The organism is Pseudalkalibacillus sp. JSM 102089 (genome assembly GCF_041366475.1).
In the GTDB taxonomy this organism is placed as follows: domain Bacteria; phylum Bacillota; class Bacilli; order Bacillales; family Guptibacillaceae; genus Guptibacillus; species Guptibacillus hwajinpoensis_B.
This window is the reverse complement of record NZ_JBEWYW010000005.1, coordinates 172,346-230,016: the sequence shown is the minus strand read 5'-3', so window position 1 is coordinate 230,016 and position 57,671 is coordinate 172,346. Positions and strand designations below refer to the sequence as shown.

Sequence of the window (57,671 nt, the reverse complement as noted above, 5' to 3'; positions counted from 1 at the left end):
GTTCCTGAAATAACTTCTTTCAGTGATCCTTCTGCTTTGTCACGATTTGTATACTTCGCAACTTCTGCCTTCACGTCGTTCATTCCATAAGAACGGCCTTCGTATATAGCACCTTTCGAATCACACATAATGATATCCTTGACACCAAAACGATTCAAAAGCTTAATAATGGCGATACCTGCAGCTCCAGCACCATTGATAACTACTTTAATTTCACTCATTTTCTTACCTGATAGTTTCAAAGCATTGACAAGCCCTGCTACCGTAACAATGGCAGTGCCGTGTTGATCATCATGGAAAATAGGGATATTTGTTTCTTTTTTTAATCTTTCTTCGATAACAAAGCAATTAGGGGCAGCAATATCTTCAAGGTTAATACCACCAAAAGTAGGTTCCATTAACTTTACTGTCTGCACAATTTGATCAACATCTGTCGTATTTAAGCAAATAGGAAATGCATCAACACCAGCAAAACTTTTGAAAAGCACTGCTTTCCCTTCCATTACAGGAAGTGCTGCCTCCGGCCCAATATTTCCAAGTCCAAGAACGGCTGTGCCATCGGATACGACGGCAACCATGTTTCCTTTCATCGTATATTCATATACTTTATTCTTGTCATCATAAATTTCTTTACAAGGCTCTGCAACACCTGGTGAATAAGCTAGACTTAAATCCGTAGCGTTTCGAACCGGCACCTTTGATTTAGATTCTAGTTTTCCTTGTCTCACTCTGTGAATATGTAGAGCTTCTTCTCTCGTAATGGACAATAAACCCACTCTCCTTTTTTCAGAAGCATTAGATGATGTTAACAATTTCCCTAGTACAATTGGGCAGTGGTCAGACCACTCTATTTTCACCATTATAACAAATCACCATTAGCTGTAAAGATTTTCATTGAGGCTTTTTCACAACATTGTTTTCACCAAGTAATTTTTTCAAGGCTTGAAGACAGTCAGTATCAGGGTTTACCAGCCATTCTTTACCAAGCTTTACGGTTTTATCTGTTTCACTATAATAAACTACGACCTCTGCATCACCCTCATAGTTACGAAGCACTTCCTTCACTTCACTTAGCATACTTATATGGTGAGGCTCAACTTTCAGAAATAAGGTTTTCTTCTCTTTCTTTGGCTGAACATCACTTAGCTTCATCACTCGAGAAATAATAATATTCGTTTGATCATTTCGTTTCTGCCCTACACCATCAACGTAAAGAAATTGCCCTTTCGATAAAAGACTCTCCATTTGTTCCCAAACATCAGGAAAAGCGACTCCTTCTATTTCTCCCGTTTCATCACCAAACGTTAGAAAAGCCATCATTTGTCCTTTCTTCGTGCGAATACTTCTGACCTTCAATACCTCTACAGCTAACCTTAATGGGGCTCGATCTGAAGCAGTGATTGCTTCCCTCGTAACATCTCTTACGTATCCCTTCAAATTCTCTAAATAGGGATCAAGAGGATGGGCTGTTAAATAAAACCCAATTGCTTCTTTCTCGAAAGCAAGCATTTCTTTTTCATCAAAAGGGGGAACGCTCTCGTAAACTGGTTCAGCCTCACCATCTTCAAAAAAACCTGTTTGTCCATTTTGTTCAGACCCATAGTTCATGGCCCCTTCGAGTGAAGCGAGCATAGAGGAACGACTTACCCCGAACTCATCCATCGTACCAGCAAAGATCAACGATTCAAGTGCACGCTTATTTACTATTCTCAGTGAAATTCTTGCGCATAAATCAAAAAGGCTTTTATAAAAGTGATTCCTCTTATCCAAGATTTCTTCTATAGCATTTTTACCTACATTTTTTACAGGAAGTAAACCGAATCTCAAGGCCTCATTTTCAACAGTGAAGGTTTCTTTGCTTTTGTTGATTGACGGCGGAAGAACCGTTATGCCTTTCTGTCTTGCTTCTGATAAATACATAGCAAGTCTATCTTGATTTCCGATTGCAGAAGTTAATAGACTCGAAAAGAAGTAACGTGAATAGTTAGCTTTTAAATAAGCTAGTTGATAAGCAATCACGCTATAAGCTACTGCGTGACTCCGATTAAATCCGTAATCTGCAAAACGGACAATGTACTCATATACTTTAATAGCAGTTTCTTTAGGATATCCCTTTGCAAGACAACCACTAACGAAATGCTCTCTTTCAGATTCAAGAACTTCACGCTTCTTCTTAGATACGGCCCTTCTTAATAAATCCGCTTCTCCAAGAGAAAAACCTGCTAATTTTGATGCAATTTGCATGATTTGCTCTTGATACACGATAACTCCATAAGTTGATTTTAGAATTGGTTCAAGATCTGGATGGAGATAATCAATTGAACGTTCTTTATGTTTACCTGAAATGAAGAGCGGAATGTTTTCCATTGGACCCGGCCTATATAAAGCATTAACAGCAACAATATCTTCAAATTCAGTCGGCTTCAACCTCCTCAACACTTGACGCATGCCATCAGATTCAAGTTGAAAAACACCTGTTGTGTCAGCTTTTTGCAGCAGTGAGAAGGTAGGTTGATCATCCATTGGAATAGTAGAAAGCGAAGGGCGCACGCCTGTTTCACTTTCAATATCATTTAATATCCCTTCAATTAAAGTTAAATTTCGAAGTCCAAGAAAGTCCATTTTCAATAGACCTACTTCTTCTAAATCGTTCATGGGAAACTGCGTCAAACTAATATGATGACCACCAAGTAAAGGCACATGTTTCGTAAGCGGCTCAGCTGAAATAACAATTCCTGCGGCATGTGTTGATGTATGACGTGGTAGCCCTTCAATCGTACTTGCTATGTCAAAAACCTGTTTTCCTTCAGAGGTAGATGATATGAGCTCCCTGAGTGCTTTTGACTCTTCTTTTGCCTGTTTCAACGTCCTTCCAGGTCTTGAAGGGACTGCTTTAGACATCGCATCCAGAAGCTTCGTGTCTACTTCTAACACTTTTCCAACGTCACGAATTGCAGCTTTTGCAGCAAGCGTACCGAACGTTACGATTTGGGCTACGCGGTCATGTCCGTATTTCTCGTAAACGTATTCAATGACCTCATCTCTTCTTACATCAGGGAAGTCGATGTCAATATCTGGCATCGTAACTCGTTCTGGATTCAAGAAGCGCTCAAATAGAAGGTTGTGTTCGATAGGATCCACATCAGTTATATGCAATAAGTAAGCAACGAGAGAGCCAGCCGCCGATCCTCTCCCCGGACCTGTAATCATATGATGATCATGAGCATATTTCATGAAATCCCAAACAATTAGGAAATAATCATTAAATCCCATCTCATTGATAATTGTAAGTTCGTAATCTAACCGGTCCGTCACATGTATACCTGGATCGTGATACCGTTCAGCTAAATGGTTTATACATATCTCCTTCAAAAACTCAAAAGCCGATTTTCCGTCAGGAACTGGATAAACGGGTAAGTGCGTTTGCTCAAAATTCAGTTCGACAGAACATCTTGCGGCGATCTTAGTTGTGTTTGCAAGAGCTTCCTCATAACCCCTAAACCGCTCTCTCATTTCTTCCTCAGAGGTTAAATAATATTCATGATTAGGTAAGGCCACCTTGTCTTTCTCTTCATAACGTTGCCCTGTATCAATACACCTTAAGCAATCATGTGCTTCCCCATCTTCTTGATTAATATAGTGAACCGCATTTGAAACGGTTAATGGAATGTTCGCTTTATTGGCAAGCTTGGAAATTAACAAGTTAAGGTGTCTTTCTTCTCTAAGAGAATGATCCTGCATTTCGAGATAGAATCCCTCTTTGAAAACGCGTTGATACTCCATTGCCATTTGTAAGGCGACCGTCTCTTCTTCATAAAGAAGGGCTTTTCCAATTTCACTATGAAGGGTCCCAGATAAGGCGATGAGACCATCTGATCTTTCAAATAAATTTGTTTTATCTATGTATGGATTTGGCCCCCCTGTACTTTGCATTTGCGTACTGATATTCAATAAGTTCTCATAACCTACCGTATTAACAGCAAGTAGAACAAGGTTATCCAACTGTTGGTCCCGCTGATGGAGAGAAGACTCATTCCCCACGCTTACCTCTAGTCCAATTATTGGCTTGATTCCCTTTGCTTGACATGCTTTATAGAATGGAATTGTCCCATACATTGTTCCTTTATCTGTCAGAGCCATAGACTGAAATCCTTTTTGTATTGCAGATTCAACAAGTGATTCAATTCGACTTGGGCTATCTAGCAGACTATATTCACTGTAAACACGAAGATGCACAAATTCCATATATAATCCCACTCTCAATTTGCTATTACTTTCTATTATAAATACTTCCACCTTCTCAAACAAACATTATCAAGCATATCCCTCTCTCCTAATTGCATAGGCTGTACTAAAAGCGAAAAATAGGCTGATTTATAATCACACACTTTTTCTTCAGCTTTTTATGTATTGTAAAGAATAAGTTACTTCATGAAATTTGATACGAAAGAAGGAATCAAAATGGAGAGAGTAACGCTCGTAACATTAATTATCGCTTTTTTCGTTGCATTTGGTGTGATTGTTGGAGGGTCAATTATCGGAGGAATCGGGGCATTCCTTTCTGGTGAGCCACCACTACACTGGATCTATATCGTTGCACAAAGATTAAAAATCTGGGCGATTGCCGCAGCAATTGGCGGAACATTTGATACGATAAATAACATGGAAAGAAGTTTTCTCAGTGGTTCACCAGATGAAATCATGCGTCAATTTTTATGGATTTTCTGTGCGCTTGGCGGGGCGCAGGCAGGTATGGAGATCATTAACTGGCTTACTCAGGAACGCTCTTCCTTATGAGAGTTCCGCAAATTTATTCTAGAAAAGGATGGCAACGATTTCTTGCAGGTCTTTCTGTAGGAGTTATCTTTGGGTGGTTATTCTTTCTGATGCTTTTCGGCATTATGTACGAAAAGCAGATTACAACAATTAAAGAACAAAAAATTGAAATCTCGGACCTAAAAACCCAAAATCAAACATTGCTCGATGATCAAGAAAATTATAATAATAAAGAAATCGAAAAAACTCTTCTGGTCAAAAAAATCGAAGTCACTTTCGAGAAAAATAATGACCTACCATTAAACTCATTAACGCGCCACGAATTAAAGAAAGAAATTCAAACCGAATTAAATGATCTTCTCAACAAGGATCTCGGAGCGATTTCTAGAACTAGAAGTTTTATCATTCAATCCCTCGAAAACAAAACGCTTATGATTGACAATATTAAATATGGTTTTAAAGTGAAGCAATTTATTCTTTGGACAACAGTCGAGGTGGTGCTTACAATTGAACTCGTTCAATAGCGAAAATAAAACTATTTTGTGACCTTTTGTCAGACAAGTCGCAATTTTCATAGGTGTAGTATATGATAAGAGTATAGAAAATTTGGAGGTGGCGCGATGGTTATTGATCGCAAACAAATCGCGAGAGCGAAAATTGCTGATTTAATGAATGGGCGATCCGCTTACGCAGAGTCACACGAAATGACTGCTCTAATTAAAAAGGAATTGCAATCACTTAACATCGACGTGCACGAAGACGTGACAAGCTTTGGTTCATGGTTTATACCTAAATCACATGATCAAATGTAAATGTGGTAACAACAAAGACCGGCGCTCTCTCAATAAAGGAGACACCGGTCTTTTAGTTTGTTATTATACTTCTTCGCACACTTTGTCTAACTCCGCAAGAACGTCATCAGCCTCTGCCCACGAATAAACAGTTGCCCCCGCAGCCATTGGATGTCCGCCACCATTAAATTGAGCAGCGATTGTATTCACAACAGGCCCTTTAGAACGAAGACGAACACGAATTTGATCTGGTTCCTCAATGAAGAAAACCCACGCCTTCAAACCCGCTACATTAGAGAAAGTATTCACTAGCTGTGATGCCTCACTAGCCGTTACGCCATATGAAGCAACTGTTTCTTTTGTGATTTTCATCCATCCAGCACCAGTTTCTGATGTTTCAAAATGCTGTAAGACATATCCGTTTAAGCGAGCGATATGCTGTTCCGTTTTGTAGAGTTCCTTATATAGAGAGCCTGTGTCTACACCAAACTTCAAAAGCTCACCTGCATACATAAAGGTACGCTGAGTCGTATTAGAAAACATAAAACGTCCGGTATCACCTACTATACCTGCATAAAGAAGAAAAGCTCCTTTTTCAGAAAGCTTGTACCCTCGTTCCTTAGCGGTAAGGTACAAATCTACAATCATTTCACTAACAGAGCTTGAAGAAGTGTCCACCCAGAGAAGATCACCATAAGGGTCTTCATTTGGATGATGATCAATTTTAATTAAGAGCTTGCCATTACGGTATCGGTTATCACTAACCCTAGGCTGATTCGCCGTATCACAAACAATGACAAGTGCGTTATGATATGTTTCATCCTGAACCTCATCCATTCGGTTCAGGAATGTAAGTGATGGTTCTTCTTCACCAACCGTAAACACACGCTTCTTTGGAAAAGAAGCTTGTATAAGCTCGGCAAGTCCTCCCTGTGAGCCAAGTGCATCAGGATCTGGGCGCACATGACGGTGAATGATAATGGTCTCATATTGTTCGATAGCATCTAATATTTGTTCCTTCATCATCTTTCTCCTTTCGACCGCTTCCCAATTGTTACGTATATGTCATAGATTTTCAGTACTAAATTCTATACAATAGAAAAGAACCTTGAATTATGGAGGAAAACAGTCATGCCTATCTTTGTCATATTAATTGTCTTTTCAATCGTTTTCTATTTGTTTTATCGAGTAAAATCTGTTCGACATAACGGTGTCGCAACAACTCAATGGCTTAATTCAAAAGCAAGCATCGCACTAGGACTTTTCCTTATCTTTTTTGCCATTAATACGCTTACCGTTTCTTTATCAACGGTCACTGTGATTGTTGCCGCTGTCTTTATTTTACTTGGTCTTGTAAACGTCACAGTTGGCTATAAAAAGTATCGACACTATCTTCCATTTGCAATCGAAGAAGCAAAGGATATGAAACTAAACTAGCAGCGCTATGTTTACTTGTAAAACCGCCACGGATTTATTTCTGGCGGTTTTTTATTATCGATCAATCAATTGCGCCATCATAAGGGCCTTTCCTACGACCGTATTTTCATGATAAATTTCAACATCTACTTTACCAAATTTCCTTGATACCTCGAGAACTTTAGGTACAATTTCAATTGTATGATCAATTTGAACCGGTTTGATGAAATAAAGTGTAATGTTTTCTACTACTAAATCACCCTTTTTGTATTTCTTCAAAACTCGACTTCCAGCTTCAGTGACAAGGGTTGTTACAACACCATAAGATAACGTTCCAAGTAGGCTCGTCATTTGAGGTGTTACTTCACAGCTATAGCGACTTTCCGATCCAGTGGAAATATCTTTGATTTGACTCGTAATAAGGTCGTCAAAGGTTTCCCCTATCTGTGGCTGCTGCTGAATCATTTGAAGAGCCTTAAGTACATCCTGTCTACTAATAATACCGATAAGTCGCTGATAATGATCGAGAACAGGAAGCATCTCTATCCCTTCCCAGATCATTGTATGAGCTGCAGAAGCGACTGACGTTTGCTCATTAACAGTGAGCGGGTGTTTTGTCATCACCTTAGCTATTGACGTTTCATGCTGCTCACCTAAAATATCTTTAGATGTCACAATGCCTTGAACCTTCATATTTGGATCCACAACCGGATAGCGACTATGCAATGTTGATTCATTTAGCTCATGCCAGCGACCTACACTTTCTGTTGTCACAAGAAAACTCGTTTTCGTAAGCGGCGTTAGTATGTCACTTACTAGGGCTATTTCTTTCTTAATTAATCGATCATATATTGCACGATTAATCATTGTTGCAACTGTAAAGGAGTCATAGGAGGTAGATATAATCGGCAAATCATATGCATCAGCCATTTTTTTCACATCATCCTGCGCATCAAATCCACCTGTAATAAGGACAGCAGCCCCGGCTTCTAGTGCAATTTTATGCACGTTGTCGCGATTACCGACTATGAGCAAACTACCAGGATCGACGTAACGCATCATGGCCTCTAGCTTCATCGCACCGATAACAAACTTATGAAGGGTTTTATGTAAACCATTTCTTCCTCCAAGCACCTGCCCATCGACGACGTTCACTACTTCAGCATACGTGAGTTTTTCGATATTTTCTTTCTCTTTTTTTGTGATTCGGATCGTCCCAACCCGTTCAATCGTGCTGACCGTTCCTTTGTTTTCAGCATCCTTAATCGCTCTGTATGCTGTACCCTCACTAACCTTTAATTCTCTAGCAATTTGACGTACGGATATTTTACTTCCTACTTCTAGCGTTTCAATGTAAGAGAGGATCTGTTCATGTTTCGTTGTCAATTTCTTTCACCATACTTTCTACATGCACATCTGTATCAGTAGCTAAACTACTTCTGTTATAGTGGTGTTTGAATTGACTTCATTATACATAACACAGACCTATAACTTCAACGACCGTATTGTTTTTTTCTTAATTCTTCTACTGAATCATTAACTATCATAGGTTTTCTCTCTTGCTTTCCAAAAAATAGTCCGGAAAGATTTCCACCAAGTGCCATAATAGCAAATAAAAGCCAGAGACTAAAAAAAGCACCTTCTAGCGTTAAGTCAATTTGAAAGCGCGGCATAGCATCATACATCAAAAACAGAATACATAAGACGGATAAAAACAATCGTTGTTTCACAATGATTCCCCCCTCACGGTCTTTACTAAAAGGGTATGTTCAAGTCCGCTTAATTAATACGATTATCAAACACAAAACCGATGCAAAGCATCGGTTTTGTGTTTGATTACAATTCGATTGTTTCTCCTGTTTGAAGAACCTTACCTTTTGTACCTTCAAGGCTTTCAGTAAACGCCTCGCCATTTTGTTCAATAAGCGGGAAAGTATTGTAGTGAATTGGTACGGTTATTTCAGCTCCTATCCATTTTGCAGCGATAGCTGCATCTTCAGGACCCATAGTAAAATTATCACCAATTGGTAGAAACGCAAGATCAATTTGCTTATTAGATAATAGCTTCATATCAGAATAAAGCCCAGTATCACCCGCGTGGTAGACCGTCTTACCTTCTGCGCTAAAGAGAATCCCCGCTGGCATCCCTGTGTAAATGATTTGCTGGTTTTCTTCTTCAGTGTAGCTCGAACCATGGAATGCCTGAGTTAACTTCACATTACCAAACTCAAACTCATGTGCCCCACCGATTGCCATAGGATGCGTGTTAACACCTTTGAAACCAAGATATGTAGCAAGTTCGAATGGAGCTACGACTAATGCATCGTTTCGCTTTGCAATTTCAACTGTGTCACCAACGTGATCATTGTGCCCATGTGTTAGCAATATCACATCGCAAGTAACTTGATCCGCATCTAAATCACACTGACCATTACCGGAAATAAAAGGATCAATTAAAATTTTTGCTTTGTTCGTAACAACTTCTACAACTGAATGACCATGAAATGTAACTTTCATTTGTTATCGCTCCTTTAACAATTGGGTTTCACTACCTTCCCTAAAACGCTAGGAGGTTAGTTCTTTACTTATTACGTTCCCTTTGATAAACGATCTAAACTAATAATACAACCAGGCGTTTTCATATTTTTCAATTAAATGAGGGCGGATTAGAGTATTAGGTTCAAGGCTGATTTTTTCGCCATCTTTCACCATGTGACTGTCCTCATCTTTACCAAATACAGTAAGAGATGGAATCATTTCGTCTGAAAGATAATCGGTTTGAACTGAAATATCCAAGTCCTCTTGAGCTACAGGATTCCTTGTTGCCATAACAAAACCCCAGTTCCCGAAACTTGGAATTTCAACGTGATAATTTGACGTTCGTAGTCCAGTTTCTGAAATCGTTCGATCAATCGTCCAATAAGCTTCCCTCGCAAATAAGGGACTAGTCGCCTGCACCATTAGCGCCCCACCTACATCTAAATGATTGCGCAATAAAGAGTAAAACTCCCACGTGTAAAGCTTATTCAAAGACTCATTATTTGGATCTGGGAGATCAGATATGATGACATCAAACATTTTTTTCTGTTTTTCAATGTATTGAAATGCATCTTCATTATGAATATCGACACGTTTATCTTCAAGTGAATGCTCATTTAATTCCGTTAATAAATGATGATTCTTCGCTAGTTTTACCATTTCCGGATCTAGATCCACTACTGTAATGGATTTCAGATCGTCATATTTAAGTAGCTCTCTAACCGCAAGACCATCTCCACCGCCAAGTATAAGAACATCCTCCACTTCTTTAACAGCAGCCATAGGAATATGCACAAGTGTTTCATGGTACCTATGTTCATCACTTGAGCTAAACTGAAGCTGTCCATCTAAATAAAGTCTTAGATCTCCCTGCTCCTTCGTCAAGGTGATTTTTTGATAGGATGTTTCCTCGGAGTAAATGATGGGGTCTTTGTATAGGCGTTGCTCAAACGAGAACGCCATCTCCTCTCCAAATAAAGTCCCACCAATCATTAGTACAAACAGAAGAAAGGCTATTCCAACATACATTCCTTGATAGACGATCTCTTTTCTAAATGAATAAATCATCCAAAATGCAACGAGAATGTTTACAATAGCTACAAGAAAGGCTGATTTTACTAGACCGAATTCCGGACGAAGGTAAAAAGCAAATAACATTCCTCCTACAAGTCCCCCAGCATAGTCAGAGAAGAGCACCCTAGCCGTGCTTTTGTTCATTTCAACGCCAATCTCATTCGCTTTCCGAATAAGAATGGGTAATTCAAGGCCAGTTAGTCCACCAACAATGAGAATAATGGAATAGAGTACAATGGCTGTTGCTTCTTCTCCCGCAAAAGCTGTAATTCCAAACACAGCAAAACTTGAAAATCCTCCAATTAAGCCAATAAGAAGCTCAATTGCAATGAATCTCGTAATCAGGTTTTTAACTACCTTTTCACTCAATGATGCGCCAATACCCATACCTGTTAGAAAGAGAGAAATAGTTAACGTGTATTGCTTAACACCGTCTCCGAGTATGTAAGAACCCAGTGCACCGAACAGCACTTCAAAAATAATACCGCAAATGGATACAATTCCTGAAGCCCAGTACAATTGACTGCTTTTACTTAACGTCTTGCTCATGACTTCCACCTTCAGCTGATCATTTCTTTTTACGTAATTGATGCTCCTACTACTAAGCCTAGTCCTATTGAAACACACATCGATAGAATGCCTACAGCTACGACACCTTCACTAAGCTTCTCTTCCACTGAAAATCGTCTAGTAAGAAAATCGAAAATATAATAGGCAACTAGTTGAAGCACTACACCATACGCTCCCCAGATAATTGTTTCAAGAACATCCGAACTATGGTAAATAGAGAATGCTAGTATTAAACAAATCCCGATTATCTTACCACCTATCGAAAGTGCAACGGCCATGTTCCCGTTCTCAATCTGTTCCCAGTCCTTATATTTTGTCGTGATCAATTCAAACACAATCAATCCAACTACAACAACGACAATCGCCGCTATAAAATAAAAAAATGTTAATAGAAATGGCCCCATGTCATGATCCTCCTTTGTTTATTTTCCTGTTCCAGGTCCGCCCCCACGATTAGATCCTCGGAATGACGGAATCGTAGTCGGTCCTTTATATGAACCTCCAGTAGATCCATAACCGCCATAGCAATTTCCGCTAGCGCTCTGACAGCGGTTCTTCTGCTTTTTGCCCCAGTCGTCTACATCAAGTATTTCATCAAGAATGTAGTAAGCCAGCAACCCATCAAAGAAATCCGGCTGGTAATTATCTCTCACAAAGCCAACTGTCGCAACTTCAACTAGTGTGTTTGATGGCTCATCACTTTCTTCTAATGTAACGATATAGTCATCATAAACAAGAATTTGCTTACCTTCTTTTAATTCACTGACTTCATTCGGCTTTATTTGTTCCTTAAGATAGGTGGCAACAGAAGGAATATCTTCCTCAGCAAGATAGACCTTTGAGGTATCGTTTGAATCCACGCTACTCGCTACAACATCTTCAAGCTGATAGCGGTCTTCAACAATTTCGAGAATATCCTTCGTAATCCCACATGCCGATAAGAGCAGAATGAATGCTGTCAGCAATCCTATTAGCCATTTCATTCTTCCACCCCATTTTAAGGGGAAAGGTTATTCTTTCCCCATTTTTTTCTTTAGCTCAGCTAATTCATCATCGATTCCATTATTTTTATCGAGGGCCGCAAGCTCATCATCAAGCGAACGGTTTTTGGAACGCATATCTTCACTTGTTTCAGCTTCTGCCTCATATTGAAGAACCTTTTCTTCCATACGCTCAAATCCTCGTTTAGAATCATCACCACCAATATCAGACATGGCGCGATTTATTTTTGTTTTTGTTTTAGCTGACTCAGCTCGAGCTTTCAAACTATCTTTCTTCAGTTGCATTTGACGATACTCTTCTTTCATTTCATCTAGTTTTGAGCGAAGAGAGTCGGCGTCAGCTTTTGCTCTTTCGTACGATACCTTTAATGTTTCCGCTTTGGCTTCATGATCTTTCTTATCCTGAAGCGCTCTTCTTGCAAGATCATCGTTATCAGAGTGGAGAGCTTTCTCAGCTTGCGCCTGACGCTTAGTCACCATAGAATTAGCATCGTCCCATTTTTTCTTTAACATCTTTTCATTAGAGATTTGTTTTGCAACAGCGGTTTCTGCTTCTCTTATATCCGCTTCCATATCCCTCATAAATTGCTCTAGCATTTTTACGGGATCCTCCGCTTTATCAAGTGCAGCGTTTAATTCAGAAGACATAATCGTTTTTACTCTTTTAAACATTTTAAACATTCGCTTTCATCCTCTCATTTGCTTCCAGCAAGAATTTTGATTTCATAATCTTCAATCGCGTAACCTTTACTCACTTCTACTTCGGAACCCCAGACTTCAATGGATAGATAACTTGATTCATCTTCATTGGAAAAATCATAATACTCGACTTCCTGTCCATCTAACTTGCTTCCTCGTCCATTGCCCGTCACCTTTGCGTAACCATGTTCCTCTTTATAATAAGTAACGGAATCAATGCTTATTTCTTCAGGAATTGGTTTCGAGATTTTTTCTTTTACATTTCGATAAATGCCTAGCTCTAGTTCATCATCCATTTCAACACTAAGCCAGATCGAAGATGATCCTGAGATTAACTGGTATGCTTGCCATTCGTAACCTTTATTATGATATGTTAGCGTCCCCACAACCTCATAGTCCTCAAGATCATATGTGATGATATCTCCTATCTGAATCGTAAAAACCGTTCTTTCTTCTACCTTCTTCTCTTCTTTCTTTCCAAAAAACTTTGATAAAAAACTCATACCGCGACCTCCCATCCTCTCTTTCATACGAATGATCGAGAAAAATGTTCCCGTTATTTTTCCCGTTTTCTATGTGTAACCATACTTTCCTGTTCTGTAAAATAGAAATCAAGTGGCGGTCGTTCTGTTAAAAGAGCTTTTTTCTCTAGCTTAAAAAAACTAATTTTTTTATACGGGTCTCCTTCAATAATTGGAGGTGCTTTTTCAGAACGAATGTATGCATCTACCGCTCTTTGCACTGCATCAATCCAAAAAGGAATGTGACGGTTTTCCTCTTCAAAGAGTTCAAATGTCTCTTTTGACATATAAAATGATTTAGAAGGAATGCCTCCAAGATGGGGAGCGAGGAGAGAAGAATCAAGTTCATTATTTTCTTTTACCAATACTTTCAACGAGATCCCATCTCTTTTCTTTTCAGCAAATGCTCCGACAGCCTGTCGTATCTCATGAAGGTTTGCATCTATTATCCCGATTGAATGTTGCGGATTGTTTTTAATGCTTTTTTTACTCCAAAAAGCCATTTGATGATTCACCTCCCTCTCTTATGATTCGTATAACTATATAAAAACCCTTCAACACTGATGAAAATTTCTAAGCTTTTTAATACGATAAAAAAATAAAGCAGCTAACGGTTAGCTGCTTTATTTCTACTTCTATTTTTCAAGGAGTGAGCGAGCATTTTTATATGTGAGCTGATGGGCTTCAGCTACTGCTTCGTACGTTACAAATCCGTCCATCGTATTAATTCCTCTTAGCAATGGTTCATTTTCTAGACAGGCTCTTTTATAACCTTTATTCGCAAGTTGAGCGGCATAAGGTACAGTCACATTCGTTAAGGCAATGGTTGATGTACGCGGCACAGCTCCAGGCATATTCGCTACCGCATAGTGAACAACATCATATTTTGTGTATGTCGGGTTGTCATGAGTTGTGATACGATCGGTCGTTTCGAAAATACCTCCCTGATCAATTGCTACATCAACAATAACAGAGCCCGCCTTCATTTCTTTGATCATCTCTTCTGTTACAAGCTTCGGTGCTTTTGCCCCTGGAATAAGCACTGCACCAATCACTAAATCTGATTCTTTCACGGCTTCTGTTATGTTAAGTGGATTAGACATCATCGTATTAATCTCAGTACCAAAAATGTCATCAAGCTGACGCATTCGTTCTGGACTTAAATCCATAATTGTCACATCGGCACCAAGCCCCATCGCAATTTTCGCAGCGTTCGTTCCGACGACTCCTCCACCAATAACCGTTACTTTACCTCTTTTAACCCCAGGGACACCGCCCAGTAGAATACCGAGTCCTCCTTTAGGTTTCTCAAGGAATTGAGCCCCTATTTGAGCCGCCATCCGACCAGCAACTTCACTCATGGGTGTCAAAAGAGGTAGCGAGCCATTTGGTAACTGAACGGTTTCATAGGCAATTCCGATCACTTTTTTGTCTACAAGAGCCCTGGTTAATTCAGATTCTGCAGCAAGATGAAGATATGTAAATAAAATCAAACCCTCACGAAAGTAGACATACTCCTCTCGAAGTGGTTCCTTTACTTTCATGACCATTTCCTTCGACCACGCTTCAGCGGCCGTCTCTACTAGATGGGCTCCAGCTTCAAGGTACTGATCATCCCCAAAACCAGATCCAACGCCCGCTCCTTTTTCGATATAAACCTCATGACCTAATCGCGTTAAGGTCAGTACTCCAGCAGGGGTCATTGCTACACGGTTCTCATTGTTTTTAACCTCAACAGGCACTCCAATATGCATTGATACTCCTCCTTTATCTCTAACCAGCCATATACTGTTATCTCTATTGTATAACATTTAATACCATTAAATGTGGGAATGACTTAAGGGGTGAATCTATTTCATAAATAGATCGCATTAGTTGTCGGAGTATTTTTACATCACCATCATATACCCCGCTGCCACCATTAACAACCCGCCAATTAAGCTAATTGATATATATGTGACAGAAAGCCAAAGCTTTATTGAGCCTAGTTCAAAAGCCTCGTACATAAAGGTAGAAAAAGTCGTTAGTGCTCCAAGAAATCCAGTCGATATCCCAGCACCCCAATCGCCTGCTCCGAAAGCCATCCCTAGTATGAAACTCCCTATGAGGTTAACAAGTAGAGTGGCTAGCGGGAATCGAGAAGTGTTCCATCGATTAACCATTAATGCCGTTATATATCGAAGCCATGCCCCTATACCTCCACCGATCGCAATCATTAACCACTCCATTACGTCACCTTCCTCGTTCTTTTAGCTAATAAGACTCCAAGGAAGACACTTAGAATTCCACTTACAATAGTGCCGCCCCCATATAGGCCCATCTTAATAAACTGACCATCTTTTATGTAGACCAAAAGATCAAGGGAGTAGGTTGAAAAAGTCGTAAATGATCCTATCATGCCAGTTACAATCATTTTTTTTGCTGGCTCTGAAAAGCGATTGTTTGAATGATTGTATTGATAGAAAAACCCAAGGATAATGGAACCTACTATATTTACTATAAAAGTCGATAAGGGACTGCCATTCAATATGGTTTCCACCACCGCTCGTAGTGTAGCACCAATCGCACCACCTAAAACGACTGCAAAACTATTCTTCACTTGAATGCGGCTCCTTTCACGTCTTTCCTCATCTTAACGAAACCGCTATTCAAAGTCTACCGATCGTTTTGGTTCCAGACCCAAGTATATAATCTTCCACTTGCATCCATCCATTTCAACTCAAATCGCTCTGCATTTTTATAACCAAAGGTGTCCATTTTCTTTACTAATTCTTCTACTCGCGCGATTTCAGTTACTTCCAAATGCTGAAATAACGCCTCTACTTCGTCTTTTGCACGACCACCTTTCTCAACGACTGTTCCATTCTCTACCTCAAATTCGTTCGGACTGGAAAATTCCCATTCATGTTCAACTCCATTTGTTACTACCATACATTTAAACGAGAAGCTGTTTTCTAATGTAGAAGCCTCTGCTCGAATTGTAAAAAGACACAAGTAAATAGCAAAGGTTATGACAACAAACTTTTTCATTATTAATCACCTCACCCTTATGCTGAGTGTAAACAGCATATATTATTCCTAACCGAGCAATCAGGATTGCTTCATTCTTTTTTGCGAACTAAAATAAAGATAAGTCCGTAACTTTAAAGGAGATCATATGAGCAGTCTAAGCAAAACCTCTTCCACTATTCAAATTGAGCGTTATGGGCTTGAATCAGTCCCAGAAAAATTACGCACAACAAGATGGTATGAGTATGCCATGATTCAAATGACCGTTTCTGTCAATGCCGGTAACTTTCTCGTCCCAGCTCTCGCCGTCCTCGAAGGCGGCCTTAGTTTTGTATGGGCAGTTCTCGCCACTGTATTTGGAGCAAGTCTTGCATTCCTTTTCGTGTCTTACCTTTCTTTTCCAGGGGCGCGTCGAGGTATCCCTTCACAATATGCAGTAAGAGCTTTTGTTGGTCTGAAAGGAGCTCAATACTTCGCCTCTCCCGTAAGAACCATCACGTCGCTCTATTGGTTTGCTGTCCAAACCATTGGAGGTACTTATATGGTTGTAGAGCTGATGAAACGTGCTTTTTCAATCGACCTTCTTTTTCTACCAACATCTCTATTTCTCGCTTCAGTAATGGCTTTACTTGCATTAATAGGATTCAATGCCGTCAAAAAAGCCACAAGGTACTTTCTCCCTCTTCTATTTGCCGGAGGAGTTGCCATGTTTTTTGTGTATTCTCAGACTCCTATTAACGGGAACAGTTACTCAAACGTTCTATCAGTTAAACACGGCCCTGAACTAGGCTCTTTCTTTTTCTTTGCCAGCCTCGCTTTTGTGCAGTATGTATCAGGTGTTAGTAGTTCTTCAGACATGGCAAGGTACGCAAAATCCACTCAGCATGCATTCTGGGGAATCTTCTCAGGAAATACGATTGGTTTCACATTAACAGCACTACTCGGAGCCTACACCGCTTCAGTAGCTAACACGTGGAACCCATTTTTAATCACGAGTCAACAAACACAGTCACCACTCCTATTGATCCTCATTTTTGCTTCAGCCCTTTGCTCGATGATTATGATTAACATTAGCAATGCTTATACAGGAGGATATAGTCTGCTTAATACTTTCCCTTCTCTTGGTCGAGTAAAAAGTGCGGTATTACTAGGTTGTGCCGCTGTTATATTAAGTGGATTCCCTACTTTTGTTAACCAGGCCGAGTCATTTATTTCACTTCTTGGAGCCTTCGTTATCCCGTTATCAGCTGTAATCGTGACTGATTTTATTATTGTGAAAAAAGGAAGATTTACTTCAGCGATGCTCCAGGAATTATCTGAGAAGGCCAATCTCTTGAATCGACCTGGGTTTGTCGCGATTTTAATTGGTCTTATCTTTTACATTATTCTTCCTGCATCCTATTCACCAGGTTTTCTCTCATTTTTCCTAACTGGTGGATGTTATCTCGCTTTTCGTTACTTCCCAGTTGGTTAATCATGGTGAAGTTCCATTAGAAACAGCAATCCAAAACGATCATAAATAAAAAAGTTCATGCGTTTAGCATGAACTTTTTGCTTTTTAATAATAACTTTTCCTGTCAGCTTTCCGTGGTAATTCTTTTGTTTTTTTAGTTTCTTCTTGATCAATGACACCACTCTGGTATGATTCACTCAATTGCTGATGCACGGCCATTTCGCCATTCTCATCGTAAATCAGTTCCTTTTTCTTATCAGCCATAAGACATCCTCCTATCATTTCGGACTTGCGCTTATATTGTTTCCAAAGCAAGGATGAAAAATGCTTCTAAAAATAGGATGATTGAATCTGATATCGGAATGGATGGTCACATAAATTTCGTTACAAGAGATTCTTTATTTATGGAGCTCACGGACAATATGTGGCAACTCCGGTAGCAGTAATCGCGACATCGCTAATTTGACTGCTCCTGAAGACCCAGGCATAGCAAATATTGCCGTTTCACCTGTCACCCCACCAATGGCTCTACTAAGCATCGCTGGAGTACCAATATCATCTGTATAGCTAATCATGCGGAATAGTTCTCCAAATCCCGCAAGCTCCTTTTCGAGTATGGCTTCCACAACTTCATACGTAACATCTCTTTGGGATATTCCAGTTCCACCATTTAAAAGCACAACATCAACGCCTTTATCATCTATACCTTTTTGAATCGCATGGCGGATCTCTTCTTGTTCATCTTTTACAATTGCTCTTTGCCCAACCATATGATTGTTATCTTCAAGTAAGGAATAAATGATATCTCCGCTTTTATCCGTTTCAATTGTCCTTGTATCACTCACTGTTACAATGAGAGCTCGAATCGATGGCGCATCTTTTTTGTGATCTTCTGAACTCATCCTACGTCCCCCTTTCCAAGTTCATTCAAGAAACGTTTCTGATAAAATTTATGTGCGGTTTCACTTACTGTCCGCGCAAATCTATAGTTCACTCCCGCTCCAATGGCTATTCCAAGAAGGGGTATTCCTTGAATTACTTTTTTCCTTAACATCATAAGAACAGTTCCCTTTATAATTTGCTTCATTGGTCCTTGTAGCCAATTTCCGTCTGCAATTTCTTCAGGCCCTTCATAAAAATAAGGATGCGTTTGCTCATGCTTTATCTCTTCCTCTAACGCTTTCCAGGCTTGTTCTTGTAGCACTTTCGGTAACGTTGCCATGTGAAATACTTTAAGAGCAATCATCATTTCGGAAGGATAGTTTACTGGATAGCCATATGTCATCGCTATTAGCTGAACGGTACGCAAGTTAATAGCAAGTACAGCAGGTATATCAAGACCGAGCAGTAGAAAACTCCCCGTTCCCGCAAGTCCCCCTTGGGCAAATGATACCATTCGCTGACGGGCAATTTGTTGATCTGCTATGTAAACAAGATGATCAATTGAAAGGTTTTTCATGTCCTGAATATTTTCAATTCTAGGATCAAATAACCTTGCATCCGTTAACAATCGATGACTGGCATCCACTTGCGATTGTGAGTTTTGTATAAGCGAATGCATATGAAAAAGAGCTGAATCAATTACGGCATACAAACGGTTTTTCGTTGGTGACTCTAGCTGATTAAGCTGATAGTCATACCATTTCTGGAAAGTGCGCTCTACGTCCGTTGCATGATGCGTAAAGTGCTCTTCCTCCCATTGATTTATGGCGTTCATTCTTTTTTGTTCTCTATCTGTCCACACCATTCGAATTCACTCCCTTACAACTCTTTCTTATATTGTAGCTTTTCCAATCAAAAACTTCCAACAAAGGTGGAATAAGGAGTAAAAAAAGAACAGCGCATCTGTTAAGATACGCTGTTCCTCTAAAGTTTATTTTGAAAGCCTAACTGTATCACGTGCAATGACGACTTCCTCATTAGTAGGAATAATCATTACTTTGACAGGTGAGTGAGGGTAGTTAATGAATGCTTCTCTCCCCTTCACCTTATTTAGAGCTGGATCCCAATATACGCCCATAAATTCAAGTCCACGAAGTACACGTGCACGAACCGCGTCACTATTTTCACCGATACCTGCTGTGAAAATAATAGCGTCTAGTCCTGACATGCGCGCTGCATAAGACCCAATGTATTTATGAATACGAGAAGTAAATACTTCTAGTGCTAATTCAGCACGTTCGTTTCCAGCTTCTGCTTTACTAGTGATATCGCGAAGATCACTTGAGAAACCAGACACTCCAAGAAGACCACTTTTCTTATTCAATGTATTCATAACTTCTTCCGCTGTTTGACCAGTTTTCTCCATAATAAATGGAATCAAAGCAGGGTCAATGTTACCTGAACGAGTTCCCATTGTCACACCAGCTAGTGGAGTGAAGCCCATTGATGTATCAATTGACTTTCCGCCTTGAATAGCTGCGATACTCGCACCGTTACCAAGGTGGCAAGAAAGGAGACGCAATTGATCAAGCGGGCGACCAAGCATCTCTGCCGCTCTCTCTGAAACATACTGGTGGGAAGTACCATGGAAACCGTACTTACGAACACCATAGTCTTCATAATATTCGTATGGCAAGCTATATAAGAATGATTGTTCAGGCATTGACTGATGAAAAGCTGTATCAAATACGGCTACAGATGGAACCTCTGGCAAAATCTCGCGGAAAGAGCGAATACCTACAAGGTTTGCTGGATTATGCAATGGTGCAAGCTCTGATACTTTTTCTATTCCAGCAAGCACATCTTCAGTAATCAATGCAGAATCATTAAATTTCTCCCCACCATGAACAACACGGTGTCCAACACCTTCAATTTCATCGTAAGAAGAAATGATTGAAAAGCTAATCAGCTTGTCTAGAAGCATTTTAACTGCTACTGCGTGATCAGGGATATCTGTGATTTCTTCTCTCTTTTCACCGTTCACTTCTATTGTAAAAATGGCGTCATCAAGGCCGATTCTCTCCACGAGTCCTTTAGTGATAACAGTTTCTTCCGGCATATTTAATAGTTGAAACTTCAACGAAGAACTACCGGCGTTGATTGCGATTATTTTCGCCATATGTGACAGCTCCTTTAATTCAATAAAATTAGAATACGACACGAAAATAGAAGGGTCAGACCCTTCTATCTTTAGCACTCTTATTATTTAAACACCGACCATTACTTTATTCAAGATGAAAACCGCTTACATTCAAGTATTCCGTCAATTCAGATTTGTAAACGTTTCATAAACTTTAAGAAAGCTGTGAAAACCAACCGTTAATCTGCTGCATCATGTTCAACATCGCTTCGCGATTGGAAAAAGACGGAAGTTTCGCCATCATGACTTGTTTAGGCTTTAACGTATGTTCTCCTTTTTTCTGAGTAACAAGAATACTTTTAGCTTGCGATTCATTCGCAAATAAACTTGTAGGCAATTGAATAATGCCGTGGATAACAGAGCGATCGTTTAGTAAATTCCTTACTTGTTTTGCTCCATCATCTCCAAAGAGAAAGTTTGGAATCATAAAGAAGAGCATACCAGACTCTTCTGTCATATTTAAGCTTTGTTCAATAAGAAGATGGTGAACGTAAGACATCCCTTCTTCTGCTTTTAATTCGTATTTTGCAGCTGCTTCCTCATGAGGATAGTACCCAACAGGTAAATCAGTTACGATCGTATTAACTTGGGGAATATAAAGTGGCTTTACGCTATCCTGGTGAAGAAATTCTACCTGGTGTTTTTGCAAATTCGCATTAACAAAACCTAAATGTAATAAAAGATCATCTGGTTCCGCTCCGAATGCTTCAACTTTCTCACCTTCTAATTGGTTTAAAACAGAAGTGAGTAAATTTCCTGTTCCTACTGCAGGATCAAGAATTTTCATTTCCTCTATATTTAATACATCTTTATATTTTTTCACAAGATAACCGATTAAATGCGCAACGCTATCTGGCGTCATGGCATGATGAGGCTGAATTCCTTTCTTCATCCCTTTCAGAAGTGCAAGCTGGATTCCTTTACGCACTGTTTCTTTCTTAGCACCCTCAAGATCACATGAATCATAAAGAGCTTTAAGACGGACAACTGTATCCGTATCTAGTTCCTCTTGTAATACTTTATTTTCGAATATGTTTAAACCTGTCTCAACGAGAGCTTCAAGATACGACATTTCCAATTTATTTTGAATAACTAGCGTCGATTCATCAAGCACGTTATATAAATTTTCTACAGTTAGTTCGGTCATTGATTGGCCTCCTATCAGTTCGCCGTCTCTATTGTAAACAGTCTTGAGTTCTTTCGCAACATCGGAAGATCATCTGTTACGAGAGTGACTGTTTATTCTTTGCAAAAGTTTATGGCTAATCGAGAGTTTTCTACACTAACGTCTATGAATTATAGATCACAATACAATTCCGTTAAAAAAGGACTCCGATCACGTCATCGAAGTCCTTGCCATGTTTGTTTACCTTATTCAGCTTGCTTAGCGGCGTCAAGTGCAGCGTCATAATCTGGGTGATTTGTTGCTTCACTAACATATTCTGTGAATACAACTTCGTCCTTACTGTTTACTACAAAAACAGCTCTTGCTAATAAACGAAGCTCTTCCATTGCTACGCCAAAAGCTTTACCAAATGAAAGATCGCGATGATCAGATAAAGTAATAGCATCTTCAATTCCAGCAGCACCGCACCAGCGCTTCTGAGCAAATGGGAGGTCAGCGCTAATTGTTAACACTTTCACGTTATCAAGCTTAGCAGCTTCTTCGTTAAATTTACGTGTTTGAGCATCACAAACGCCTGTATCTAGTGATGGTACGACACTAATGAGACGAATACCTGCATAATCATCAAGCGTTTTTTCAGATAGATCATTAGCAAGAACAGTAAAATCAGGCGCTTTGTCTCCCGCTCTTACTTCTTCCCCTAAAAGTGTCATCGGCGTTTCTTTAAATGTAATATTAGCCATGTTCATACCTCCTTCATAATTGGTCGTATGTACGACTGTTTTCATCATATATGCCATCGCTTCTGATTTCAAGAAATCAGCTAAGGCTTTCTAACTCAGTTTTTATGAACCAGAGGTATTTGTGTTCGATTAATGCAACTTAGTTTTCTAGAATAACCCACAATGGCAGAAGGATCTAAGCTAAAGACCATATAAAAAAGCTACTTTAATTAAAAGTAGCTTAAAAATCCAAATCCTGCTTATCGTCATCCTGCTGTCTCTTATGACCACGGAAGAGGTGTTTTCCTTGGGATGTATGTCGCGAAGATTGTGAATCGCTTTGGTGATCGTTTCCTCTTCTTCCCTTCGTCTCATGATTCATATTCTGAAGAATGCTTTGTACTTTTTCAATTGCCTGTGGGGCAAGATCGAGCAATCTCTCATAAAGATGTGTGGTGTTATCAAGGTGTATCATCTTTATGTCGCCAGCACTTACAATTAAAAACGCAATTGGTGTTATGGAAACACCACCACCACTACCTCCACCAAAAGGATCGCCTTTGCTTTGCCCTTGCTGATCACGCTGATTAGACTGTTGCTTTAGCATAAATTCACTACCACCAGCAGCAAATCCAAACCCAACCTTTGACACCGTTAGAATGACGCTTCCATCAGGGGTTTCGACAGGGTCACCTATAATCGTGTTTACATCAATCATGTCTTTCAGATTTTCCATTGCAGTCTGCATAAGTCCTTCAATTGGATGTTCAGGCATTTTGTGTTTTCCTCCTTCACTTACTAAACCGCTAAGCCTCCTGTACATTCTTTTGAGACTTCATTAATTTAATTGCCGCGATCATAGCATGCCCCAGTTTAAATGTAATCATGCATCGTATATAAGTTTGAATCGTTTTCACTTCATAAATTGGTGTTACGATGAGTTGAGGGACTGAATGAAGATTAGAGTAATGTGATAAAAGTGTGAAGATAGCGACTTTTGTATTCATAATAAGTTCAGCTACTACTGCAGTACTCGCCGCGTTTCCCATTCCAAAATTTGTTTCCCATTGAATAGTTCGAAATCGTGTCTTCCTAAGAAAAAACAAAACAGATGCTTTAGCCCCAAGCGTTTTTTTCAGTAACTGGATGACCTCTTTGAGATCACCTTTCAGCCCCTCTTCTTCTTTGCTTGCTTTGACAGCCTCTTCCCCACCTTCTAATAACGTTCCAAGTGGTATGGTTGTCTCATAAATTACTAATCCGAAGAGGGCTTTCACCGCTATTTGAATTTCTTCAACTGAAGTAGAGTGCTCTATTGTGAACGTTACTCTTACAGTCGAAAAAACAATAAGGGGTAATGAGGCAATCACTAATAAGCCAAATATAGCAACAATAATAATAATCAATGAATAGCCTCCTCCCATATACCTTTCTATTTTGAGACAGTATTCATGAAAATAGAGTATAAAATAAACCTGCCCAATATGGACAGGTTTATTCATTCAGTATGTTCCTATTCCTCGTGCACAACAATTGTATCAGCGAACAAATCATGGATTCCTTGTTTCTTTTTCGTAAAAGCAACGACAAGGAAACCAACAAATAAGATTGTCTTACTAATAAATCGTCCAATGCCTTCTCTAAAAATAACCGTTCCCCATGATAAAGTCGTACTTTTAACAGAGGCTACCCTTAAACCAAAAAGCATTTTCCCTAGCGTTTGAGATAAGAACTTAGTCATCAGTATAAAATAAGCGTAATACACGATACCTGTTAATATCGCCTGTAGCGGCAGATAGGCAGGTTCATTTGCAGGAAGATCAAACCCTCTGATCATAGGAGTAATCAGAATTCCATTCAAACTTGCTACAACAATAATATCAACTAAATATGCCCAAAAGCGCATCCAGAAGCCAGCAAAACGTTCGTGCTTCACTTCTTTCTCTAACGATGCGGGAGAGGCAGTCGTACTCATTGTTTCATCCATTCTGCCTGCCTCCTTATTCAGAATATAAATACATTAACTTAGGGGATTGTGGAGTGGATAATAACTGCTGGATGCCTAAGAGATCTTTATCAGGTCCCATGAGCTTAGCTGCCGTCATTTCAAATAGAGAGTTTAATCCTAAGTTTTGCTTATATTGAACCACTTGTAACTTGCGATCCCCCACCTCTTCTTTCATACCGACAATTGTATCTTCAAGATTTCCCAGGTCATCAACAAGGTTAACTTCCTTCGCTTGCCTTCCATCATAAATTCTTCCGTCAGCAAGCTCCCTCACTTTACTTTCATCCATTCCTCTACCTTCACTAACTACCCGAACGAATTCATCATATGAATTATCAATCATTGATTGGAGAATGTCCCGTTCTTCATCAGTCATTTCACGACTAGGAGACATAATATCTTTATGTGGACCGCTCTTAATTGTCTCCCACTTCACTCCTACCTTCTCAGCTAGTTCTGCATAGTTCATCGACTGCATAATAACACCGATGGAACCTGTAATCGTGGAAGGACTCGCAACGATTTTATCAGCTGGAGCTGAAATATAATAACCCGCAGAAGCCGTCATGCTTCCCATTGATACATAAATGGGTTTATCCGTTTTCTCTTTAATCTCTAAGAGCTTATCATGAATCTCTTCACTTTCTACTACCCCGCCGCCTGGCGTATTAAGTCTTAAAATGATGCCTTTAACACTATTGTCTTCCCCAGCATGCTCCAAACGTTTCATAAACACAGCATGATTGTATCCAGTCTGTGGAAGAAAACTAGTGTTTGTGCCAGTGTCTTGAATAACTCCTTCCACATTCAAAACCGCAATCTTATTCGAACTACTACCTTCTTCAATAACCGTCTCTGCAAATTGGTCCGTTGTATTCATTTCTTCCTGCCATCCTCCAAATGCCAGACTAGAAACAAAATTAAACCCGATTGATACGATAATCAAAACAGCGGTAATGCCGAGGGCGATCCATCGTTTTCCATTCATAGTAAGCCTCCTCTATATCCTGATGCTATCTTATGTACGATGAAGCCAACTTATTGGTTTCATATTTTTGAGAATACCATACAAAATAAGGAACCGCACTCCATAGAAGTGTTTTAACAAATTTAGTGTGACGAGATAGGGAACTATAGAAAGTACACTTTACTCTTCTTTCCGCAATCATTCATAGCCTTGAATAATTGAACGAAATCATAATTTTTTCTTTTTTCTAAAATGCGATAATGATAAAGTAAAGAAGATAAACAGATAGACAGGGAGGAATTCACATGCCAAATCGACGGAATTTGTTTTTTTTCTATAAGCAGTCAAAAGAAATTCAGGAGAAAGTAGAACCCTTAAAGGCACTAGCAGAAAAAAACGATTTTCATATCGTAGAAACCCCTGAAGAAGCTAGCATTATTGCAAGTATTGGAGATGGTGCTTTCCTTCAAGCCGTTAGAAAAACAGGTTTCAGAGAAGATTGCCTTTATGTAGGAATTTCTACTGGTGAGCTCGGATTTTATTGTGATTTCCACATCGACAACATCCAAAATATGGTAGGAGACATTTTATCAGAAGGCATTGAAGTTCGCCGTTACCCGACGATTGAAGTAAAAGTGAACAATGAATCATCCTTCTATTGCTTGAACGAGTGCACCATTCGTTCTTCAATTATTAAGACACTTGCCATGGAAGTTTATGTGGAAGATTTTCACTTTGAAACATTTCGTGGAGATGGTCTCATTGTTTCTACACCAACAGGAAGCACGGCGTATAACAAGTCCGTAAACGGTGCTGTGGTAGATCCAAAGCTTGCTTGTATGCAAGTAAGTGAACTCGCTTCACTAAACAATAATCATTACCGAACGCTTGGCTCTCCTTTTATACTAAGTGATGAGAGAACGCTTTCTCTTCAAGTTATACAGGATGGTAATGATTATCCTGTTATTGGTATTGACAATGAAGCAATGAGCATTCAACATGCTCAAGAAATTCAAATTCATATCCCAGAAAAACGCATTAAAACGGTAAAGCTTAAAAACAATTCTTTCTGGCATAAAGTTCAAAGAAGTTTCCTCTAAACGAAAGAAGCGTCGCAAAAATGTGCGGCGCTTCTTTTTTATTGACTATGTTAACGAACATCGTTGAACTTCGGCTTATTTACGATCGGTGATAACCAATCGCTTTAAGCTAAAAAACCGAGTTATCAACTATATAAGTTCACATAGATTTATATTAGTAAATATTTTTTCTATAAGAGAGAACCACGCTCTTTTTGATAAACAATTGTTTCATCAATCACTGTCATAACAGCATCTGTTTCAAGAATGAGGTCTGGATCACAATTAAATATATCGCGATTTAATACAGTGAAATCCGCTTCAAAGTTCTCTTTAATCAAACCTCTTTCATGTTCTCTTCCAATTGCAAACGCACTTCCTTTAGTAAAAAGTGAGACGCTCTCATACACAGATAATTTCTGTTCAGGATAATATCCACTATGTGTTTCCTCAGGACGCTTTCGCGTAACTGCTGCATGAATACCTAATAATGGATTCACAGGTTCAATCGGTGCATCTGATCCACCTGCAATTGGGACGCCGCTATTAAGCAGCGTTTTCCATGCAAATGACCACCTCATTCTTGCTTCGCCGAGACGCTCCATTACCCATGGAAAATCCGAAGCGACAAATCTTGGCTGAATATCAAGTATAACTGAAAGTTCTTTTAATCGTTTCAACAAATCATCACGCATGACCTGCGTATGGATAAGGCGATCTCTAAGCCCGTATGGAGCAGGGTACTGTTCAATCGCTTCAATTGCATACTCGAGTGCCAGATCACCAATTACATGAATAGCAACAGGCATATCATGAACCCTTGCTTTCTTCACAAGTTCGGCAAGTCCTTCAATGCTATGAATCGCAACTCCTGAAGTATCAGGAGAATCATTATATGGATCGCTCAATAAAGCAGTACGTCCACCAAGTGCGCCATCAGCAAAAATCTTCATCGCACCTAGCTCCACATAATTTGTTCCATCACCGAAACCTAATCCTTGCTTGCGCATCTGCTCGATTACTTCATGATGGACTAATAAATTAGCTCTAAATTTACGTTGTCCGTTAATAACATTTACAAAAGTCTCATAAGTACGTTTAAAACCACCATAGTAATTTAGATCTTCACTATGACCACCCGTAACGCCTTTCGCTACAAGGTCATCGACTGAGCAAGACAGAGCTTTTTCAAGATATTCAGTACTTACTTCAGGCATAGCATCCTTCACTAGTTCCTGGGCACGATCCAATAAATAACCAGTTGCTCTGCCTTCATTATCCCTCATGATTACACCACCTTCAGGATCTGGTGTATCATCCGTTATACCTGCAAGATCAAGGGCTATCGAATTTGCAAGTATGGCATGTCTACACACTCTTGTTAACATCATTGGATTATTTGGAGCAATATCATCTAATTCATCACGGTGGAAGATTTTGCGGTCCTGAAAGTTGTTTTCATTCCAACCTTCCCCAATCACCCAGTCAAATGAGGCTGTATCATTCACTTTGTTAATAAGGTGTCTTTTCATCTCTTCCCCTGAAGTAGCCTCAGATAAATCGAGACGCAGAAGTTTTTCTCCATGTCCAATCATGTGGAGATGACTATCCACAAAGCCAGGAATCATGACATTTCCTTTTAAATCATGCTTTTCTGTCATTTCCTTCTCGAACATAGAGGTTAGTTCTGATTTAGACCCGACCTTTTTGATACGGCCATTTTCTGTATAGACGGCTTCTACCGTTTCATTTTCATGTTCAAGCGTATAGATCTTACCACCAAACCAAAGCGTTCCCACTGATGTTCTCTCCTTTATGTAAATGTGAATTGTGAGCTAATTGTATCATTCCACATATAAACTGTGAATCTTCTGGTTTTTCATCAAACTCTTGGTTGATTTTTCAATCATGATACAATAAGAATAACAAAGAGTATATGCAAGACAATTGTTGAAGGTGAGGAAATCTCGTTGAAAAAGAAAATCTTATTTACAGGTGGCGGCTCCGCAGGGCATGTTACAGTTAATTTAGCACTAATTCCTCGTTTTTTAAAAGACGACTGGGATATCCATTATATCGGTTCTGAGAACGGCATTGAACGTCAGTTAATTGAACCTGTCAAAGGGGTTACTTATCATCATGTTGCTACTGGAAAGCTAAGAAGATATTTTGACTGGAATAACTTCAAAGATCCTTTTAAAGTAATTAAAGGTGTAGGAGAGGCTTTTTCCATTATTAAACGTGAAAAGCCTTCTGTCATTTTCTCTAAAGGGGGATTTGTATCTGTACCTGTCGTAATTGCCGGAAAAATGAATGGAGTTCCTGTCATTATTCATGAATCTGATTTAACACCGGGACTCGCTAACAAAGTAGCCATCCCTTTCGCCTCAAAGGTATGTACAACTTTCCCTGAAACGGTAAACCATTTGCCTGAAAGTAAAGCGGAATATATCGGCGCAGTTGTTCGTGATGAACTAAAAAGTGGAAAACGCTCCACTGGCCTTTCTTTTGCCAGATTCACTGGCACAAAGCCTGTTATGTTAATTATGGGCGGAAGTCTTGGTGCAAAACGAATCAATGAAGCTGTTCGCAATCAATTAGATGAGCTTTTACAAACATTTGATATTCTCCACCTGACCGGTAAAGGGCAAATGGATGAAAATTTACAAATGCAGGGGTATAAGCAATTCGAATATGTAACAGATGAACTTCCTCACTTATTAGCCATGTCTGATTTAATTGTCTCAAGAGCTGGTTCAAATTCTATTTTTGAGTTCCTTGCATTGAAAAAACCAATGTTACTCATCCCATTATCAAGAGCTGCAAGTAGAGGGGACCAAATTTTGAACGCCCAATCGTTCCAGAAATCAGGCTATGCGAATGTTCTATTGGAGGAAGATTTATCAGAAGCTTCTTTCTTAAAATCCGTGCGTGAAACATTTGAGAACCGCTCGACATATATTAAAGCAATGGAGCAGGATAATGCAGGAGATCAGGCAAATAAGATTGAAGCTTTAATCAAAAATAAAGCAAAAAAATAAGAAGAAGACCACTGAGGTCTTCTTCTTATTCTTTACTGTATCCTCTATTCTAAGACGCCCCAAGAGTTTCTTTTTGACGAAGCTCGATTCTTCTAATTTTACCCGAAGTTGTTTTCGGAAGTTCTTCAATAAATTCAACTTTTCTTGGATATTTATAAGGCGCAGTTAGCTCTTTCACATGATCTTGTAGTGTACGAACTAAAGCATCTCCCGCTTGATTGGGATCTTTCAGTACAATATACGCTTTTACTATATTACCACGAACTTCATCAGGACTTGCGACGACCGCACATTCCCGTACAGCCGGGTGTTTCACAAGAGCATCCTCTACTTCAAATGGTCCAATTGTATATCCGGAACTAATGATAATATCATCACCTCTACCTTCAAACCAAAAGTAACCATCCTCATCTTTGGAAGCTTTATCCCCCGTTAAGTAATAGTCACCTCTGTAGGCCATTTGCGTACGCTCCTGATCCTTATAGTACCGTTTAAAAAGAGCAGGTACATCCTTATGGACGGCAATGTCTCCCACTTCTCCAACCTGAACAGGTTGACCATCTTCATTAATAATATCCACTTGATTACCAGGTGTTGGTTTCCCCATTGAACCTGGCTTTACTTCCATCCCTTTTAGAATGCCAACAAGCAATGTATTCTCAGTTTGACCATAGCCGTCTCTGACATCAATCTGAAAATATTTTCTAAACGTATCAATTACTTCACGATTAAGCGGCTCACCAGCTGAAACGGCGCTTCTGAGAGCAGGCAATTTGTACCTAGTTAAATCATCTACTTTTGCCATTAAGCGATACTCTGTTGGTGTACAACATAAAACATTAATATCATATTCTGAAAGAAAACCAAGGTACGCTTCTGGATCAAATTTACCGCTATAAACAAAACCAGTTGCACCACTACATAATGTGGCAACAAAAGGGCTCCAAATCCATTTTTGCCACCCTGGTCCTGCAGTTGCCCAAACGTTATCTCCCTCATGAATATCGAGCCATGAGGCTGAAGAAGTTCTTAAATGAGCATATGCCCAACCATGACTATGAACAACGCCTTTAGGATTTCCCGTTGTTCCAGACGTATAGGAAAGGAATGCCATGTCTTCTCTTGATGTGGCCACTCCAGCGAAAGAAGCGCTTTCATTTTTAGCTTCATCCAGTAAAGATATCCATCCATTAGCACGATTGCCTACAATGAATCTATGTTCCAAAGAAGGCGCTTCGTCTTCTACTCCTTCAAATGATTCAATAAGTTCTGCTTCACAAATAACCGCTTTTGCTTCGGCATGATTAATTCGATAGATCAAATCTTTTTTCCTCAACATTTCTGAAGAAGGAATAACGACTAGACCCGCTTTCAAACAGGCAATGTATACGGCATATGTATCAATTAACCTGGGCATCATGATCAAAACACGATCTTGACTTGTTAATCCCTGGGCAGTTAGCGCACCAGCGATGCGATTCGCCTTTTCAAATAAATGTTTATATGTAATTTCTTGAACTTCGCCTTTATCACTTCGCCATTTCAGGGCCACTTTATGTTCTTTAGAAGTAAAGCGCTCCATCTCGCTTGTTAGATTATAATGTTCAGGTGCAATTAAGTCTTGCATTCTTATCCCCCTTTATTCTGCAATAATTATATTATACATAAAAGTATGAAAGTTTTGAACATTATTCCCGATAAAAAAGGAGAAGGTGTCTAATTCACCTTCTCCAAGCCATTATATTAAATTATTTGGAGTATCCTCCGAATTGCTGTTCAGATTGCTGAACAAGACGCTTTGTGATCTCGCCGCCAACTGAACCGTTTGAACGTGAAGTTGAGTCTGGACCAAGATTCACACCAAATTCAGAAGCAATTTCGTATTTCATTTGATCTAAAGCTTGTTGTACACCTGGTACAACAAGGTTGTTTGAGCTGTTATTAGCCATGAGTTATTCACCTCCTTGACACTATCATTTGATAGAGAAGGGAGGGTTATTCTCATTAACTATTGGTAGTATGGTTAAATGTTGGAAGATTAAAGTAAGTCATCAAATGAATCATCTTTTTCCTTAATAACAATCGTTTCAACACCACTTACAGCCTCTTCTACTAATTCATCAATTGGTAAGTATTGTTCAAATTTATTTGCATGTTCCCGTTTTGGTTTTGTCTTAGGTGCATCTGGCAAGAACACCGTGCAACAGTCCTCATATGGCCGAATCGAGATATCATACAGGTCAATAGCCCTTGAAATCCTCATGATCTCAATTTTGTCCATAGAAATAAGTGGCCTTAGAACAGGATAATTTGTCACTTCATTAATTGTATTCATACTTTGAATCGTTTGACTTGCTACTTGTCCAAGACTTTCCCCTGTTGCAATGGCCAGTGCTCCACTTTTTTCTGCTAACTTTTCTGTGATTCGCATCATCATTCTTCTCATAATTGTCATGCTGTAATTATCAGGCATTTCTTTTTGAATTGATTTCTGTGTATTTGTAAACGGCACAATATGAAGGCGAATGTCTCCACCGTATCGAGAGAGAACTTTTACAAGATCCTCTACTTTCTGGCGTGAACGCTCACTTGTAAAAGGGGGGCTATGAAAATGAACAGCTTCTACTTTCACTCCCCTTTTCATCGTTAAATAACCCGCGACTGGACTATCAATACCACCTGATAACATCAACATTACTTTATTATCTTGAGCAGTTGGAAGACCACCAGCACCTTCAGAATTATCGCAACTAAGGTAAGCGCCATCTTGCTTCACTTCTACCTTCAATTCCATGTCGGGATTGTGCACATCCACCGTTAATTTTTCTGTGTTAGTAAGAACATAACCGCCTATATCGCGATTCATATCTTGTGAGCGGTGTGGAAATTGCTTGAAAGGTCTCCTAACTGTTACTTTGAAAGTCATACTTTCATTACCCATTTGATCCTTAACAAGCTGTAATGCCTTTTCTTTAATAAGATCGAGATCGTGTTCTGTCTTGATGGCGACACTAAGGGAGTGAATGCCAAAAATCGTTTTTAGCTTCATAATTATCGGATCTGGATCCTCTCCATTCAATTTCACAATCATTCGGTCAAAAGATTGATGAACCTCAATGGATGGATAGTCAGACAATACCTGCTTCACTCTTTTTTTCAAAGCAGTGATAAATCCTTTTCTGTTTTTACCTTTAAGTGAAATTTCCCCGTAGCGAAGAATGATATGATCATACATAGCTATTACCTCATTACATGTTTTAGTTTAGGTATTACTTTTTGAAGCTCTTCAAGAAAGAATTCTACTTCCTCTATTGTTGTATCAAAAGAAAGGCTTATTCTAATAGCCGACTTTGCCTCTTGATCTGATAAACCAACAGATGTTAATACGTGACTTGCTGCTGCTGTTTTGGAAGAACACGCCGAACGAGTTGACACATAAATTTCTTTTTCCTCAAGCGTATGAATCAATACTTCCGGCTTAATACCAGGGACTGAGAAATTAACAATATGCGGAGCACCTAATCGAGTACTATTTAACTTCACGCATTCAATATCGGAGAGTTCTTTTAGCAACAGCGTTTGTAAAGTTTTTAACTTCTCCTTTTGAGCATCCGCTTTCCCTAAATATAATCGAAGAGCCTTTGCCATCGCGACAATTCCAGGACCATTTTCTGTACCTGAGCGAATGTCGTTTTCCTGTCCCCCTCCTGAAAGCAGTGGAAATAAAGACAGTTTATCTCGTTTTATTAATACCCCATTACCTTTTAGCCCATGAAATTTATGCCCCGAATAAGAGACTAAATCAGCTTGTACTTCATTGAAATTGAGTGGCACCTTACCAATTCCCTGAACATCATCAATATGAAAGAAAGCACGTGATTTTTGTTTAATCAACTTTCCCGCTTCTTTTATTGGTTGAATAGCACCAATCTCATTATTCACATGCATAATAGAAACAAGAATGGTTTCAGGAGTGAGCGCCTCTTCAAGATCATCTAGAGAGATTTTTCCTTCTCTGTTAACAGGTAAATACGTCACTTCAAATCCCATGGATTCAAGTTGCCGGAAGGACTCCAAAACGGAAGCATGTTCTATACTCGTAGTAATGAGGTGCTTACCTCGATTCATATATTGAAGTGCTGAACCTTTAATAGCCAAATTATTACTCTCAGTTCCACCAGAAGTAAAAATAATTTCATTCATTTTCACTTGTAACAAATCTGAAATACTCATTCTCGCTTGTCGAAACAATCGCTCTGCTTCTCCACCTTTTCGATGAAGAGAAGAAGGGTTAGCAAAAAAATTTTCAGCTGCTTTTCGATATGCATCAAGTACTTCTTTATAGGGCTGCGTTGTAGCACTATTATCCAAATAAATCATATTATGACACCTTCAGTCATCTTATATTTCCAACTAATAATCCTACCATAGGTCAAACAAATCACCAAATCAAATATTCTAGACAATGAGATAGATTCATCATTTTGTTCCTTACGCTAAGAATGGTTATGATTACCAAAGTCGAACGAACGCTGCTAGACTGGCGGATAAATTATTTGAATTATTAATCATTTTGGTTTCGTTATGATTTGTCGATCAATTGTGTTAATATGAAGTCCGAAAATTAGGACATGTTAAACAGTTTAATCAGGAGGCCCTTATGAAGTTGAAAATATCAAATAAAGACATTTTGACAATAGGACTAATGCTTTTTGCCCTTTTTCTCGGAGCAGGAAACATGATTTTCCCACCCGCGCTCGGTCATTCTGCTGGGAGTAATATTTGGGTAGCAACAGCTGGTTTTCTCATCACAGGAGTTGGACTTCCTCTTTTAGGCGTGACCGCGATTGGGTTAACGGGGGGAAACTTAAAAGATATTGCTTCTAAAGTTCATCCCACTTTCGGATTTGTATTCACTGCGATCCTCTATCTTGCGATTGGGCCATTCTTTGGAATCCCACGTACCGGCACGGTAGCATTTGAAATTGGTGTCGTGCCATTTTTGAATGAATCAACGAACGTTACCGGGATGCCATTATTTATCTATACCATTATTTTCTTCGGTATTACGTTTTGGTTATCACTGAATCCCTCAAGATTAGTGGATCGAGTGGGAAAGGTCTTAACACCTTTGTTACTTCTAGTTCTTGGAAGTTTAATCGTAGGGGCTTTTATCCATCCTCCAGGTCCACTTTCAGCTCCTTCAGCGAAGTATGAGGACGGCGTTTTCTTTAAAGGTTTTATTGAAGGTTATCTTACGATGGATGCAATTGCAGCTCTTGTATTTGGAATTGTGGTGATTCAAGCCGTCAAGGATAAAGGCATCACAGATCGAAAAACCATTTCCATCGCTGTATTGAAAGCTGGAATCCTAGCAGCAATAGGGTTAACGGGTATTTATTTATCACTTGCCTATATAGGAGCTACAAGTGTTAATCTTCTTGGTTCAGTTAATAACGGAGGAGAAATCCTCTCTAGCGTTGCGAGTTACCTGTTCGGCTCATTTGGCACACTTCTTCTTGGAGCCGCGATTACATTTGCTTGTTTAACAACATCTGTAGGACTAGTAACGGCATGTGGCGAGTATTTCTCAAAAACATATCCAAAGCTTTCTTATAAGTTTGTCATTCTGATCGTTACAATTTTCAGTGCTTTTGTGGCAAACCTTGGACTGACTCAATTGATTACATTTACATTACCTGTTTTAATTGCGATTTATCCTGTAGCAATTGTATTGATCTTCTTAACATTCATGAGCTACCTATTTTCTATCCATCACTACGTTTATAGGGGGGCTATCATTTTGACAATCCTTATAAGTGTTCCTAACGCCCTTGAGGGCGCCGGGATTATAATGCCTGGGATTACCATTCTACATAAGCTCCCACTCTATAGTGATGGCGTAGGATGGATTGTACCCGCTATCATAGGTGGAATAGTAGGATGGATAATATCTAAGAAAGATAGAACATCATAATTTTGCTAACGCAGACAAATTGTCTGCGTTTTTTTAAAAAGAAAAATACTGATTACAACAAAAAAACTCTCCTCAAGGAGGAGAGTTATGATTTAACAGGTTCTCTTACATCTTCTTTCAACGATTGAAGCACCTGTGGATCAACCTTTTCAATGGCAACTTCAGCTGTTGATAATGCTTCATCGTACTCATATTGTCTGAAGTGATCTTCTGCTTTTTGAAGCAGTTCATCTACACTTCTGTGCTTCCCTCGATATCGATTCCCAAACTGAATCAAGCGTTCGGTCAGAATGGCGTCTTCGACAAGCTTTTTTGTTATTTCAGTGCTATGTTCAACCGCACGTTCAGCATCAGAAAGCACTTCATTAATTTGATAAATATCAAGCGGTACGTCTGAAAGACGATCACTTAATTCTACAATGATATCCTCTGCCAGTTCATAACCATCTAAATATGATTCTGGAATGCCTGGTAGATTACTTAACTTCATCATTCTTCTTGATTCAATTAATCTTCTTTTCAAATCTTTAATCGTCTCAAGCGCTTTAAGCTCATCTTTTCTTAACATATGCAAATTCTCTTTTTGAATTTGCATTTCATGATCAATTGAAGCAAGATCTTCTTTTAAGGAAAGTACCGTTTCAGCAAGTGTGGTAAATGCCTGCTTATTGCCTTCAACTGCTCCAATAACAGCATTAAACCGAATATGCATATCAGAAATCTTTTTCTCAATTTCTTTAATCATTTTCAATTCCTGTTCCTCTAAACGGTAGCTGAGCTGTACAACATTCGTTTCTTCTTGCAAGTCTTGAAAGTGATTATTAGTTTTAAGCAGCTCATGTTCAAGCTCCTCTACTTTCTCCGTAACAAGATGCCTTGCATCTACTTCAGATTCCAATTGATCATATAATCCTTCAATATTTCTTCGCACTGTATCAATTTCTATCTTGATCTCTTCGACTTCCGTCTTCTCAATAGCCGAATCCCATCTGACTAAATCTGATTCGACGTGTTCAATATGATCTTGAATTTCCAAATGATCAAGTACATAGCCTTCAGACTCCATCACGGAAGTTCCATCTTCAAGCTCTTTTAGTTGAGAAGGTATCTGCGTATGCACAAGCGCTATTAATTCTGGTGTAACAGAAATTTTTTCTTGAACAGCTGTTAACCGCTCTTGGGTTTCTTTCAACACACTTCTAGCTTCAAGATAGTTACCTTCTTCGGTTAGTTGTTCATAACGCTTAAGATTTTGTTTAAGTTCTTCGAGTTCAGCTTCTAGTGTAGGATAAGCCTTACCAAGTGAACGATTTTGCGAAAGAAGTCGCTGTTTGGCTTCCCTGAATACCTCTTGAACGGAAACAATTTCTGTTCTATTCTGCTCTTCACTCGAAACGAGCTCATTAATATCTTCTAACATTAGTTCAATCCGCTTTTCAATCTGTTCTAATCGTTCACGTGTTTCAACTAATGTTGCTTTCGCTTTTCTAAAGCGATACCTCTCAGCAGCTTCCTCGGTATCCATAAGCTGCTCTTCCAAGTTGGGAAGCTTAACTGCTACGATCTCATCCCACTCTTCACGCCATTTTTCAAATTTTTCTTCCGTTTGACCTGACATTGTTAGACCTTTCACCTTCGAAATCTCATCTGTCACAGGTCTGTTTAATATATCAATCTTCCATTCTTCTAGACGATCGATTTCATTGTATATTTTTCTTCTAGCAAAAGTGCCGTATAAAATGACGGCAACAAGTAAAATAATCGCAATGACAATATACTCCAACGGAAGCACCCCTTCTTCCACATCATCAATTTATGTATACATGCTAAAACAGCAGTCTAAATCATCAGATATAGATCTTTTATAAACGAATATGTACGAATTTCATCAATGTTTTTATGATACCATGTAATTACCTCTTTGACTAAATAAATTCAATATTCGACAACTAAAATCCTTGATTTTATTATAAACTTTTTCATTTATTGAAAGAAGGTGCTTTTGGATGATTATTTCATATGATGGACACATACACTCTCCATTTTGTCCACATGGATCAACAGATTTATTTGAGGATTACGTAGAAGCTGCTATTCAGTTCGGTTACAAAGGCATGACATTTACTGAACACGCTCCTCTCCCACAAAATTTCCAGGACCCTGTTCCAAATCAAGATAGCGGAATGAAATGGGAAGTACTAGAAAACTACTTTGAAAATATTCAGCAGCTAAAACATAAGTTTAAGGGAAAAATTGAAATTAACTGTGGACTAGAGGTTGATTTTATTGAAGGCTATGAAGAAGAGACAAAACAGTTTCTTAATACAGTAGGACCACAATTAGATGATGCGATTCTTTCTGTTCATTTTTTGAAAGAAGGAACTAACTATACTTGCCTTGACTACAGTCCAGAAGCTTTTGAACGACTAATTGCTTCATTGGGTTCCGTTGATAAGGTTCACCAAAAGTATTACGAAACGCTATTGAAGTCAGTACATGCTGATCTAGGAAAGTATAAGCCTACTCGAATTGGACATATAACTTTAGCAAATAAATTCCAGAAAAAACACCCGTCTAAAAGTTCCTTTTTCTCGGAAATCTCTACATTACTTGATGCGATTAAAGGAAGGGGCTTTTCATTAGATTATAATGGAGCCGGAACAGTGAAACCTTTATGTGGAGAGCCATATCCAACTGACTGGGTTATACGTGAAGCAATAAAACGAGAAATCCCTCTCGTCTATGGCTCAGATGCCCATAGCGCAAAAGGGATAGGTCAAGGAGCAGAACGACTTATTACACACTCTCTACAATCACCAACTATGCTTAGCCGTTCATAACGAACGGCCTTGCTTCCCAAATTCCAGTCTTACAAATATATCGTTCTATCCATTCATTTAATTGTTTCGTATATCGTTCAATAAAGTAATGTTCATTTGGCTGAATATGATGCACTTCTAGTATATATTGAGGTTGCAAAAACGGCATAGAAAGCATGCCTCTCATTTGCATGATGATATAATCAATGGATTGTGGACGAAATTCCTCCCTTGCAAACCCCACCTCAAATATTTTGCTAAAGTAGTACTTTTCTTTTGCTAGATAAGTGGTCATGATTTCCCGAACAAGCACTGAATCAAAGGTGACCTCTCGAAGTACAAACCTTGCGAGTTGCCTATTCTGATACTGATACTCCATAATCCTTTCAATTGCTTCAGCGAGACAGCTTCTGGCAGATTGCGCATCAAGCTGCTGATATACTTTTTCGAGTTCCTTTACATACCCTTCTAGAAATGACGTCATTAGAAACTCAGCTAACCCCTTTTTGCCGTTAAAATAATACGAAATCAGGGCAACATTCACATCAGCTTTACCCGCTATATCTCGCACTGAAGTACCGTTAAAACCCTTTGTATTGAAAAGTTGAATGGCGGCCTGTATGACACTTCGCTTCGATGCTGTATCTCGCTCTTGTTTCACTAGGAACCACCTCCAAATAATACGATCTAAATTATTGATTCGGTAATAACATAGGCAATCCTTTATTAATCGTACGACAAAATATGTGTATTAATCTGCAAGATTTGATATGATGGTCATAATTTCGATGTAAGGAAGAGGTGTTTTGACATGTTTGAAGTCGAATCCTATTCAGGCAAAAGAGAAAAAGATTATCAAATGGTAATTAAACAACTAAGAGCACTGCTAGATGGTGAAACAAATCAGCTCGCTAATCTTGCAAATGCCTCTGCTTTATTAAATCAGTTTCTAACAGATGTCAATTGGGTTGGATTCTATTTATACGAAAAAGAGACCGATCAACTTGTGCTCGGACCTTTCCAGGGACTTCCAGCATGCGTTCGTATTCAGAACGGTAAAGGAGTCTGCGGCACAGCATTTAAAGAAGGCAAGACGATGCGAATTGGCAATGTTCATGATTTCCCCGGACATATTGCATGTGACGCTGCTTCACAATCTGAAATTGTAGTGCCAATGTACACTTCAGATAAACTACTCGGAGTGCTTGATATCGATAGCCCTAAAGTTGGCCGTTTCGATGAATTGGATCAGGAGTATTTAGAGAAATTTACTAAAGCATTGCAAGATTTTCTTTAGAGTTGAAGTAAAGTGCTTTGAACCTATACTACTTAAAAAACCATTAGAGAAATTCTCTAATGGCTTTTTTTAGTTCTCTAACGCTTGAAGAATATCTTCCCAAATATCCTCCCATGCTTCAAGACCAACAGAAAGGCGAATAAGAGTTTCACTAATTCCCATCCTTAATCTCTCCTCTTCCGGGACAATCGCATGTGTCATTGTAGCGGGATGTTGAATCAGGGTTTCGGCATCTCCGAGACTAACAGCTATTTTAATCATATTAAGTCTATTCATGAAGGCTTGGGAGTCTTTCTTCCCCCCCGCAATTTCAAAACTAATTAAACCGCCTGAGCTTTTCATTTGTTTTTGAGCAATAGCATACGATGAAGATTCTTCCAAACCCGGATACATCACGTTCGTTATAGCAGGATGCTCAGCTAATTTCCTCATAATTTGTTTAGCATTTGAAGAGTGACGATCCATTCGAATAGGGAGGGTCTTTAAGCCTCTTAACAATAGCCACGCATCGAATGGTGAAAGAATTCCACCTATATCCTTTTGCGTACTTTTAGCAATTGAAGAGATGGTCTCTTGGTCACCCACAACTAAACCAGCTACCACGTCTCCATGGCCACTAATATATTTCGTTGCACTATGCAAAACAATGTCACAGCCAAATTCTAACGGGCGTTGTAAATAAGGAGTCGAAAATGTATTATCCACCACAACCTTAATTCCTTTTTCTTTTGCGACTGCAGAAACCATTTCAAGATCAATTAATTTCAATGTTGGATTAATCGGAGTTTCAATATATATAACTTTAGTATTTGGACGAATTGCTTTTTGTAGTTGCTCAACTGAGTCTAGCGGAAGCAAGTCATGTTCGACTGAAAATTTCTCTTCTAACATTTTAAGTAATCCGAAAGTACATCCGTAGACCCCTTCTGAACAAAGAATGTGATCGCCTGTCTTCACTAGGTTCAAAAGAACAGCAGACACAGCGGCCATTCCTGAACCAAACGCTAAGCCTGCCTCAGCATTTTCAAGAGAGGCAATCCGCTCTTCCAACATTCGAACAGTAGGGTTTCCAAGTCTTGAATAAATATAGCCAGGCTCCTCACCTGCAAACCTTCGTTCACCAGCCTCAGCTGTTTCAAAGGTAAAAGTTGATGTTTGATAAATAGGAGATGCCAGGCTGTTGTGATGCGATTTAGATTCATATCCATCATGAATTGTTTTTGTCTCAAAGCGATGCTTCCTTGTCAAAATAATAACCCCCTGTTATAAAATAACTAGATACACCTCCATTGTAAGCGTTTTCAATTATAAGGTGAAGAGGTATTTATCTTTCTCATATCCTAAAAAATGATGTCGACGTGCTATCTATTCATCTCATTTCTACTAAAGTTGACATCTAATGCTGAAAGAGTTACAATAGCATTTGTGTAAAATAAGAATGGGCAGCAGCGTGACGGGCTGTGATTTCATTGTGTTCCTTTTAATAGGTACGCCGCGTAACCTCCGGCTGTCGAGGTGAAGGCGTGTGAAAACACAATGTGCACAAACCGGAATCACGACACTGTTTTTATTTTATACCAATAATAATGGTATAAAGGAGGAGCTAATTATGGCTCGTTATACAGGACCAAGTTGGAAAATTTCTCGTCGTCTTGGTATTTCTCTAAGTGGAACAGGTAAAGAATTGGAAAAGCGTCCTTACGCTCCAGGTCAACACGGACCTAACCAGCGTAGAAAGCTTTCTGAATATGGTCTTCAACTTCAAGAGAAGCAAAAGCTTCGTCACATGTACGGCATGACTGAGCGTCAATTCCGTCGTCTTTTCGATGATGCTGGCAAAATGAAAGGTGTTCATGGTGAAAACTTCATGATTCTTCTTGAAGCTCGTCTTGATAACCTTGTTTATCGTCTAGGTCTAGCTCGCACTCGCCGTCAGGCTCGTCAGCTAGTTAACCACGGCCACATCACAGTTGATGGCAAACGCGTTGACATTCCTTCTTACCGTGTAGCGACTGGTCAAGTGATCAGCGTTCGTGAGAAGTCTAACAACCTTGACATCATCAAAGAAGCTATCGAAGTAAACAATTTCGTTCCAGAATACCTTACTTTCGATGCAGATAAGCTTGAAGGTACGTTCTCTCGTCTTCCTGAGCGTTCTGAACTTCCTGCTGAAATCACTGAAGCTCTTATCGTTGAGTACTACTCTCGTTAAGCTGTTTCAAAAACCCCGGAACTTATTCCGGGGTTTTTTTATGTCCCAATTTACTTAGCACAAAAAACATAAAAAAAAAGAGAAAGACCCTCCTTTTTTTCAATGGGAGGGTCTTCCTCTTTATGATTGGCTGTTAATAACCGCTGGTGATTTTTAGCTCATTTACTCTCTGTGATAACTATTCGTTATTGGGAATTACCAGTATTAGTTAAAATAGCTAAATGATTAGTAAGTAAGAAGGTAATATTTCTTCTTCCCTCTACGAATAATCACGTATTGATTTTCGATTTGGTCGCTTTCTGAAATAACTTTATCCATTTCCTGACACCGTTCACCGTTGATATACACCGCTCCATTTTTCACATCTTCTCTTGCCTGGCGCTTAGATGAAGATATACCAGCTTCTACAAGAAGATCGATAAGTCCCTTTTCATTATCTTCTACATGGTAAGAAGGAACATCCTTAAAACCTAAACGGATTTCATCAGCTGTTAGCTGTTTAATGTCACCACTGAACAGCGCTTCCGAGATGTTGATTGCCTGCTGAAGTTTTTCTTCTCCGTGAACAAGCTTTGTCACTTCTTCAGCAAGAGTACGATGAGCTTCTCTTTTTTCAGGCGCCTCGATGTGCTTAGATTCAATCTCTTTAATTTCTTCAATACTTAAGAAGGTAAAGTAATGAAGGAATTTCACAACATCACGATCATCTGTGTTAATCCAGAACTGATAGAATTCGTAAGGAGAGGTTTTATCGGCATCAAGCCAAATCGCTCCACCTTCAGATTTACCGAACTTAGAACCATCACTCTTCGTAACAAGTGGGAATGTTGCTCCATAGGCTTTTGAAGACTCTTCGCTGCCTTCTTCTTTACGAATCAGTTCAAGACCTGCTGTGATGTTCCCCCATTGGTCACTTCCTCCAATTTGAAGACGACAGTTTTCTTTCCGGTAAAGCTGAAGAAAATCATATGATTGAAGAATCATATACGTAAATTCTGTAAAAGAAATTCCCGCTTCAAGACGTGAAGTAACAGAATCTTTCGCAAGCATATAGTTCAAACCAAAGTTCTTTCCAACATCACGCAGGAATGGAATAACATTTAGCTCCCCAATCCAGTCGTAGTTGTTTACAGCTTTTGCAGAGTTCGCATCTGTTCCAAAATCCAAGAAGCGAGCAAGCTGCCCCTGTAACTTATTCGTCCAATCTTTTACGATGTCTTCTGAATTCAACGTACGTTCATTTGAACGGCCACTAGGGTCACCAATCAGCCCAGTAGCTCCACCAACAAGCGCAATCGGCGTGTGGCCAGCTAACTGAAATCTACGTAGGGCTAGAACAGGCAAAAGATGCCCAATATGAAGGCTATCAGCTGTAGGATCAAAGCCAGAATAAAGAGCAATGCGGTTTTCTGAAAGTTCCTTTTCAAGGCCCTCTCTATCTGTAACTTGATTTAAAAGTCCTCTTGCTTCTAATTCTTCTAATATGTGCATGTAATCGACTCCCTTTCGTTAATAATATCTTTTGGCAAACCACTAAAATAATCTTAATAGGCAAAAAAAAACAAAAAAAACCCGCCCCAGAAAAGGGACGAGTTTAATCGCGGTACCACCCTTGTTGAAGAAAGTAACCTTTCTCCCACTCAGTCAGAATAACGGTCTGAACCGTCTAATGCTACACAGACACTGTCTTTCCCATTAGATGCTCATGGAGGTAATTCACATTTTCCTTTATGCTGATTCTCACCGCACATCAGCTCTCTGAAAAAGGGAGAAAAATGCTACTTCGTCCAATCAAGGCATGTCGTTCATTAAAAAACACTAATTAAATTAATATCACAAAGGTAAAATCATGTCAATTCTAAGCCTATAGAAATCCCTACCAGTTTATACAAATCTCGACGACATATGCTATAATAAACAGGATTAATTTGAGGGGGTATAGGAATGCGAGAGCTTTTTTCTTCTATCAGGCAGAAGTGGAACGCGTTCATTGATAGATTACAAGAATATAACATCTTAACCGGGTCCAGGATCGCCTACAAAGTGACTTGGAATTTATTTCTTATTTTTATCGTGCTAGGTCTAATGGGCACTATTTTCGCCGGTGGTGTTGGTGCAGGATATTTCGCATCACTTGTTAAAGATGAACCGATTCGCTCTTACGATGAGATGAAGAGAGACGTTTATAACTATGAAGAAACCAGTGAGGTATATTTTGCAGGTGATGTTCTTCTTGGTAACTTTCGTTCTGATATTGAGCGAAAAGAGGTTGAGTTAAAAAACGTTTCTCCTCTTCTACAAAAAGCAGTTATTTCCACAGAAGATGAATATTTCTTCGATCACGATGGTATTGTTCCAAAAGCAATTGGACGTGCCGTTCTTCAAGAAGTCACCAATTCAGATGATCGAAGCGGTGGTAGTACATTAACACAACAGTTAGTTAAGAACCAGATTCTAACAAGAGAAGTTTCTTTCGAACGAAAAGCAAAAGAAATGCTACTCGCTCTTCGACTCGAAAATTTCTTTAATAAAGAAGAAATTCTAGAAGCATACCTTAATATCGTTCCTTATGGACGAAATGCTTCCGGTAATAATATTGCGGGCGTACAAGCAGCCTCACAGGGCATATTTGGTGTAAATGCTAGTGATTTAAATTTGCCTCAAGCTGCATTCATTGCAGGTATTCCCAAAAACCCTTATACATACACCCCTTTTACAAATTCGGGTGAGGTAAAGAAGGATCTTTCAGCTGGAATCGATCGGATGGAATTTGTTCTATATCGTATGTATGAAGAAGAAACAATCACTGAAGAAGAGTATAACAAAGCGCTAGAATACGATATTGAAAAAAATCTAGCTGAGTCTTCGCCTTCGCCAGTAGAAAAATACCCTTACCTTACATTTGAGATTGAAGATCGTGCGAAGCGAGTTCTTGCCGAGCAGATCGCCAATGAAGAAGGATATGACGGGAAGGAACTTTCGAAGAGTGTAGACTATTACAATCAAATTACTTATGATGCTAACGTTACTGGTAGATCTGCAACGGAAATAGCCAAGAAAATGGATTTGAAATGGGAAGAAGTTCAAGAAAATTCAGATGTATTCCTTGAATTTATGAGTAATGCAGAGAAAGAGCTTCGCAAAAATGGATATAAAATATATACTACAATTGACAAAGATATTTATGAATCTATGAATGCTGCAAGAGATAAAGTACTAGAAAACGGAAGCTATTTCCAAAGTGCTAAAACCCTCTCCGTGCAAAATCCTGAAACTGGAGAGCTTGAAAATAAAGAATTTCCTATGCAAGTAGGTAGTATCCTCATCGAAAATGAATCTGGAAAAATTCTTTCATTTGTTGGTGGAAGGGATTTCGCGCAAGAAGAACTTAACCATGCTACAGACGCCTATCGATCAAACGGTTCTACAATGAAACCATTGCTTGACTATGCCCCGGCAATGGAAATGGGAAAAGTTCAGCCTGGCTATATTGTGCCAGACTTACCAATTCAAGATGGATATAATCCTGGTAACTATTCATCAAACTACCATGGTCTTGTAACTGCACGTAAAGCGTTGGAAAGGTCTTATAACGTTCCAGCTGTTCGAGTTTATAATAAAATGAACCCAGTGGACGCAACCGACTATTTGGTGAAGATGGGCTTTAGTACAATGACTCTTGATGATCGCACCAATCCTTCAATGGCAATTGGTGCGCTACAACGGGGAGTAAGTGTCGAAGAGAATACCAACGCATTTGGCACGTTTGCTAATGGAGGAAAGTTTGTTGATGCTTATTTAATTGATAAAATAGTTGACCGCGATGGAAACACCATTTTCGAACAAAAACCAGAACCAGTGGATGTTTTCAGTCCTCAAACTGCCTATCTATCAATCGATATGATGCGTGATGTAGTTAACCAGGGTACTGCCCAAGACATTCCCGGGAAATTAAAATTCGCTTCTGATTGGGCAGGAAAAACTGGAACTGGACAAAATTATTATGATTCATGGTTTGTAGCAGTCAATCCTAATGTTTCACTAGGTGTATGGACTGGATATGACAAGCAAATTAGCATGGATAGTCAATATGCCAACAGAAACAAAAACTTATGGGCACTATTTGCTAATGCCGCTTATGATAAAAAACCAGAAATAATGGATCCTGAAGAATCATTCAAAATGCCAACGGGTATTGTGCGTCGTTCGTTCTGTGGTATATCTGGAAAGCTCGCCTCTGATCTCTGTCAGAAAGCTGGACTTGTCAAAACTGATCTATTCAATGCAAAGTATGTACCAACTGAAGTGGATGACAGTCTCACTCAAGGACGTTATGTCATCATGAATGGTAAGACCTATCAAGCACTTAGTTCCACTCCAGAAGAGTTTGTATCCAGCGGAGTCATGATTAAAGAGGATTACTTCTCAGGAGTTGATATTTCACAGCTTCTCCCTTCTGGATTTAGTGATTTAAATATCGTTTCAGAAGGAAAAACCGCTTCAGAAAATGGGAAAAAACCAGGCGCAGTTGGTGGCGTTTCAATAAGTGGCTCTTCACTAAATTGGGGGGCTTCAGGTGAAAGTGATATTGTTGGTTATCGTATTTATCGCGCTTCGAACGGTAGTAGTTCATTTACGAAGCTTGGAAGCGTAAAAGCATCTGATGGTAGCTCATTTAACATCCCTTCTGGTGCTTATGCCTATTACGTAACAGCAGTTGATGTAGCTGGGAATGAATCGGGACCATCGGCTAAAGTAACAAATGGAGATTGGTCTGATAAACCAGAGCCAAAACCTGAGAAAAAGCAAGAAGCAGAACCTTCAACAGATGAAGAAAATGATGAGGCTTCTGATAATGAAGAGAACGAAAATAATGCTCCCTCCGATAATGAGAGTGATGAATCCAGCAACTCAGAAGATTCATCTTCAAATGAAGGGAGTACCAACACCGGTGAAAATGCAAATGATAACAACTCCAACAACTCCGGTAATGGAAATAACAATGGAAACAGTAGTCCTACAAATGGTGCTGAAAGCGGAAATAATTCAAACAGCACCGGTGGCAACACAAGCAATAACGACCAGTAAAAAAACAGCCTGCAGCAATATGCTGCAGGCTGTTTTCTATTAACTAATCTTCCATTGTAGACAAATCGCCAGTTGGTAAATCCAGCTCCCACGCCTTTAATACGCGACGCATGATCTTACCACTTCTCGTTTTCGGAAGCTTATCTCTAAATTCGATTTCTCGAGGTGCTGCATGAGCTGCAAGTCCTTTTTTAACGAAATTTCTTATCTCTTCCATCAGTTCATCAGACGGTTCATGACCATCTCTAAGTGAAATAAAGGCTTTAATAATTTCACCCCGCACAGGATCCGGTTTCCCAATCACCCCAGCTTCAGCAACAGCACTATGTTCGACTAGTTTACTTTCAACTTCAAATGGACCAACTCTTTCACCCGAAGTCATAATAACATCATCGACTCGCCCCTGGAACCAGAAGTATCCGTCCTCATCTTTATAAGCTGAATCGCCAGATACGTACCAGTCTCCTTTTAAGAAATAGCTTTCATATTTTTCAGGACGATTCCAAATCGCTCGCATCATTGATGGCCAGCCTTTTTTAATCGCAAGGTTCCCCATTCGATTAGCAGGAAGTTCATTTCCTTGATCATCTACGATTGCTGCGTGCACGCCTGGAATTGGTTTGCCCATTGATCCTGGCTTTATTTCCATTGATGGATAATTACTGATTAGCTGTGCTCCCGTTTCTGTCATCCACCAGTTATCATGAATTCTCCGTTCAAGAACTTTGTTACCCCATTTAATAACCTCAGGATTTAATGGCTCTCCTACGCTTAGTACATGACGTAAAGATGAAAGTTCGAATTTCTTAACGATCTCATCTCCCGCCCCCATAAGCATACGAAATGCAGTAGGAGCACTATACCATACAGTTACTTCATATTTTTCGATCGTACCGTACCAATCTTCGGGACTAAAACGACCACCACGAATGACGTTCGACGTTCCAGCAAGCCATGGAGCAAATATGCCATATGACGTCCCCGTTACCCAACCTGGATCAGCTGTACACCAGTAGACATCATCTTCTTTTAAGTCAAGTACCCATTTCGCCGTTTGATAGTGTTGTACCATCGCATTATGAACATGAAGTACGCCTTTCGGTTTACCAGTTGAGCCTGATGTGTAATGCAGAATCATCCCATCTTCACGGTCAACCCATTCTATTTTAAGCTTCTTTTCTGCTGATTCAAAATGCTTATAAAAGTCTATATAAGGACCTTCTTCTTTAACGTTATCTCCTACTAGCACAACACTTTCGAGATTAGGAAGCTCATCAACCGGAACGCGTTCAAGTAGCTCAGGTGTTGTAACAAGTACCTTTGCTTCACTATCCTCAAGACGATCCCTTACTGCACCTTCCATAAAGGCTTCAAAAAGTGGGCCAGCAATCGCACCTAACTTAAGCGTTCCGAGTAGAATGAAGTATAGCTCTGGAGATCTTGGCATGAAAATAAAGACCCTATCTCCTTTTTCGACATTCACTTTTTTTAGAACGTTACCTGCTTTGTTACTCATTGCTTTCATCTCACTGTACGTATACTTCTCATCTCGTGTTGGGTCAGAAAAATAAAGAGCTACTTTGTTTTTACGATCGGACTCAGCGTGCCTATCGATTGCTTCGTAGGCCATATTGACATTACCTGTCTCACTCCAGGTAAATGTTTTCTCCACGTCTTTCCAATCAAAATTCTCGTATGTAGCTTCATAATCCTGTAAATTATGATTACCCAATGTAGCAGAAAGCGGTTTCAATTCCATAAGTAATCTCCTCCTTCTCCTTCATGTCTTTCACTGATAGTATAACATAAATTCCTAATTTTTTAACAAATGACAAAACTTCAAAAAATAACATTGAAACCCCTTACATTTATCACGTTTCATGTATAATAAGAACTGAGACCATTATTAAAAGGTGGTGACTAGATGGAACATCGTAAAACGTATAATGCAATCGAGAAGAATACCCCGCATGGAAAACTTATTATTGAAGGACCAATTACTCCAGATCGCCTGGCATCCTATCATTTACATAAGGACCTTGTCGCATTTCGCCCACCGGAACAACAGCATAAAGCACTGGTTGAAATAGCAGGTCTGCCTGAAGGCCGTATCATTGTGGCTAGAGAAAGAGAAACCATTGTAGGCTATGTCACATTTCTATATCCAGACCCACTTGAACGTTGGTCAGAAGGTAATATGGAAGATTTAATTGAATTAGGAGCAATTGAAGTTATTCCAAAGTACCGTAATGCTAAAGTCGGCAAAAGCCTTCTCAAAACGTCATTTATGGACGATGCAATGAATGATTACATCGTGATAACTACCGAGTATTATTGGCATTGGGCCCTTAAAGGAACAGGTTTATCAGTTTGGGATTATCGTAAAGTGATGGAGAAAATGATGAATGCAGGAGGTCTTGAGTGGTATGCAACGGATGATCCTGAAATAAGCTCTCATCCTGCAAATTGCTTAATGGCTAGAATTGGGACAAGAATTAACCAGGACTCTGTTCAAGCGTTTGATCGCCTGCGATTCCATAATCGCTTCATGTATTAAGAATGCAAAGGAGTGAGCCAAGATGGTCATTGAAGAAATTATGAATCAAAATGTTTTTTCACTTGAAGAGAACCAAACCATTGCTGATGCCATTAAAATGATGAGAGAAAAAAACATTCGCCATCTCCCTATCGTAAATAGCGAAGGGGAACTCACTGGCATTATATCAGATCGAGATATTAAAGATGCTAGTCCATCAATTCTTGACTCAAATCCAAACAAGGACGTATTACAGTCTCCTCTTTCCTCTATTATGAAGAAAGACGTCATTACAGCTCACCCATTGGATTTTGTAGAAGAAATTTCTACGATCTTTTATGAGCAGCGCATTAGTTCGATTCCGATTGTTGAAAACCGAAAAGTAATCGGAATGGTTACTGAGACGGATATGTTACATACGTTAATCCTTTTGACAGGCGCACACCAGCCGAGTTCACATATTGAAGTACAGGTGGAAAATGTGTCAGGACAATTGGCCGATATTACCCAAATCATTAAAAAGCGCAATTTTAACATTATTAGCGTTCTAGTCTATCCGTGTAGTCACAATGAAAAATTCAAAAACATCGTTTTTCGAATACAAACGATGAATCCCACTTCCGTTGTAAACGATATTAAAAATGAAGGTTATGAGGTTCTCTGGCCAAATATGCCGGGTGTTCAAAAATGAAGTGCGACTCCCTTTTTGTATATTCCTCAGACTATTTAAATTATAAATTTAGTGACGATCATCCTTTCAATCATATACGTGTTAAGCTCACACAGGACTTGCTTACCGAAATAAATGCTTTAAATGATCAAGAAGTGGTCCCTCCTCGGATTGCAACCGATAGTGAAATTGCTCTTATTCATGATCCAGCTTACATAGAAGCAGTAAAAAAAGCTAGTAAAGGAGGCCTTGCATCCTCTGTTGCAGCTAACTACGGTCTTGGAACAGAAGATACGCCAATCTTTCCGAACATGCATGAAGCAAGTGCTCTTATTGTTGGGGGAACGCTCACTGCAGTTGATGCGGTTATGACAGGAAAAGCTGCTCATGCCCTTAACATAGGCGGAGGACTCCATCACGGTTTTCGAGGTAAAGCATCAGGCTTTTGCATCTATAATGACAGTTCAATCGCCATTGAATACATGAAACAAAAATATGGCGCAAAGGTCCTTTATGTTGATACTGACGCCCATCACGGAGACGGTGTGCAGTGGGCTTTTTACGATGATCCTGATGTTTGCACACTATCTATCCATGAAACGGGACGCTATTTATTTCCTGGAACAGGAAATATTAATGAGAAAGGTCAAGGAAAAGGATATGGGTTTTCATTTAATATTCCGATTGACGCTTTTACAGAGGACGAGTCATTTCAGGAAGTGTACGAGGATTCGTTTCGAAAAGTAATCGATTTTTTTAAGCCTGATGTAATCCTAACTCAAAATGGTGCAGATGCTCATTATTATGATCCGTTAACACATCTCTCTGTTTCCATGCAAAGCTATGAATTCATTCCAAAACTAGCACACCAATTAGCTCATAAGTATTGTGACGGAAAATGGATTGCCGTTGGCGGGGGTGGTTACGATATCTGGCGTGTTGTACCACGCGCTTGGTCAAGAATTTGGTTAGAAATGAAAGGGCTATCAGCAACCGGCGCCCTGCCAAAACAATGGATCGAAAGGTGGGCCCCACTCTCACCACTTTCTCTTCCAGAGAATTGGCATGATAAAGCTGATTTGTATGAGCCCATTCCAAGGAAACAGGAAATCACAGAAAAAAACAAACTAACTTGCGAACGAGCGCTTTATCAAATTGTGAATTAATAAAAAAACGAGCCTAGGCTCGTTTTTTTAATCTTGATTATGAGTAGTTGAATTACGATGTTGCAAACGATGGGGTAAAACAACCGTTTGTTCTTCTACTGTTTCTTTATTCATTAATTTTGTAAGAAGACGCATGGCAACAGCACCAATATCGTACATAGGTTGAACAACGGTGGAAAGCGTTGGTCGAACCATAGTTGCTAGTCTTGTGTTATCAAATCCAACGACCTCGAAATCTTCTGGAACGTTATAACCGTTGTCCTGTGCAGCGTGAATAACGCCTAGTGCCATTTCATCCGTACCTGCAAAGATAGCTGTTGGCTTCTCATCTAGTTCAAGAAACCCTTCCATTGCTTCAATGCCGGAGTCATAAGTATAGTCACCAATTGCAACGCAATCTTCATCGACTTTCATACCTGCATCTTCTAAGGCTGTTCGGTAACCAAGAAACTTTTCTTCTCCGTTAATTGGATCTTCTAATGGACCACTAACAAGTCCAATTTTTTTATGATCTTTTTCAATAAAGCTTGTCACAAGCTCATATGCAGCTTTTTGATAATCAATGTTAACTGACGGAATCTCCTGGCCCTTTTCTAGCGTTGCTGCTAGAACGATCGGAACAGGGGAGCGCTTAAATTCTTCAACATGTTCTTCTGTAATTTTACCGCCCATAAACACAATTCCATCTACCTGTTTTCCAAGCATCGTATTTAAAAGATGAATTTCTTTTTCTTTATTTTGATCTGAGTTACTCAAGATAATATTATATTTGTACATTGTAGCAATATCCTCAATACCGCGAGCAAGCTCAGCAAAGAAAATACTCGAAATATCAGGGATGATAACTCCGACAGTGGTCGTTTTTTTACTAGCAAGACCTCTTGCTACAGCATTAGGACGGTATCCTAGTCTTTCAATCGCCTCTAATACCTTTTTTCTTGTTGCAGGCTTAACATTAGGGTTGCCATTCACAACCCTTGATACAGTTGCCATTGATACTCCTGCTTCTTTCGCTACGTCATAAATCGTTGTATTCACGATGATCCTCCTTCATGCTCTTACGGACTTTAATTTATTTAATGATACGATACTATCCGTTTGACTGCAAACCAAAACCTATATCGACTAACACTAATAAACCACTATTAGCTGTGAAACACCTGCTATTATGACTATGTAGGTTATTTCACAATTAGATACTGTATTAAAGATAGCATATTTAGTCGCTTTTTGCTTTATATAAGCGTAAATTTTCAAAGACTAAATCATAAATCTGTCGTATTTGCTTCCATCTTTATATATGATAACACTCTTACGTTCTTTTATTCCAATAGAACCCAAGCCACTTAGGAACATCAGGTTGAGGATTCATACATCATACACAGAAAAAAACCTTCTACTTATAAAGTAGAAGGCGCAGCTTTCGCTGGATTGAATAAACCACTTGCTTTTAGATCTTTAACAAATTGTTCGTATTGTGGAATATCTAACTGCTGAGCCGCATCGGAAAGAGCTACAGCTGGGTCTGGATGAACTTCCACCATGATACCGTCTGCTCCAATAGCTAGACCTGCTTTTGCTGCAGGGAATAGAAGATCTTTGCGTCCAGTTGAATGCGTTACGTCAACTAGAACTGGCAAATGAGTTTCCTGTTTAAGAATTGGAACTGCTGTAATATCCAACGTGTTTCTCGTTGCTTTTTCGTAAGTTCTAATTCCTCGCTCACAAAGCATTACTTGTGTATTACCGTTCGATACGATGTATTCTGCAGCATTAATGAATTCTTGAATTGTCGCAGATAAACCTCTTTTTAGAAGAACCGGCTTATCAACGGATCCTGCCGCTTTAAGTAACTCAAAGTTCTGCATGTTACGTGCTCCGATTTGAATTACATCAACGTACTTAACTGCTGTTTCAATATCTGCAGGGTTTACAATTTCACTGACTACAGCTAGATCGTACTCATCAGCGACTTGTTTAAGAATCTTTAATCCTTCTTCTCCAAGACCCTGGAAGTCGTATGGCGATGTACGTGGTTTGAAAGCTCCACCGCGAAGCATTTTAAATCCTTGCTTCTTAACAGCCCTCGCTACTTCAGCAACTTGCTCATAGCTTTCAACAGCACAAGGTCCTGAAATAAGAACTTGCCCGCCATCTCCAACTTTTTCACCTTTAATATCAATAACCGTATTATCGGGTTGGCGTTTTCGTGAAACTAAAAGAGCCTTACGATGATCGTCTTCCTGTAACTCAAGGCTTGCCTTAAAAATTTCCTTGAATATATGTTGAAGAGTGGAATTATCAAAAGGCCCACCATTTTTCTCTGTAAGCAAATCAAGCATCTTACGTTCTCGAACAGGGTCAAAACGATTAATCCCCTGTGCTTTCTTTACTCTACCTATCTCTTTCGCCACTTCAGCACGCTCATTAATTAAATCAAGCAGCTGCAGGTTAATCTCGTCTAATTTCTCTCTCAACTCATCAATTTGGATATTAGCCATAATATCTCCACTCCTATCTGTTTAAGTGATTAGGGTTATTATATACGATGAAAAATAAAATGTCACTACTTTTCTTTTAATTCTTAAACGCTTTTAAGCATTAAACCATGTCAGTAAAAGAAAAACGGCTTTATAAAGCCGTTTATTTTAAATATTTTTTCGCAGCATCCGCTAACGAGGTATTAGTGATTCTCCAATGTGAATCATTCCATACGACCTCATTTTCATTAAACACTAGCGCTTGTGGCGACTGATGTTTTACCCCATATGAGTCAGCAATTTCAGTTGATAAAGGACGTGATTCCTGCACGTTCAAATAATACACGTCTTCTGACACACCCTCGGAAAACTTCTGAAATTCTTCAAAAGCTTGAGCACTTATTGGGCAAGTTGTACTATTTTTAAATAATAGAAATTGATTATTAGCTTCCTTGATGCGTTTGAAATCTTCTGATGTAGTTATTTTTGTAATGGCCATAAGTTTATCCCCCTTCAAATTGCTATAAATTCATTATAAAGAAGTTTACAGGAAATGAAAAAGAAGAAGCATTATGCTTCTTCTTTTTCATTTCTATATAACAAATTAGGACTTAGTAGGATTCTCCATTGAAGCCGGTTCTTCTTCAGAGAAATGATCGCTAAGATCCTGTTGGAAGCTCTCAACGTCAGCATCTGCCTGAGTATGCAGATCACTATTTTCTTCTGTTTCAAGATTACGATCTTTAATCTTTGAAACAATGTTATTCGATTGATCCGATACTTGCTTGTAAATTGTTGAAGATTTTTCTTTAGCACGGTTAGCAAAATCTGTGCTACGTTCTACTGCAGAATCACGGAATTGAGAAGTCTTTTCCTTCACTGCTCCAGCTTGTTGATTTAGATCACTTCTAAGTTCTTTACCTGATTTAGGTGCTGAAAGTAGTGCAGCTGCTGCACCAACGATTCCACCAATAAGTGAACCAATGATAAAATCTTTTGTGTTAATGTTGTTATCCGACATATAAATACCTCCTATTATTTTGAATCAACGTACTGATCTGTTGCTTTCTTCTTAACTTGCCATTTTTGCCATATTTGCATGGCAGCATTTCCCCACTGAACGACTTTTGTAACTTGTTCAGATTGACGCTCTGCCTCATCTGTTACTTTTCCAGAAATATTTCTTAATGAATGATTCATCTTTCCAAGTGATGTTCCAACTTCTTTTACTTGTACAAAAACAGTATCCAGAGCTTCAGATTTCCCCTGAATGTCTTCTGCAAGCAAATTAGTCTTATGTAACAGTGCAGTAGTTTCAGTTGTTAGACCATTCATTTGTTTTTCAAGGCTATCAAGTGTTTTCGCCGTATTACTCAGCGTATCCTTCAAGGATTTGAGAGTTTGGGCTACGAAATAAACAAGAACTGCAAATGCAATCGCAATAATAGCTACACTTAAATACAAAATAATCTCCATGTGCTGGCACCTCCCTTTTCTGAATCTCTTCCCTTCATTCCTCTTTCGTAAACACAAGTTTGTCATTTCACATACGAACGAAAAATGAGTCTACTTTACTACCCTACACCATAATTAATTCGTTACAAGTTTCATTATTCCTTTTTTAAATTTTTTTATAACACATTCTCATTCTTCTCTATCAGGAGAATAGTAAAAAAAAAGAAGGCTCAAGGAGCCTTCTCGCTTAAATAGACGCTTTTTCGGTCTCATATGCTTCTTGATATTTCTGAATATCACCGGCTCCCATGAAAAGAAGTACTCCTTTATCATGGTCATTAAGCTGCTGAATGGAATCTTCAGAGATCAAGTGAGCATTAGGGATTTTTTCAATCAGTTGATCAATCGATAACTGACCTGCATCTTCCCGTGCCGATCCAAAGATGTCGCATAAGTAAACAACATCTGCTTCTTTTAACACATCTGCAAATTCATTTAGGAACGTCTTTGTTCTTGTAAATGTGTGAGGTTGGAAAATGGCCACAACTTCACGATTTGGATACTTCTGATGTGCCGATTCTATAGTTGCTTTAATTTCAGTTGGATGATGCGCATAATCGTCAATTAGTACCTGATTGTCAACGACTTTTTCTGTAAATCTACGCTTAACCCCTTTGAAGTTTGCAAGTTGAGCAGCTACTGCATCTCCTGAAAGATTTTCATAGTGACAAAGAGCAACGACAGATAAAGCATTCAGCACATTGTGTTTCCCATACATCGGAATCTGGAATGTACGATAGTAATCATCACGAACATGAACATCAAATGTTGTCCCATGTTCATCAATTTTAATATTTGTTGCCTGAAAATCGTTTTGATCATCAAATCCGTAGAATACGACTGGTACTTTTGTTTGGATTTGCTGAAGGTAAGAATCATCACCATAAGCAATAATACCCTTCTTCACAAGCATTGCCATTTCCTGAAATGCCGAAAAGACATCATCAACATCTGAAAAATAATCTGGGTGATCAAAATCGATGTTTGTCATAATCGCATAGTCAGGCTGGTAAGATAAAAAGTGACGACGGTATTCACATGCTTCAAACACAAAATACTGACTGTCCTTTACGCCTTTACCAGTACCATCTCCGATAAGATACGATGTCGGTTCTGCTGCCCCAACAACATGAGACAACAAACCAGTTGTTGATGTTTTACCATGAGAGCCTGTTACAGCAATACTAGTGAATTTTTGAATAAAATCTCCAAGGAATTTATGGTAGCGATAAACAGGAAGGTTCATTTCTCTTGCTCGCACTAACTCTTCATGCTGATCATCAAATGCATTGCCGGCGATAATAATCATATCTTCTTTAATATTTTCTTCTCCAAATGGAAGAATAGTAATACCTTTTTGTTCAAGAGCCTCCTGTGTAAAGAAACGTTTCTCTACGTCTGAACCCTGCACACTGTATCCTATATCGCTAAGGATTTGTGCTAGAGCGCTCATCCCGGATCCCTTAATGCCAACAAAGTGATATATAGTCATTTCAGAACCTCCACACTTTCATTTCTTCTCCGCGTAACCTTTTTTAGTATATGATGTCATTACAAGTATGCGCTGCTTTTCTTTTCAATACTACATTATAGCAGAAAAAGAGACAGGTCTCCAATATAATTCATCAAAGTAATTTGGCACTACGGGCGCAAAAAAGACAGGATTTTGTTCCTGTCTTTTTTGCTTATTCAACACGCTCTAAACGCGGGTTGTGTCGATATTTTCTGCCTGCTTTAGCTTCTGCTTCATCATCAAGAATGACATTATCTCCTGTAAAGCCAATGTCTACTTTAAGCAAACTACTTCCAACACCATAAATATCAACAGGAACGTTTTGAGATTCAAACGTTCGAATTCTTTCTTCCGTAAAACCGCCGCTTACTACAATTTTCACATGCTCGAAGCCTTCTTTATCAAGGGCATCTCTAAGTGCAAAAATCAGTTCTGCATTAACCCCTCTTGGATCAAACGTCCCTAGAACATCAGGATTACGCCAAAAATACTGATCAACCATCGTACGAGAGGTATCAACTCGAA

General features: G+C 39.2%; 58 protein-coding genes and 1 other annotated feature (2 of these 59 running past the window's edge). Of the genes, 15 read left to right on the top strand and 43 right to left on the bottom strand.

The window, feature by feature from the left end; genetic code table 11:
* Nucleotides 1-767, bottom strand: partial view of an NAD(P)-dependent malic enzyme gene (locus ABVF21_RS13620; protein WP_194219295.1) — the 5' portion only. It extends 478 nt beyond the left edge of the window; the window shows 767 of its 1,245 coding nt (coding positions 1-767); it begins with the start codon at nt 765-767; its stop codon lies beyond the left edge, outside the window.
* Nucleotides 768-891: 124 nt separating this feature from the next.
* Nucleotides 892-4,245, bottom strand: coding sequence for a DNA polymerase III subunit alpha (locus ABVF21_RS13615; RefSeq protein WP_371018360.1), 3,354 nt, complete (start codon nt 4,243-4,245; stop codon nt 892-894).
* A gap of 216 nt (nt 4,246-4,461) precedes the next feature.
* Here ABVF21_RS13615 and ABVF21_RS13610 point away from each other — a divergent pair, with 216 nt between their 5' ends.
* The 3 genes from ABVF21_RS13610 to ABVF21_RS13600 all read left to right on the top strand — a co-directional run bounded on the left by ABVF21_RS13610 (nt 4,462) and on the right by ABVF21_RS13600 (nt 5,588).
* Nucleotides 4,462-4,797 carry a YtrH family sporulation protein gene (locus tag ABVF21_RS13610; RefSeq protein WP_194219635.1) on the top strand — a complete coding sequence of 112 codons (336 nt, stop codon included), beginning with the start codon at nt 4,462-4,464 and terminating at the stop codon, nt 4,795-4,797.
* Complete coding sequence (ytrI, locus tag ABVF21_RS13605; protein WP_371018359.1) at nt 4,794-5,300, top strand: sporulation membrane protein YtrI; 507 nt, start codon at nt 4,794-4,796, stop codon at nt 5,298-5,300. The genes ABVF21_RS13610 and ytrI overlap by 4 nt, the downstream gene beginning before the upstream one ends.
* 96 nt (nt 5,301-5,396) lie before the next feature.
* Nucleotides 5,397-5,588, top strand: coding sequence for a hypothetical protein (locus ABVF21_RS13600; protein WP_224883341.1), 192 nt, complete (start codon nt 5,397-5,399; stop codon nt 5,586-5,588).
* Between the two features lie 63 nt (nt 5,589-5,651).
* On the opposite strand, the gene ABVF21_RS13595 is transcribed toward ABVF21_RS13600, so the two are convergent.
* Nucleotides 5,652-6,590: a DHH family phosphoesterase gene (locus tag ABVF21_RS13595; protein WP_371018358.1), complete on the bottom strand. Its 939-nt coding sequence runs from the start codon at nt 6,588-6,590 to the stop codon at nt 5,652-5,654.
* A 108-nt stretch (nt 6,591-6,698) separates the two neighbouring features.
* On the opposite strand from ABVF21_RS13595, the gene ABVF21_RS13590 reads away from it, so the two are divergent.
* A complete protein-coding gene (locus tag ABVF21_RS13590; RefSeq protein ID WP_303532168.1) occupies nt 6,699-7,004 on the top strand; it encodes a YtpI family protein in 306 nt (101 codons plus the stop codon).
* 54 nt (nt 7,005-7,058) lie between these two features.
* Here ABVF21_RS13590 and ABVF21_RS13585 read toward each other — a convergent pair whose 3' ends face one another.
* The 13 genes from ABVF21_RS13585 to ABVF21_RS13525 form a co-directional block, all read right to left on the bottom strand.
* The gene (locus ABVF21_RS13585) at nt 7,059-8,369 is read right to left on the bottom strand and encodes a DRTGG domain-containing protein (RefSeq protein ID WP_303532169.1); all 1,311 of its coding nucleotides are present in this window, start codon (nt 8,367-8,369) and stop codon (nt 7,059-7,061) included.
* A 107-nt stretch (nt 8,370-8,476) separates the two neighbouring features.
* Nucleotides 8,477-8,713 carry a hypothetical protein gene (locus tag ABVF21_RS13580; protein ID WP_303532171.1) on the bottom strand — a complete coding sequence of 79 codons (237 nt, stop codon included), beginning with the start codon at nt 8,711-8,713 and terminating at the stop codon, nt 8,477-8,479.
* Nucleotides 8,714-8,819: 106 nt separating this feature from the next.
* Nucleotides 8,820-9,500, bottom strand: a complete 681-nt coding sequence (locus ABVF21_RS13575; RefSeq protein WP_194219288.1) for a metal-dependent hydrolase — start codon at nt 9,498-9,500, stop codon at nt 8,820-8,822.
* A gap of 99 nt (nt 9,501-9,599) precedes the next feature.
* Nucleotides 9,600-11,144 (bottom strand): polyamine aminopropyltransferase, encoded by a 1,545-nt coding sequence (locus ABVF21_RS13570; RefSeq protein ID WP_371018357.1) that lies wholly within the window; start codon nt 11,142-11,144, stop codon nt 9,600-9,602.
* Between the two features lie 29 nt (nt 11,145-11,173).
* Nucleotides 11,174-11,569, bottom strand: coding sequence for a DUF350 domain-containing protein (locus tag ABVF21_RS13565; protein ID WP_303532176.1), 396 nt, complete (start codon nt 11,567-11,569; stop codon nt 11,174-11,176).
* A gap of 18 nt (nt 11,570-11,587) precedes the next feature.
* Nucleotides 11,588-12,148, bottom strand: coding sequence for a DUF4247 domain-containing protein (locus ABVF21_RS13560; protein ID WP_303532177.1), 561 nt, complete (start codon nt 12,146-12,148; stop codon nt 11,588-11,590).
* 27 nt (nt 12,149-12,175) lie between these two features.
* Nucleotides 12,176-12,847: a PspA/IM30 family protein gene (locus ABVF21_RS13555; protein ID WP_371018356.1), complete on the bottom strand. Its 672-nt coding sequence runs from the start codon at nt 12,845-12,847 to the stop codon at nt 12,176-12,178.
* Nucleotides 12,848-12,861: 14 nt separating this feature from the next.
* A complete protein-coding gene (locus ABVF21_RS13550; protein WP_303532181.1) occupies nt 12,862-13,368 on the bottom strand; it encodes a DUF4178 domain-containing protein in 507 nt (168 codons plus the stop codon).
* A gap of 53 nt (nt 13,369-13,421) precedes the next feature.
* On the bottom strand, nt 13,422-13,889 hold the full coding sequence (locus tag ABVF21_RS13545) for a DUF3939 domain-containing protein (RefSeq protein WP_303532183.1): 468 nt from the start codon (nt 13,887-13,889) through the stop codon (nt 13,422-13,424).
* 132 nt (nt 13,890-14,021) lie between these two features.
* The gene (ald, locus tag ABVF21_RS13540; protein ID WP_303532185.1) at nt 14,022-15,140 is read right to left on the bottom strand and encodes an alanine dehydrogenase; all 1,119 of its coding nucleotides are present in this window, start codon (nt 15,138-15,140) and stop codon (nt 14,022-14,024) included.
* Between the two features lie 135 nt (nt 15,141-15,275).
* The gene (locus ABVF21_RS13535; RefSeq protein ID WP_371018355.1) at nt 15,276-15,614 is read right to left on the bottom strand and encodes a fluoride efflux transporter FluC; all 339 of its coding nucleotides are present in this window, start codon (nt 15,612-15,614) and stop codon (nt 15,276-15,278) included.
* Entirely contained in the window at nt 15,614-15,985 is a 372-nt protein-coding gene (locus tag ABVF21_RS13530) for a fluoride efflux transporter FluC (RefSeq protein ID WP_371018354.1), read from the bottom strand. Before ABVF21_RS13530 ends, ABVF21_RS13535 begins: the two co-directional genes overlap by 1 nt.
* Nucleotides 15,986-16,041: 56 nt before the next feature.
* Nucleotides 16,042-16,416 carry a hypothetical protein gene (locus ABVF21_RS13525; protein WP_303532189.1) on the bottom strand — a complete coding sequence of 125 codons (375 nt, stop codon included), beginning with the start codon at nt 16,414-16,416 and terminating at the stop codon, nt 16,042-16,044.
* A gap of 127 nt (nt 16,417-16,543) precedes the next feature.
* On the opposite strand from ABVF21_RS13525, the gene ABVF21_RS13520 reads away from it, so the two are divergent.
* The gene (locus tag ABVF21_RS13520) at nt 16,544-17,869 is read left to right on the top strand and encodes a purine-cytosine permease family protein (RefSeq protein ID WP_303532191.1); all 1,326 of its coding nucleotides are present in this window, start codon (nt 16,544-16,546) and stop codon (nt 17,867-17,869) included.
* Nucleotides 17,870-17,953: 84 nt separating this feature from the next.
* On the opposite strand, the gene ABVF21_RS13515 is transcribed toward ABVF21_RS13520, so the two are convergent.
* From ABVF21_RS13515 to sppA, 10 genes are all read right to left on the bottom strand, one after another.
* The gene (locus tag ABVF21_RS13515; RefSeq protein ID WP_226614667.1) at nt 17,954-18,112 is read right to left on the bottom strand and encodes a hypothetical protein; all 159 of its coding nucleotides are present in this window, start codon (nt 18,110-18,112) and stop codon (nt 17,954-17,956) included.
* 134 nt (nt 18,113-18,246) lie between these two features.
* Complete coding sequence (locus ABVF21_RS13510; RefSeq protein WP_371018353.1) at nt 18,247-18,750, bottom strand: MogA/MoaB family molybdenum cofactor biosynthesis protein; 504 nt, start codon at nt 18,748-18,750, stop codon at nt 18,247-18,249.
* A complete protein-coding gene (locus ABVF21_RS13505; protein ID WP_303532195.1) occupies nt 18,747-19,595 on the bottom strand; it encodes an EcsC family protein in 849 nt (282 codons plus the stop codon). The genes ABVF21_RS13510 and ABVF21_RS13505 overlap by 4 nt, the downstream gene beginning before the upstream one ends.
* 126 nt (nt 19,596-19,721) lie before the next feature.
* Entirely contained in the window at nt 19,722-20,909 is a 1,188-nt protein-coding gene (locus ABVF21_RS13500; RefSeq protein ID WP_371018352.1) for an acetate kinase, read from the bottom strand.
* A 175-nt stretch (nt 20,910-21,084) separates the two neighbouring features.
* Nucleotides 21,085-22,077, bottom strand: coding sequence for a class I SAM-dependent methyltransferase (locus tag ABVF21_RS13495; protein ID WP_303532199.1), 993 nt, complete (start codon nt 22,075-22,077; stop codon nt 21,085-21,087).
* A gap of 224 nt (nt 22,078-22,301) precedes the next feature.
* Nucleotides 22,302-22,799 (bottom strand): thiol peroxidase, encoded by a 498-nt coding sequence (tpx, locus tag ABVF21_RS13490; protein WP_371018351.1) that lies wholly within the window; start codon nt 22,797-22,799, stop codon nt 22,302-22,304.
* Between the two features lie 220 nt (nt 22,800-23,019).
* On the bottom strand, nt 23,020-23,553 hold the full coding sequence (gene ytfJ / locus ABVF21_RS13485; protein ID WP_194219270.1) for a GerW family sporulation protein: 534 nt from the start codon (nt 23,551-23,553) through the stop codon (nt 23,020-23,022).
* Nucleotides 23,554-23,584: 31 nt separating this feature from the next.
* Nucleotides 23,585-24,184 (bottom strand): DUF2953 domain-containing protein, encoded by a 600-nt coding sequence (locus tag ABVF21_RS13480; RefSeq protein ID WP_371018350.1) that lies wholly within the window; start codon nt 24,182-24,184, stop codon nt 23,585-23,587.
* Nucleotides 24,185-24,291: 107 nt separating this feature from the next.
* Complete coding sequence (locus ABVF21_RS13475; RefSeq protein ID WP_303532203.1) at nt 24,292-24,765, bottom strand: RDD family protein; 474 nt, start codon at nt 24,763-24,765, stop codon at nt 24,292-24,294.
* A 13-nt stretch (nt 24,766-24,778) separates the two neighbouring features.
* The gene (sppA, locus tag ABVF21_RS13470) at nt 24,779-25,774 is read right to left on the bottom strand and encodes a signal peptide peptidase SppA (RefSeq protein ID WP_371018348.1); all 996 of its coding nucleotides are present in this window, start codon (nt 25,772-25,774) and stop codon (nt 24,779-24,781) included.
* A gap of 284 nt (nt 25,775-26,058) precedes the next feature.
* Here sppA and ABVF21_RS13465 point away from each other — a divergent pair, with 284 nt between their 5' ends.
* Complete coding sequence (locus tag ABVF21_RS13465; protein ID WP_371018347.1) at nt 26,059-26,853, top strand: NAD kinase; 795 nt, start codon at nt 26,059-26,061, stop codon at nt 26,851-26,853.
* 170 nt (nt 26,854-27,023) lie between these two features.
* Here the strand turns inward: ABVF21_RS13465 and ABVF21_RS13460 are convergent, their stop codons facing one another.
* A complete protein-coding gene (locus tag ABVF21_RS13460; RefSeq protein ID WP_303532206.1) occupies nt 27,024-28,631 on the bottom strand; it encodes an amidohydrolase in 1,608 nt (535 codons plus the stop codon).
* A gap of 171 nt (nt 28,632-28,802) precedes the next feature.
* On the opposite strand from ABVF21_RS13460, the gene ABVF21_RS13455 reads away from it, so the two are divergent.
* Entirely contained in the window at nt 28,803-29,873 is a 1,071-nt protein-coding gene (locus tag ABVF21_RS13455; RefSeq protein ID WP_303532207.1) for an undecaprenyldiphospho-muramoylpentapeptide beta-N-acetylglucosaminyltransferase, read from the top strand.
* Between the two features lie 49 nt (nt 29,874-29,922).
* Here ABVF21_RS13455 and mbcS read toward each other — a convergent pair whose 3' ends face one another.
* From mbcS to ABVF21_RS13435, 4 genes are all read right to left on the bottom strand, one after another.
* Complete coding sequence (gene mbcS / locus ABVF21_RS13450; RefSeq protein WP_303532341.1) at nt 29,923-31,506, bottom strand: acyl-CoA synthetase MbcS; 1,584 nt, start codon at nt 31,504-31,506, stop codon at nt 29,923-29,925.
* A 115-nt stretch (nt 31,507-31,621) separates the two neighbouring features.
* The gene (locus ABVF21_RS13445) at nt 31,622-31,822 is read right to left on the bottom strand and encodes an alpha/beta-type small acid-soluble spore protein (protein WP_098444548.1); all 201 of its coding nucleotides are present in this window, start codon (nt 31,820-31,822) and stop codon (nt 31,622-31,624) included.
* 89 nt (nt 31,823-31,911) lie between these two features.
* The gene (gene thiI, locus ABVF21_RS13440; protein ID WP_276511810.1) at nt 31,912-33,114 is read right to left on the bottom strand and encodes a tRNA uracil 4-sulfurtransferase ThiI; all 1,203 of its coding nucleotides are present in this window, start codon (nt 33,112-33,114) and stop codon (nt 31,912-31,914) included.
* Nucleotides 33,114-34,253, bottom strand: coding sequence for a cysteine desulfurase family protein (locus tag ABVF21_RS13435; RefSeq protein WP_371018346.1), 1,140 nt, complete (start codon nt 34,251-34,253; stop codon nt 33,114-33,116). The genes thiI and ABVF21_RS13435 overlap by 1 nt, the downstream gene beginning before the upstream one ends.
* Nucleotides 34,254-34,533: 280 nt before the next feature.
* On the opposite strand from ABVF21_RS13435, the gene brnQ reads away from it, so the two are divergent.
* A complete protein-coding gene (brnQ, locus tag ABVF21_RS13430; RefSeq protein ID WP_303532213.1) occupies nt 34,534-35,850 on the top strand; it encodes a branched-chain amino acid transport system II carrier protein in 1,317 nt (438 codons plus the stop codon).
* Nucleotides 35,851-35,935: 85 nt separating this feature from the next.
* On the opposite strand, the gene ezrA is transcribed toward brnQ, so the two are convergent.
* Nucleotides 35,936-37,633, bottom strand: coding sequence for a septation ring formation regulator EzrA (ezrA, locus tag ABVF21_RS13425; protein WP_303532216.1), 1,698 nt, complete (start codon nt 37,631-37,633; stop codon nt 35,936-35,938).
* A 229-nt stretch (nt 37,634-37,862) separates the two neighbouring features.
* On the opposite strand from ezrA, the gene hisJ reads away from it, so the two are divergent.
* Nucleotides 37,863-38,690: a histidinol-phosphatase HisJ gene (gene hisJ / locus ABVF21_RS13420; protein WP_283154267.1), complete on the top strand. Its 828-nt coding sequence runs from the start codon at nt 37,863-37,865 to the stop codon at nt 38,688-38,690.
* Here the strand turns inward: hisJ and refZ are convergent.
* On the bottom strand, nt 38,677-39,330 hold the full coding sequence (gene refZ, locus ABVF21_RS13415) for a forespore capture DNA-binding protein RefZ (protein ID WP_303532218.1): 654 nt from the start codon (nt 39,328-39,330) through the stop codon (nt 38,677-38,679). The genes hisJ and refZ overlap by 14 nt on opposite strands.
* A 150-nt stretch (nt 39,331-39,480) precedes the next feature.
* On the opposite strand from refZ, the gene ABVF21_RS13410 reads away from it, so the two are divergent.
* On the top strand, nt 39,481-39,966 hold the full coding sequence (locus tag ABVF21_RS13410) for a GAF domain-containing protein (RefSeq protein ID WP_283153874.1): 486 nt from the start codon (nt 39,481-39,483) through the stop codon (nt 39,964-39,966).
* 69 nt (nt 39,967-40,035) lie between these two features.
* Here ABVF21_RS13410 and megL read toward each other — a convergent pair whose 3' ends face one another.
* Nucleotides 40,036-41,214, bottom strand: coding sequence for a methionine gamma-lyase (gene megL, locus ABVF21_RS13405; RefSeq protein WP_306558420.1), 1,179 nt, complete (start codon nt 41,212-41,214; stop codon nt 40,036-40,038).
* A gap of 361 nt (nt 41,215-41,575) precedes the next feature.
* On the opposite strand from megL, the gene rpsD reads away from it, so the two are divergent.
* A complete protein-coding gene (gene rpsD, locus ABVF21_RS13400) occupies nt 41,576-42,178 on the top strand; it encodes a 30S ribosomal protein S4 (RefSeq protein WP_136948553.1) in 603 nt (200 codons plus the stop codon).
* Nucleotides 42,179-42,403: 225 nt separating this feature from the next.
* Here rpsD and tyrS read toward each other — a convergent pair whose 3' ends face one another.
* On the bottom strand, nt 42,404-43,669 hold the full coding sequence (gene tyrS / locus ABVF21_RS13395) for a tyrosine--tRNA ligase (protein WP_283153873.1): 1,266 nt from the start codon (nt 43,667-43,669) through the stop codon (nt 42,404-42,406).
* Nucleotides 43,670-43,759: 90 nt separating this feature from the next.
* Nucleotides 43,760-43,982 (bottom strand) — a binding site (T-box leader).
* 140 nt (nt 43,983-44,122) lie between these two features.
* On the opposite strand from tyrS, the gene ABVF21_RS13390 reads away from it, so the two are divergent.
* Complete coding sequence (locus tag ABVF21_RS13390) at nt 44,123-47,266, top strand: transglycosylase domain-containing protein (protein WP_371018345.1); 3,144 nt, start codon at nt 44,123-44,125, stop codon at nt 47,264-47,266.
* 43 nt (nt 47,267-47,309) lie between these two features.
* On the opposite strand, the gene acsA is transcribed toward ABVF21_RS13390, so the two are convergent.
* Entirely contained in the window at nt 47,310-49,025 is a 1,716-nt protein-coding gene (gene acsA, locus ABVF21_RS13385) for an acetate--CoA ligase (protein WP_283153871.1), read from the bottom strand.
* 165 nt (nt 49,026-49,190) lie between these two features.
* Here acsA and ABVF21_RS13380 point away from each other — a divergent pair, with 165 nt between their 5' ends.
* Genes ABVF21_RS13380 through ABVF21_RS13370 form a run of 3 tightly spaced genes read left to right on the top strand, consistent with a single transcriptional unit; the run spans nt 49,191 to nt 51,638 of the window.
* On the top strand, nt 49,191-49,823 hold the full coding sequence (locus ABVF21_RS13380; RefSeq protein WP_371018344.1) for a GNAT family N-acetyltransferase: 633 nt from the start codon (nt 49,191-49,193) through the stop codon (nt 49,821-49,823).
* A gap of 22 nt (nt 49,824-49,845) precedes the next feature.
* Nucleotides 49,846-50,493 carry an acetoin utilization AcuB family protein gene (locus ABVF21_RS13375; protein ID WP_371018343.1) on the top strand — a complete coding sequence of 216 codons (648 nt, stop codon included), beginning with the start codon at nt 49,846-49,848 and terminating at the stop codon, nt 50,491-50,493.
* Entirely contained in the window at nt 50,490-51,638 is a 1,149-nt protein-coding gene (locus ABVF21_RS13370) for an acetoin utilization protein AcuC (RefSeq protein ID WP_283153870.1), read from the top strand. Before ABVF21_RS13375 ends, ABVF21_RS13370 begins: the two co-directional genes overlap by 4 nt.
* 27 nt (nt 51,639-51,665) lie before the next feature.
* Here ABVF21_RS13370 and ccpA read toward each other — a convergent pair whose 3' ends face one another.
* From ccpA to ABVF21_RS13335, 7 genes are all read right to left on the bottom strand, one after another.
* Entirely contained in the window at nt 51,666-52,676 is a 1,011-nt protein-coding gene (gene ccpA, locus ABVF21_RS13365) for a catabolite control protein A (protein ID WP_226614743.1), read from the bottom strand.
* A gap of 362 nt (nt 52,677-53,038) precedes the next feature.
* On the bottom strand, nt 53,039-54,139 hold the full coding sequence (locus tag ABVF21_RS13360; protein ID WP_283153869.1) for a bifunctional 3-deoxy-7-phosphoheptulonate synthase/chorismate mutase: 1,101 nt from the start codon (nt 54,137-54,139) through the stop codon (nt 53,039-53,041).
* A 142-nt stretch (nt 54,140-54,281) separates the two neighbouring features.
* A complete protein-coding gene (ytxJ, locus tag ABVF21_RS13355) occupies nt 54,282-54,617 on the bottom strand; it encodes a bacillithiol system redox-active protein YtxJ (RefSeq protein WP_283153868.1) in 336 nt (111 codons plus the stop codon).
* Nucleotides 54,618-54,722: 105 nt separating this feature from the next.
* A complete protein-coding gene (locus ABVF21_RS13350) occupies nt 54,723-55,139 on the bottom strand; it encodes a YtxH domain-containing protein (RefSeq protein WP_194219247.1) in 417 nt (138 codons plus the stop codon).
* A 14-nt stretch (nt 55,140-55,153) separates the two neighbouring features.
* A complete protein-coding gene (locus tag ABVF21_RS13345) occupies nt 55,154-55,594 on the bottom strand; it encodes a DUF948 domain-containing protein (protein ID WP_194219246.1) in 441 nt (146 codons plus the stop codon).
* Between the two features lie 226 nt (nt 55,595-55,820).
* Nucleotides 55,821-57,125: a UDP-N-acetylmuramate--L-alanine ligase gene (murC, locus tag ABVF21_RS13340; protein ID WP_283153867.1), complete on the bottom strand. Its 1,305-nt coding sequence runs from the start codon at nt 57,123-57,125 to the stop codon at nt 55,821-55,823.
* A 193-nt stretch (nt 57,126-57,318) separates the two neighbouring features.
* A protein-coding gene (locus tag ABVF21_RS13335; RefSeq protein WP_194219244.1) for a nicotinate phosphoribosyltransferase crosses the window boundary here: on the bottom strand, nt 57,319-57,671 show its 3' end. The gene runs 745 nt beyond the window's last position; 353 of the gene's 1,098 nt are visible here — the last part of the coding sequence; its start codon lies beyond the right edge, outside the window — the gene reads right to left on this strand; it ends in the stop codon at nt 57,319-57,321.

What these genes read in the sequence shown, in the direction of transcription:
- ABVF21_RS13445 (WP_098444548.1), bottom strand. Translation starts at nt 31,822, where the DNA reads ATGGCTAATAACAGCTCAAACAACCTTGTTGTACCAGGTGTACAACAA.
- rpsD (WP_136948553.1), top strand. Translation starts at nt 41,576, where the DNA reads ATGGCTCGTTATACAGGACCAAGTTGGAAAATTTCTCGTCGTCTTGGT.
- ABVF21_RS13595 (WP_371018358.1), bottom strand. Translation starts at nt 6,590, where the DNA reads ATGAAGGAACAAATATTAGATGCTATCGAACAATATGAGACCATTATC.
- ABVF21_RS13535 (WP_371018355.1), bottom strand. Translation starts at nt 15,614, where the DNA reads ATGGAGTGGTTAATGATTGCGATCGGTGGAGGTATAGGGGCATGGCTT.
- ABVF21_RS13465 (WP_371018347.1), top strand. Translation starts at nt 26,059, where the DNA reads ATGCCAAATCGACGGAATTTGTTTTTTTTCTATAAGCAGTCAAAAGAA.
- ytfJ (WP_194219270.1), bottom strand. Translation starts at nt 23,553, where the DNA reads ATGCCTGAACATCCAATTGAAGGACTTATGCAGACTGCAATGGAAAAT.
- ABVF21_RS13500 (WP_371018352.1), bottom strand. Translation starts at nt 20,909, where the DNA reads ATGGCGAAAATAATCGCAATCAACGCCGGTAGTTCTTCGTTGAAGTTT.
- ABVF21_RS13510 (WP_371018353.1), bottom strand. Translation starts at nt 18,750, where the DNA reads ATGAGTTCAGAAGATCACAAAAAAGATGCGCCATCGATTCGAGCTCTC.
- ABVF21_RS13380 (WP_371018344.1), top strand. Translation starts at nt 49,191, where the DNA reads ATGGAACATCGTAAAACGTATAATGCAATCGAGAAGAATACCCCGCAT.
- ABVF21_RS13615 (WP_371018360.1), bottom strand. Translation starts at nt 4,245, where the DNA reads ATGGAATTTGTGCATCTTCGTGTTTACAGTGAATATAGTCTGCTAGAT.
- murC (WP_283153867.1), bottom strand. Translation starts at nt 57,125, where the DNA reads ATGACTATATATCACTTTGTTGGCATTAAGGGATCCGGGATGAGCGCT.
- ABVF21_RS13350 (WP_194219247.1), bottom strand. Translation starts at nt 55,139, where the DNA reads ATGTCGGATAACAACATTAACACAAAAGATTTTATCATTGGTTCACTT.
- acsA (WP_283153871.1), bottom strand. Translation starts at nt 49,025, where the DNA reads ATGGAATTGAAACCGCTTTCTGCTACATTGGGTAATCATAATTTACAG.
- tpx (WP_371018351.1), bottom strand. Translation starts at nt 22,799, where the DNA reads ATGGCTAATATTACATTTAAAGAAACGCCGATGACACTTTTAGGGGAA.
- ABVF21_RS13515 (WP_226614667.1), bottom strand. Translation starts at nt 18,112, where the DNA reads ATGGCTGATAAGAAAAAGGAACTGATTTACGATGAGAATGGCGAAATG.
- ABVF21_RS13345 (WP_194219246.1), bottom strand. Translation starts at nt 55,594, where the DNA reads ATGGAGATTATTTTGTATTTAAGTGTAGCTATTATTGCGATTGCATTT.
- ABVF21_RS13360 (WP_283153869.1), bottom strand. Translation starts at nt 54,139, where the DNA reads ATGGCTAATATCCAAATTGATGAGTTGAGAGAGAAATTAGACGAGATT.
- ABVF21_RS13390 (WP_371018345.1), top strand. Translation starts at nt 44,123, where the DNA reads ATGCGAGAGCTTTTTTCTTCTATCAGGCAGAAGTGGAACGCGTTCATT.
- ABVF21_RS13505 (WP_303532195.1), bottom strand. Translation starts at nt 19,595, where the DNA reads ATGGTGTGGACAGATAGAGAACAAAAAAGAATGAACGCCATAAATCAA.
- ABVF21_RS13600 (WP_224883341.1), top strand. Translation starts at nt 5,397, where the DNA reads ATGGTTATTGATCGCAAACAAATCGCGAGAGCGAAAATTGCTGATTTA.
- ABVF21_RS13495 (WP_303532199.1), bottom strand. Translation starts at nt 22,077, where the DNA reads ATGACCGAACTAACTGTAGAAAATTTATATAACGTGCTTGATGAATCG.
- ABVF21_RS13570 (WP_371018357.1), bottom strand. Translation starts at nt 11,144, where the DNA reads ATGAGCAAGACGTTAAGTAAAAGCAGTCAATTGTACTGGGCTTCAGGA.
- ABVF21_RS13575 (WP_194219288.1), bottom strand. Translation starts at nt 9,500, where the DNA reads ATGAAAGTTACATTTCATGGTCATTCAGTTGTAGAAGTTGTTACGAAC.
- ABVF21_RS13435 (WP_371018346.1), bottom strand. Translation starts at nt 34,253, where the DNA reads ATGATTTATTTGGATAATAGTGCTACAACGCAGCCCTATAAAGAAGTA.
- sppA (WP_371018348.1), bottom strand. Translation starts at nt 25,774, where the DNA reads ATGAATGGAAAACGATGGATCGCCCTCGGCATTACCGCTGTTTTGATT.
- ald (WP_303532185.1), bottom strand. Translation starts at nt 15,140, where the DNA reads ATGCATATTGGAGTGCCTGTTGAGGTTAAAAACAATGAGAACCGTGTA.
- ABVF21_RS13565 (WP_303532176.1), bottom strand. Translation starts at nt 11,569, where the DNA reads ATGGGGCCATTTCTATTAACATTTTTTTATTTTATAGCGGCGATTGTC.
- ytrI (WP_371018359.1), top strand. Translation starts at nt 4,794, where the DNA reads ATGAGAGTTCCGCAAATTTATTCTAGAAAAGGATGGCAACGATTTCTT.
- ABVF21_RS13560 (WP_303532177.1), bottom strand. Translation starts at nt 12,148, where the DNA reads ATGAAATGGCTAATAGGATTGCTGACAGCATTCATTCTGCTCTTATCG.
- tyrS (WP_283153873.1), bottom strand. Translation starts at nt 43,669, where the DNA reads ATGCACATATTAGAAGAATTAGAAGCAAGAGGACTTTTAAATCAAGTT.
- ABVF21_RS13410 (WP_283153874.1), top strand. Translation starts at nt 39,481, where the DNA reads ATGTTTGAAGTCGAATCCTATTCAGGCAAAAGAGAAAAAGATTATCAA.
- ABVF21_RS13370 (WP_283153870.1), top strand. Translation starts at nt 50,490, where the DNA reads ATGAAGTGCGACTCCCTTTTTGTATATTCCTCAGACTATTTAAATTAT.
- ABVF21_RS13520 (WP_303532191.1), top strand. Translation starts at nt 16,544, where the DNA reads ATGAGCAGTCTAAGCAAAACCTCTTCCACTATTCAAATTGAGCGTTAT.
- ABVF21_RS13545 (WP_303532183.1), bottom strand. Translation starts at nt 13,889, where the DNA reads ATGGCTTTTTGGAGTAAAAAAAGCATTAAAAACAATCCGCAACATTCA.
- ABVF21_RS13525 (WP_303532189.1), bottom strand. Translation starts at nt 16,416, where the DNA reads ATGAAAAAGTTTGTTGTCATAACCTTTGCTATTTACTTGTGTCTTTTT.
- ABVF21_RS13550 (WP_303532181.1), bottom strand. Translation starts at nt 13,368, where the DNA reads ATGAGTTTTTTATCAAAGTTTTTTGGAAAGAAAGAAGAGAAGAAGGTA.
- ABVF21_RS13590 (WP_303532168.1), top strand. Translation starts at nt 6,699, where the DNA reads ATGCCTATCTTTGTCATATTAATTGTCTTTTCAATCGTTTTCTATTTG.
- ABVF21_RS13475 (WP_303532203.1), bottom strand. Translation starts at nt 24,765, where the DNA reads ATGGATGAAACAATGAGTACGACTGCCTCTCCCGCATCGTTAGAGAAA.
- ABVF21_RS13610 (WP_194219635.1), top strand. Translation starts at nt 4,462, where the DNA reads ATGGAGAGAGTAACGCTCGTAACATTAATTATCGCTTTTTTCGTTGCA.
- ABVF21_RS13375 (WP_371018343.1), top strand. Translation starts at nt 49,846, where the DNA reads ATGGTCATTGAAGAAATTATGAATCAAAATGTTTTTTCACTTGAAGAG.
- brnQ (WP_303532213.1), top strand. Translation starts at nt 34,534, where the DNA reads ATGAAGTTGAAAATATCAAATAAAGACATTTTGACAATAGGACTAATG.
- ytxJ (WP_283153868.1), bottom strand. Translation starts at nt 54,617, where the DNA reads ATGGCCATTACAAAAATAACTACATCAGAAGATTTCAAACGCATCAAG.
- ABVF21_RS13555 (WP_371018356.1), bottom strand. Translation starts at nt 12,847, where the DNA reads ATGTTTAAAATGTTTAAAAGAGTAAAAACGATTATGTCTTCTGAATTA.